The following is a 57,281-nucleotide window of genomic DNA, read 5'->3' as shown; positions in this document are numbered from 1 at the left end:
GGCGGACGATCTCGTCGAGGTACCAGCGGCGCAGCTGCGCGTGGCTGGACAGGTCGGCCCCCACGAGGAGCTTGCCGGACCGGCTGAGCGCGTCGGCCTCCTCCAGCGCCTCCCGGTAGCCGACCGCGACATCACGTGCATTGCGGTTCACCAGGAGGTAAAGCGTCGTCGTCTGCTCGCCCCGTGCGGAGGCCTGCAGCGCCTGGGACCGCATCTGCACGCGGGTGCGGTCGAAGCCCTGCACCGCCGCGTCCAGCCGCTGCGCCAGGGCGACCTCCTCCGGAGAGGCGTGCCGGCCGTCGGAGGAGGAGTCCAGCAGCACGAGCCGCAGGTCACGGATCAGGTCCTCGACGCGCATCTTGGCCGCGAGCAGCGCCTCGACCGGGACGTCCGGCAGGACCACCGTCGCCTCGTCGTCGTCGGCCGGCTGCGGCTCGTCCTCCTCGAGGTCCAGCCACATCGCCAGCAGCGGGGCGGGCGCCTCGGGAGCCGGCTGGTCGGGGTCCACGTCGAACCACACGGTCTTGCCGCCGGCAGGGTCGGGCTCGACGCCCCACCGGGCGCTGACCGCGTCGACCAGCACGAGGCCGCGCCCCGACATCGCCGTCGTGCCCAGGGCGGCGGGGGTCGGCAGCGTGGGGGACTCGTCGTGGACGAAGATGCGGGCCCCGGAGGCCAGCAGCTCGACGCGGACCGTCACGTCGGTGCGCGCGTGGATGACCGCGTTCGCCACGAGCTCGGAGACCGCGAGCTGGGCGTCGGCCACCACGCTCTCCAGCCCGGCAGCTCGCAGCCGCTCGGCCACCACCCGCCGGGCGGTCCCGACGGCGGAGGCATCCGGCGCAAGCCGAAGCACGCCCGAATCCGTCGTCCGACCCACGCGCTCCACTCTCTCATTGCTCGCCGGGGACTCGCACACCCGCACGGAGGTCCCGGTGGGGAGCGCAGGGCGCGGGCCGCAGTCCTGCTGCGGCCCGCGCCCGTCGTGCTGGGTCAGCGACCGTCCTTGTCGATGGGCTTGTCCGGCTCACCGAACGCGGAGGGGTCGGTGCCGAGCGGCGGCTCGCTCTCGATCGGCGACGCGACGTCCGAGGCGCCGCCCGCGAGCGGCGTCGCCGGGCCCTGCGCGCTGTCGCCGCTGCTGGTGGCCGGGAACGCCGCCGGGGCGCCGAAGGCGGGCTCTGTGACGGCGTCGCCGAGGGTGGCGGCCTCCTCGGCGGAGGGGCTTGCGGCGACCTCGGTGGTGGCGACGGTGCCGACCGGGCGGGACAGGTCGCCGGCCGCGCTGTCCGAGAGCGCCTCGTCCGGGGCCGCCGCCGCCTGGTCACGGGCGGCCGGCGCGCCGCCGGGCGACGCGCCGCCCGCCGCCGAGCTCGACGCGGCGGAGGGGGTGCTGGACGGGGCGCTCGGCGGCACGTAGGTCGACGTGGTCGTCGAGGGCACGCTCCACGGGTCCTCGGCCCGGCGCTTTCGCCAGAACACGACACCGCCCGCCGCCGCGAGGGCGAGCAGGGTGAGCAGCCGGAAGCGGCGGCGCCGCCGGGGAGCCCTGGCGGGCACGACCGCCTCGCCCTTGAGCGCGGCGATGACCGCCGTGCCGCGGGTGGCGGCCTCCTCGCGGACCGGCTCGGCGGCCGCGGCCGCGGTCGCGAGCGCCGCGAGCAGCTTCGGCGCGACGTCCTCGCGGGCCTTGTCCGCGATCGACTGCGCGCTCTCCTGCACGACGGGCAGGACGCTCTCGCGGGCGGTCGTCACCACGGTGTCGCGGGCCGCCGCGATCTGCGGGCGCGTGGTCTCGACCACGGTGTAGGTGCGCTCGCGGGCGGCGTCGACGAGCGGTGCCGCCTTGACCTTGGCGACCTCGACGTAGGGCGTCGTGCGCTCGCGGGCAGCGCTGTACGCCTCGGCGGCCCCGTGCAGGGCAGCGCCGGCGCCCTGCAGCGCCGTGCCCTTCGCCTGCAACGCGCTGCCCTTGGCCAGCAGGGCCATGGCCCTCGCCTGCTCCGCGCTCCCCTTGGCGTCCAGGAGGGTCGCGGCGGCCCGGGTCTTGCGGGGTGGCTGCTTCTTGAACGGGCGCTTCACGCGTACCTCCGGCGGCGAGTCGAGAACCTTTGGTGATCACCCTTCCCCGGGTCCCCCGGGGCATGCACGCAGGGCCCCCGCGACACGCGGGCAGCGCGTCACGGGGACGTGGGGCGACCCTGGACGGGGACGCGATGCCCGCGCCCCGGCCCGGCCATGCCAGGATGGCGCGATCCGGGCGAGGTTCCCTCGACGACACCGGCGACCGCCACCGGCGGCCGGCCCCTACTACGACGCGAGGCGGATGTGGCCGAAGAGCTCTACGCGACGCTGCACACCACCGAGGGCGACATCGTCGTCCGGCTGTTCCCCGACCACGCTCCGAAGACGGTGCAGAACTTCGTCGGCCTGGCCGACGGCAGCAAGGAGTGGGTCGACCCGCGCAGCGGCAAGCCGGCGCAGGGCCCGCTCTACGACAACACGCTGTTCCACCGCGTGATCCCCGGGTTCATGATCCAGGGCGGCGACCCGCTGGGCACCGGGACCGGCGGCCCCGGCTACCGCTTCGCCGACGAGTTCCACCCCGAGCTGCGCTTCGACCGGCCGTACCTGCTCGCGATGGCCAACGCCGGGCCGGGGACGAACGGCTCGCAGTTCTTCATCACCGTCGCCCCCACCGGCTGGCTGGACCGCAAGCACTCGATCTTCGGCGAGGTGGCCGACGCCGACAGCCGCGCCGTGGTCGACCGCATCGTCTCGGTCCCGACCGGGCAGCTGGACCGCCCGCTGCAGGACGTGTCGATCACCTCGATCGACGTGGAGCGCCGGCAGGCCTGACCCCTCATCGGCCCGTCGACGGCCGCCCGCTCCGCGCTGCGGAGCAGGGCGGCCGTCGTGTGCCGTCCCCTCCCTCGCCCGGGCGCGCCGTCGCGTACCGTCGCGGCATGACGACCGCTGAGCCGCCTGCGGCGCCGGGCGGGCCGGCCCCGTCGGCCGTGCCCACCTGCTACCGGCACCCGGACCGTGAGGCCCACGTCCGGTGCACGCGCTGCAACCGGCCCATCTGCCCCGACTGCATGATCCCGGCCGCCGTCGGCTTCCAGTGCCCGGACGAGGTGAAGGCCGCGGCCCGCAGCACGCGCAGCGCCCGGACCATCTTCGGGGGGCGGGTCGCGGACGACCCCGGCTACGTCACCAAGATCCTCGTGGGGATCTGCGTCGTCGTCTTCCTGCTCGGCGAGGTCGCCCCCGACCTGCTGTTGGAGGAACGGTTCGCGATGGTCGTCGGCTACGACGGCGTCTCGTACTACAAGGGTGTCGCCACCGGTGAGTGGTACCGCCTCGTCACGGCGGCGTTCCTGCACGGCAGCGTCCTGCACCTGCTGTTCAACATGTACGCGCTGTGGCTCTTCGGCCCCAACCTCGAGGCGGCGTTCGGCCGGGCCCGCTACGCCGCGCTCTATCTCGTGTCCGCGGTCGGCGGCTGCGCCGTGTCGTACGCCTTCAGCCCGCTCGGCACCGCCAGCGTCGGCGCCTCGGGGGCGGTCTTCGGGCTCTTCGCCGCACAGCTCGTGGTCAGCCGCCGGCTGCGGATGGACGCCAGCGGGCTCTACGCGCTCATCGCCGTCAACTTCGCCATCGGCTTCATCGTCAGCGGGGTGGACTGGCGGGCGCACGCCGGCGGCCTGGCCACCGGTGCCGTGGTCGCCGCCGCCCTCGCGTACGCCCCGCGGGCCAACCGCACGCTCGTGCAGGCCGGCGGCCTGGTGCTCGTGCTCGTCGCCGCGCTCGCGTTGACGACGTGGCGGTCGGCCGACCTGCTCGACGCCTCCGTGGGCGAGGTCGTGGGGTGCGAGGCCGCTCACCCGGCCGGAGGCCAGGCCTACTTCGAGTGCGCGACGGGCTGACGCGGCCGGTTCTCCACACTGTGGAGAACCGCTGTGGACGAATGACAGCGGTGTAAGACGCCGCCCCGAACGCCAGGGGTACGGACGGCGACGCCCCGGCCAACACGCGGGAGTCGCGTGCCGGCCGGGGCGTCGTCCGCGCTCCCGGGCAGGGGGGTCAGCGCCAGCGCATCGACAGGAAGAAGCCGACGAGGATCAGACCGAAGCCGACCGCCATGTTCCAGGCCCCGAGCGAGTCGATGGGGTACTCGGTCTCGCTCACGTAGTAGACGACGATCCACAGCAGCCCGATCGCGAAGGCGGCGAGCATCACCGGCACGAGCCAGCGCGGGTTGCCCACTCGCACGGTCGTGCGCTCCTGGGGAGGCGTGAAGACCATTCGACGTCGGACGCGGGACTTGGGCACGGGAGACCTCGGGGTGGCGGGCGGGCGGACAGTACGGGACAGGCCCGGTTAGCGTAGACCGGAACGAGCCGCGAGGTGCGAGGGAGGACCGTTGTCGTTCCTTCGGCTGTCGTCCTCCCGACCCGGCACGACCGGCACGACCGGCACGACGGGGACGCCACCGTCGCCGGGGCGGGCCGCGGGCCTGTCGTGGAAGGTGCTGGCGCCGGTCGCGGCCGCCTGCGCGGGCCTGCTCTTCGCGGCGAGCGCGGGAGCGGCGCGCGGATCGGACCTGCGGGCGGGGACGCGTACCGACCTCACCGACCTGATCCGCGCCGCCGAGCGCCGGGTGGACGTGCAGACCCGGGACGTCAGCGACCTGCGTGCCCGCGTGGACCAGCTGGCCCAGGAGGCGGGGGACCCGCGGCTCACGGCGGCACAGCGCGAGGCCGACGCCCTCGCCGGCGCGGCCGGGCTCGAGGCGGCGAGCGGCGCGGGCGTGACGGTCACGCTCGATGACAGCCGGTACGACGCCGCGGACCCGGCGCTGCCGGACGGGACGACCCCGGACGACCTCGTCGTTCACGAGCAGGACGTCCAGGGCGTGGTCAACGCGCTGTGGGCCGGAGGGGCGGAGGCGATCCAGGTCATGGACCAGCGGCTGGTGGCCACCAGCGCCGTGCGCTGCGCCGGCAACGTGCTCTTCCTGCACGGGCGCACCTACGCCCCGCCCTTCACGATCACCGCGGTCGGCGACGTCGGGCGGCTGCGGGCCGCGCTGGACGCCGAGCCCGCCGTGCAGGTCCTGCAGGAGTATGTCGACCAGGTCGGCCTGCGCTACGACGTGGAGGAGAAGGGCCGGGTCGAGCTTCCCGCCTTCGCCGGGCCGCTGCAGCTGCCGAACGCCCAGGTGCCCACCCCCGCCGGGACCCCCGCCGGCGCCACTCCCGAGGAGGAGCGCTGAGCTCCGTCGCGCTTCCGCCGTCCGGGCGCCGCCACCGCGCTGCCCGCAAGCCGCCGACCGGCTGGCAGGCCGTCGCCGGGAGCGTGGGCGAGCTGTTCATCACCGCCGGCGCGGTCCTGCTGCTGTTCTGCGTCTACCAGCTGTGGTGGACGAACGTGGAGGCGGCGCGGGCCAGCGACTCCGCGCTCGACGGGCTGAGCCGGCTGTGGCAGTCGGGCCAGGGCCCGGACGTCGACGACAAGGCGAAGCCGCAGGCCCCGATCCCCGGTGACGCATGGGCGATCCTGCGCATCCCGCGGTTGGGCAGTGACTGGGAAGAGCCCGTCCTGGAGGGCGTCGGGGGCGACGAGCTCAACAAGGGGATCGGCCACTACCCAGAGAGCGGCCGCCCCGGGCGCAACGGCAACGTGGCGCTCGCCGGGCACCGGGCCACCAACGGCGAGCCCTTCCGCGACCTGGACCGCATGCGCCCCGGGGACACGATCGTCCTGGAGACCCGCGACTCGATCTACACCTACGTCGTGGACGACCCGTGGCGCATCGTCGACCCGACGCAGGTGGGCGTCGTACTGCCGGTGCCGGACCAGCCCGAGGCGAAGCCCACGCGGCAGATCGTCACGCTCACCACCTGCAACCCGCGCTGGGCCTCGACCGAGCGGCTCATCGTCCACGGCGTGCTCGAGTCGGTGCGCCCGCGCGCCGCCGCGAGCTGAAGGGGCATCGGTGTACGGCTGGATCTGGCGCCGGCTGCCGGGGCCGCTCCCGGTACGGCTGCTGCTCGTGGCGGTGCTGCTCGCCGCGGCGGTCTACCTGCTCTTCACCGTGGTGTTCCCCTGGGCGGAGAGCGCGCTGCCGTTCCTCGAGGTCACCGTCGACGACTGAGCCGGCGCCCGTACGGCCGCGAGCGCGTGGAACGGGCGCCCGCACCGCCGTACGCTGAGCCTCGTGGCCCGCATCCTCGTCGTCGACAACTACGACAGCTTCGTCTACAACCTCGTGCAGTACCTCGGCCAGCTGGACGCCGAGTGCGAGGTGCTGCGCAACGACGAGGTCGAGATCGACAAGGCGCTCGGCGGCGCGTACGACGGGGTGCTGCTCTCCCCCGGCCCGGGCACGCCGGAGCGGGCCGGTGTCTGCATCGACCTGGTCCAGGAGGCCGCCCGCCGCGCCGACGTGCCGGTGTTCGGCGTCTGCCTCGGGCTGCAGTCGATCGGCGTCGCCTACGGCGCGACGGTCACCCGCGCCCCGGAGCTGCTGCACGGCAAGACCAGCCTCGTCGAGCACGACGGAGCCGGCGTCCTCGAGGGCCTGCCCAGCCCGTTCACGGCGACGCGCTACCACTCGCTCGCCGTCGACCCCGACACCGTGCCCGACGAGCTCGAGGTGACCGGGGCGACGGCCACCGGCGTCGTCATGGCGGCCCGGGCCCGGTCGGCTCCGATCGAGGGCGTGCAGTTCCACCCCGAGTCCGTGCTCACCGAGGGCGGCCACCGCATGCTGGCCAACTGGCTGACCCGCTGCGGCGACACGGGCGCGGTCGAGCGCTCGGTGGGGCTGGCCCCGGTCGTCGGATAGCGGTTCCACGCGAAACATCGCACGCGACGCGACAGGGCCCGCAGCGATCGCTGCGGGCCCTGTCCCGTGCTCCCTCATCCTGTGTCCGGCGCTCAGCCGCCCGGAGGAGGTGTGACCCCCGGGTCGGGGACGCCCGGGTCCACCGGGGTGGGATCGGGGGCCGGGGCGGCGGCCTCGCCCTTGTAGATCAGGATCTGGCGACCCCGCGGCCGGAACTCACCGGCCGCAGGCTCCTGGGCCACGATGCGGTCGACGAGGTTCGGGTCGTCCGTCGTCCGCGGGGCGCCCTGGTTGTACTCGAACCCGGCTGCCTCGAGCGCCTCGATGGCGCCGGAGACGGTCATGCCCACCACGTTGGGCACCTCGGACTGCCCGTTGGACACGGTGAGGTTGACGGCGCTGCCGGGGTCGACCCGCTCCGAGGGCCCGGGGCTCTGGGCGATGACGACGTCCGCGTCCTCCGGGGAGGGCTGCTGGTCGACGGTCCCGCGCTGCAGCCCGGACGCCTGGAGCCGCTGCTCGGCCTCCTCGACGCTCAGCCCCTGCAACGACGGGACGAGGACCTCCTCCGGCCCGGAGGAGACGACGAGGTCGACCGTCGAGCCCTTCTCGACCTCCTGGCCGGGCTCGGGCTCGGTGGTGATGACCAGGCCCTCCTGGACGTTCGCGTCGACCCGCGGCACCTGCTGGCCGACGCGGAGCCCCTCGGCCACGAGCCGGCGGGTGGCCTCCTCGACGGTAACGTTGCTGGCGCGGGGCACCGGGACGTCGTTGCCGCCGCCGAAGTAGCGCCAGCCGAGGAAGGCGCCGCCGGCGAGCGCGAGCAGCACGAGGAAGCCGATCAGGGTGTAGACGCCGGAGTTGCGGCTCCGCTCGGGCAGCTCCCGGCGCTCCTCCACCTCGACCAGCGGGGTGGGACGCACCGTGGTGACCGCGGTGGGCGGCCCGGGCACGCGGGCGAGGGCCTGGGTGGGGGCCGGCGGGACGGCCTCGACCGGGCCGCCGGCACGCGCGCGGTCGACGTCGGCCTTCATCTGGGCGGCCGTCTGGTAGCGCTGCTCACGGTCCTTCGCCAGCGCGGTGAGGACGACCGCGTCCGCGGCCGGCGGGATGCCCGGGTCGAAGCTGCTCGGGACCGGCGGCTCCTCCCGGACGTGCTGGTAGGCCACCGACACCGGCGACTCACCGGTGAACGGGGGCCGGCCGGTGAGCAGCTCGAAGAGCAGGCAGCCGGTCGAGTAGAGGTCGGTGCGGGCGTCGACGTGCTCGCCGCGCGCCTGCTCCGGGGAGAGGTACTGCGCGGTGCCGATGACCGCCGACGTCTGCGTCATCGTGGCGCTGGTCTCGGCGACCGAGCGGGCGATGCCGAAGTCCATGACCTTGACGTCGCCGCGCGGGGTGAGCATGACGTTCGCCGGCTTGATGTCGCGGTGCACGATCCCGTGCCGGTGGCTGTAGTCCAGCGCCGACAGCACGCCGGAGGCGATCTCGAGCGCCCGTTCCGGGAGCAGCCGGCGCCCGGACGCGAGCAGCTCGCGCAGCGTGGACCCTTCGACCAGCTCCATCACGATGTACGGCACGCGGGCGTCGGCGACGTAGTCCTCGCCGGTGTCGTAGACCGCCACGATCGCGGGGTGGTTGAGCGACGCCGCCGACTGGGCCTCGCGCCGGAACCGGGTCTGGAACGCCGGGTCGCGGGCGAGGTCGGGGCGGAGCATCTTGACCGCGACGACCCGCCCGAGGCGTACGTCGAGGGCGCGGTGCACCTCGGCCATGCCGCCGTGGCCGATGAGCTCGCCCAGCTGGTAGCGGCCGCCGAGCAGCAGCGGAGTGTCGGTCACCCGTCACCCTTCCCGAGTTGTCCGGCGGTCGGGCCGGGCGAGGGCAGCAGAAGGCCCCGAGACGGCCGTCGACGGAGCGTCGACCCGCCCATTGTCCCCCGCCGGGAGCAGGAGCTGCGGCACGGCACGGCCGCCGCCGCTGCCCGGGACGGGCCCGCAGTCGCCGCCGGGCTCGTACCAGACGTAGACCGCGATCGTCGTGCCCGGGTCGACCGCCCCGGAGGGCGTGACGCGCTGCACCGTGCAGGGCGAGGCGTCCTCTCCCTCGGGGATCGTCACCCGCTGGCGGGAGAAGCTGAGCCCCTGGGCGAGCAGCTCGGAGATCACCTGGTTGCCGTTGCGCCCGACCAGCGCGTCGCCGTCGACGACCAGCTCCCCGTCGTCGGCGTCGCCGGTGTCGCTGGGGGACGGGGATGGAGTCGGCTCCTCCGTCTCCTCCGCGGCGGGGGTCGGGCTGGGCGTCGGCGTGGCCTCCGGCTCCGCCGTCTCCTCGTCGGTCGCGGTCGGGCTGGGCTCCTCGGTCGCCTCGTCCGTGGGGGACGGCGTCGCCGACGCGCTCGGCCGCGCCGTGGGGCTCGTGACCGGGGCGGAGACGCCCGGCGTGTCGTCCGCGGCGCCATCACCCCCGCCGTCGCCGAGCAGGGTGTTGCCGAGCGCGACCGCGCCCCCGCCGACCAGCAGGACGGCGACCGCCGTGGCGGCGACCACGCCGCCCCTGCCCCGCCGGCGCGGGGTGCCGGCCGGGCCGGCCGCCGGGGGGACGGGCGCGGCCGCGCGCGGGGCCGGCGGCACCGGCACCGGAGGCACCGCCATGGCCTGGGTGCGCTCGGTGTGCGGCGGGAGGGTCGCCCGCGGCGGGGTCACGGCGATGGGAGCGGTCGCCAGCCCGGCCACGGCGTGCTCGGCGCTCTGGCCGCGCAGCGCCTCGGCGCGGGCGGCGACCTGCGCGTCGGTCGGCCGGTCCGCGGCGGGCTTGGCCAAACAGGAGAGCACCAGGTCGCGCAGCGGGGGCGGCACGGTCGACGGCAGCGGCGGCGGCGCGTCCTGGGCGTGCGCGAGGGCGACGTCGATCGCGCTGTCGCCCTGGAAGGGACGGTGCCCGGCCAGGCACTCGTACGCCACCACGCCGAGCGCGTAGACGTCGCTCGCCGGCCCGGCCGGCTGCCCGGACGCCTGCTCCGGGGAGAGGTACGGCGCGCTGCCCATGACGGTGCCGGTGGCGGTCAGCGGCAGCGCGTCCGCGGCGCGGGCGATGCCGAAGTCGGTGACCTTCACGGTGCCGTCCGGGGTGACGAGCAGGTTGCCGGGCTTGATGTCCCGGTGCACCACGCCCGCCGCATGGGCGGCCTCGAGCGCCCGCGCGGTCTGGCTCAGCACGTCGAGCGTGCGCGCGACGCCGATCGAGCCCTGCCGCTCGAGCAGCACGGACAGCGGCTCACCGGGGACGAGCTCCATGACGAGGTACGGCGCCCGGCCGGTCTCGCCGAAGTCGTAGACCTGCGCGACGCCGGGGTGGCTGAACGACGCGGCGTTGCGGGCCTCGGCGCGGAACCGCTCGTGGAAGGCGCTGTCCCCGGCGTACTGCGCGTGCAGCACCTTGACCGCGACGTCACGGGCGAGGACGTCGTCGGTCGCGCGCCACACCTCGCCCATGCCGCCGCGGGCGATGAGCTCGCGCAGCCGGTAGCGGGCGCCGACGAGGTCGCCCGGCTGCGGGCTCACGAGGCGCTCCCGAGGACGGCCTGCATGACGGACCGTGCGATGGGGGCGGCGAGCTGGCCGCCGCTGATCTCGGTGTTGCCGGCGCCGTTCTCGACGAGCACGGCCACCGCGACCTCGGGGTCCTCGGCCGGTGCGAACGACACGAACCAGGCGTGCGGGTCGCGCCCCTCGCCGACCTGCGCGGTGCCGGTCTTGCCCGCAACGCTCACGCCGTCGATCTGCGCGTTGCGGCCGGTGCCGTTCTCGACGACGTCGACCATCATCGAGGTCAGCGCGGTGGCCACCTGCGGCGTCACCGCGGTGTCGAGCTCCTCGGGCTCGGCCCGGTCGAGCTGGGACAGGTCGGGTGCCAGCAGGCGGTCGACCAGATAGGGCTGCATGACCTTTCCACCGTTCGCGATGGCCGCGGCGACCATCGCCATCTGTAGGGGCGTCGCCGCGACGTCGTACTGCCCGATGGCCGACTGCGCGGTCTGCGGCGCGTTCAGCTCGGCCGGGAAGCGGCTCGTGGCCGACGGGATGCCGACCTCGATGTCGTCCCGGCCGAACCCGAACTTGCCCGCCTGCTCGCGCAGCGCGTCGTCCCCCAGGTCCAGGCCGATGGCCCCGAACGAGGTGTTGCACGAGTAGCGCAGGGCCTCGGTCAGCGTCGGCGTGCCGTCGGCGCACGCGCGGCGGTTCTCGTTGCGCAGGTCCGCGGTGGTCTGCGGCAGGTCGAGGACCGCCTGGCCGGGGACGACCCCGTCCGCGGTGTAGCGGCCCGAGGAGAGCGCGGCCGCGGCCGTCACCAGCTTGAACGTCGACCCTGGCGGATAGATCTCCGCGGCCGCGCGGTTGCGCAGCGGCTTGTCCGGGTCCTCGTTCAGCGTGTCGTACGCCTCCTGCACCGCCCTGCTGCTGTGCGCCGCGAGCGGGTTCGGGTCGTACGACGGCGCGCTCTGCATCGCGAGGATCGCGCCGGTGCGCGGGTCGAGGGCCACCACCGCACCCTTCCCACCGACGTCCCGCAGACCCTTCGTCGCGGCGCGCTGTGCGGCCGGGTCGACCGTCAGCTGCACCGCCCCGCCCTGCCGGTCCTTGCCGGTGAGCAGGTCGATGGCGCGCCGGATGAAGAGCCGGTCGTCGGTGCCGGCCAGGACGCTGTTCTCGCTGCGCTCCAGGCCGGTCTTGTCGAAGAGGGAGAAGTAGCCGGTCAGCTGCGCGTAGAGCGCCTTGTCGGGGTACTCGCGCAGGTACTTGAACTCGCCCTTGGTCTCGACGCTGCGCGCGATGGAGTCGCCGGCGACGAGGATCGGGCCGCGCTCGTTGCTGTACTGCTGAAGCAGGACGCGGGCGTTGCCGGGCCGCTGGTTGAGCGACCCGGCCTGCACCGTCTGCAGCCAGTTGGCGTTGAGCAGCAGCAGCGCGAAGAGGACCATGAGCGCCGCGGACATGCGGCGGAGCGGGCGGTTCACGGGCGGGCCACCGCCTGGGCTGCGGTCGGAGTGGCCCGGCTGGGCGGCGGGGCGGGGCGGCGCGCGGCGTCGCTCATCCGTAGCAGCAGCGCGATGATCGCCCAGTTCACCACCAGCGACGAGCCTCCGTAGGACAGGAAGGGGGTCGTGAGGCCGGTGAGCGGGATCAGCCGCGTCACGCCGCCCACGACGACGAACACCTGGATGGCCAGGATGAAGGAGAGGCCGGCGGCGAGCAGCTTGCCGAAGGCGTCGCGCGAGGCGATCGCGGTCCGGAGCCCGCGCTCCACGACGATGCCGTAGAGCAGCAGCACGGCCATCAGCCCGGTGAGGCCGAGCTCCTCGCCCAGGGCCGCGACGATGAAGTCGCTCTTGGCCACCGGGACGAGGTCGGGGCGGCCCTGGCCCAGCCCCGTGCCGAGGATGCCGCCGGCGGCGAGGCCGAACATCGCCTGCTGCAGCTGGTAGCCGGAGTCCTCGTAGTCGAAGGGGTGCAGCCAGGTGTTGACCCGGATCTGCACGTGGCCGAACGCCTCGTACGCCGCCCATCCGCCGACCAGCACGAGGAGCGCGCCGAGCAGCAGCCAGGAACGGCGCTGGGTGGCGACGTACAGCAGCATGACGAAGGAGCCGAAGAACAGCACCGAGGTGCCGAGGTCCTTCTCGAAGACCAGGATGGCGAGGCTCGCGCCGAAGACGACGATCAGCGGGCCCAGGTCGCGGCCCCGCGGGAGGTCGATGCCGAGGACGCGCCGGCTGGCGAGCGCGAGCACGTCGCGCTTGACCACGAGGTAGCCGGCGAAGAAGACCATCAGCACGAGCTTGGCCAGCTCGCCCGGCTGGAAGGAGAAGCCGAGTGCGCGAATCCAGATGCGTGCACCGCGGATCTCGACTCCCAGCCCCGGCACGAGCGGCAGCAACAGCAGGCCGATGCCGACGACCATGGCCGTGTAGGTGTAGCGCTGCAGCACCCGGTGGTCGCGCACGAAGATCAGCACGAGGGCGAAGAGCACGACGCCGACGGCCATCCAGGTGAGCTGGGAGAGGGCGTCCCCGGAGGGCAGCGCGCCGCGCGCCTGCTCGGTGCGGTCGACGTCGGCGAGGTCCAGCCGGTGGATGAGCGCAAGGCCCAGCCCGTTGAGCATGCCGACGGCCGGCAGCAGGACGGGGTCGGCGTACGGCGCGAACCGCCGCACGACCAGGTGAGCCCCCAGCAGCAGCACGGCCAGGAAGGCGCCGTACGTCGAGAGGTTGGCGGGCAGCTCGCCGTACATCGACAGCCCGACCGCTGCGTAGGCGCCCATGAACACGACCCCGCCGAGGACGAGCAGCAGCAGCTCTGCGCCGCGCCGGCTGGGGGTCGCCTGGGGGGTCAGGGTGGTCGCGCTCACCGTCCGGCCTCCGGGCCGGCCACGGCCCTGGCCGCGCTCGGCGTGGTGCGCGTGGTGCGCCCGGGGGTGGGAGTGGCCTGCGGGGTGGAGGCGGGCGACGCGGACCGGGCCGGTGTGGGGTCGGGAACCGGCAGCTCGCTGAACGGGTCGGTGGCGCGGCAGGTGGCCGGGGCGAGGACCGCCGAGCACTCGGCCGCCTCCTGGCGCAGCTGGTCGATCGTGCGCTCGGCGTCGGCGAGGTCGTCGGCGGAGATCCCCGCCTCGACCTGCTGGCGGCTGTACGGCGACAGGGCGGTGAGGACCACGTCCTCCCGACGCTCGACCGAGGACAGGTTGATCCCGGCCAGCTCCTGGGGCAGGCCGCGGTAGATCGCGACGTTGGCCCCGTCGGCGCCGACGTAGTACTGCTGCTGCGACCAGACCCACCCGCCGGTCGCGGCCCCGACGGCCGCGAGCACGATGAGGACGAGCAGGGTGATCAGCGGCCAGCGCGGCGCCCGCGGCTCGGGGGCCGGGCCGTCGTCGACGTCGTCCTCCGCCGGGGTCGGCCGCGCGGAGAGCGCCGCGGCGCGCTGGGCGGCCGAGGCGGGCCGCTGCTGCACGGGAAGCGCTGGGTGGTCGCCCCGGCCGTCGGCCACCGCGCCCACGACGTGCGGCACCTGCGACGGGGAGGCGCCGGTGTCGACGACGTCGGCCAGCACCACGGTGATGTTGTCCGGGCCGCCGCCGCGCAACGCGTAGTCGACCAGTGCGTCGCAGGCGCGCTCGGGGTCCGGCAGGCCGGCCAGCGTGTCCCGGATGGTGTCCTCGCTGACGACCGAGGAGAGCCCGTCGCTGCAGAGCAGGTAGCGGTCGCCCGGCCGGGCCTCGCGCACCGACAGGTCCGGCTCGACGTCGCCCCGGCCGTCCAGCGCGCGGGTGATCAGGGACCGCTGCGGGTGGTGGTCGGCCTCCTCGCGGGTGATGCGCCCCTCGTCGACGAGCGTCTGCACGAACGTGTGGTCGTGCGTGATCTGCTCGAGCCGGCCGTCGCGCAGGAGGTACGCCCGCGAGTCCCCGACGTGCACGATGCCCAGCCGGGAGCCGCTGCGCAGCACGGCGGTGAGCGTCGTCCCCATCCCCTCCAGGTGGGGGTCGCCGCCGACCATCAGCCGGAGCTGCTCGTTCGCTCCCTCGACCGCCGCGCGCAGCCGCCCGAGCAGGTCCGGGCCCGGGGAGTCCTCGTCCAGCGATGCCATCGTCGCGACGGCGACCGAGCTGGCCACCTCGCCGGCGACGTGCCCTCCCATGCCGTCCGCGACGACGAGCAGCCGGGGGCCGGCGTAGCCGGAGTCCTCGTTGCCCTGCCGGAGCAGGCCCACGTTGGAGCGGGCGGCGAAACGCAGTGCGGTGGCCATCGGCGCTACTTCCGCAGCTCGAGGACGGTGCGGCCGACGCGGACCGGCGTGCCGATGCGGACGGCGGTCGGCCCGTTGACCTTCTCGCGCTCGACGTAGGTGCCGTTGGTCGAGCCGAGGTCCTCGACGTACCACTGGCCGTCCTGGCCGAAGAAGCGCGCGTGGTGGCCGGAGGCGTAGTCGTCCTCGAGCACGATCGTGTTGTCGGACGCGCGGCCGACCGTCACCGGGGTGCCGCCCAGCTGCACCGTGGTGCCGGCGAGCGCCCCCTGCGTGACCACGAGCGTGCCCGGCTCGCCGCGGCGGGGGCGCGACGCCCGCTTCGGCGTGGCTGCGGCCACCCGCGCGGCGCCCTTGGCCGACCCCTTGGCCCCGCGGGGCAGGCGCTGGCCGAGCCGCGTGCCGAACAGGTCGGAGCGCATCACGGTGACCGTCGTGAGCACGAACACCCACAGCACCGCGAGAAAGCCCAGCTTGATGACCCCGAGGGTCAGTCCCGACAGCTCCCCCATGTCACCGGAGCCCAGGGATGACGTCGTCGTAGCCCCGGTCGTCGTAGCCCCGGTCGTCATAGCCCCGGTCGTCGTAGCCCTGCCGGCCCGCCGGCGGCGGGCCGACCCGGAAGACGACCGTCGTCCGCCCGAGCACCATCTCGTCGCCGTCCTGCAGGTCGAGGTCGCGGACACGCTGGCCGTGCACGAGCGTGCCGTTGGTGGAGCCGAGGTCGACGAGCCGGGCGCGTCCGCCCGCCACCTGGATCTGCGCGTGCCGGCGCGAGACCCCGGGGTCCTCGATGCGTACGTCCACGTCGGAGCCGCGGCCGAGGACGGTCACGGGGCGGTCGAGCAGGTGCCGCTCCTCGCCGACCTGCAGGTACGGGGTGGGCGCGGCGGGCCGCGCCGCCGGCGGTGGGTACGCCGGATGGGCCGGAGCGAGGCGGGGCGACGGGGACGCCTGCGGGGCGGGAGCGGGCCGTGCCGCCGGCCGGGCGGCGCCGGGCGTGGCCGGGCGGACGGTGCTGCGCACCCGGAACATGCCGGTGTCGAGGTCGTCGTGCTGCTCGAAGGAGACCCGGATCGGGCCGACCGGCGTGTAGCGCTGGGCCTCGGCGTGCTCGCGGACCATGTCGGCCAGCTCGGCGCCGAGCGGCTCGGAGTACGGCGAGAGCCGGTCGCTGTCGCGCCTGCTCAGCTCCACGACGAACTCGTTCGGCGTCATGGTGTGCGTGCGCGACACGATCTGCGCCTTGTCGTCGGTCTCACGCTGCAGCGCAGCGGCGATCTCGACCGGCTGCACCTCGCTCTTGAACGCGCGTGCGAACGCGCCGTTGACGAAGGTCTCGATACGGCGCTCGAACCGCTGCAGTACGCCCACGCCGCACCTCCTCTGTCGTCTCGTGGCTGCTGCCCGCCTGTGCCCGCCTTCCAGCCTGCCCACCCCATCGGGCTCCCGATCGTATCGCCGTCGGAGCGGGTACCCGTCGGCTGCTACCCTGGGCAACGCACACGGCCTCCGGGACGTGCGCATGCGCGAGTGGCGGAATGGCAGACGCGCTGGCTTCAGGTGCCAGTGCCCGAAAGGGTGTGGGGGTTCAAGTCCCCCCTCGCGCACATCTGCTGCACACGACGGGCAGTGAGCTGCGGCTCACTGCCCGTTCTGCTGCCCTGGGGCGTCCGCGCCGGCTCCGGGTCCCACGTGGCGACGCTCCCGCAGTGCATCTCGGGACGTGGCGCACGAGCGGCCGAGCCGCTGCGCATGTCGGTCCCACCGCCTCCGGTGCCGGGCGCGGCCCCGCCGTTCACGCTCACATTGGTCCCCCTCTGCCCATTGACGCCCTGTGTTGAGACGGGTTGACTTCGCCCGAACGTCAACCTTCCTGAACGGAACTCACCGGAACCGCACAGGATCTTCGGACGGCAAGGAGGCCGCTCTGTTGACTCACAAGCCCCGTCTCACTCGGCCGGCACGCGCCGGGGGCGTCGTCGTCGCCCTGGCCACGTTGCTCTCGGCCTTCCTCGTCAGTCCCCCGACGGCCAGTGCGGCGGACGAGCTGCCTGGCCTCAAGGGCGACTACTACCGCTCCAGCGGCCCCGGGATCGGCGACTTCCGGGAGTACCGCTCCACCCAGGTCGACCCGAGCCTGAGCTTCTCCACGCTCGAGGGCGTCCTGCAGGCGGCCACCGGCCGCAGCGACGAGGCGTCGGTGCGCTGGACCGGTCGGATCCGGCCGAGCTTCTCCGAGGCCTACACGTTCTCGATGATCGGGGACAACGGCTTCCGCCTCTGGGTGGACGGCAAGCTCGTGATCGACCACTGGGTCGACGACTGGGACGTCCGGCAGACCAGCCAGCCCATCGCGCTCGAGGCCGGCCGCCTCTACGACTTCAAGGTCGAGTACTTCGAGAACTACGGCGGCTCGAACCTGCACCTGTCCTGGTCGAGCCCCTCGCAGCCGATGCAGCCGGTCCCCGCGAGCGCGTTCTTCCTGCCCGCCGGCTACGAGCCCGCGTACTCCGGCGACGCCTCGGTCTCGGCCGACGGCGCCCGCGTGACGCTCGACAGCGTCGCGTCGTTCGTCGCCCCGCTGCCGGCAGGCCTCGCCTCGAGCCTCCGGGTCGAGGTCGACGGCATCGCCTTCCCGATCACCGGCGTGGCGCTCGATCCCGCCGACGCCTCCCGCCTGCAGATCACCCTGGACGACAGGGTGCAGCGCGGTTCGCTCGTCCGCGTCCGCTACACGGGCACCGGCGGCCTCGCGACCAGCGAGAAGACGCTGCCGGAGTTCTCCGTCCCCGCGGTCAACGGCTCCACCTACACGCTCGACACCCCCTGGGCGGCGGAGGTCGGCCCGGACAACGCGCTGCCGGACTACCCGCGTCCCCAGCTGACCCGTGAGCGGTGGCAGAGCCTCAACGGCACCTGGGAGTTCGCGGCCACCAACTCGGTCGCGACGCCGCCCACCGGGCAGACGCTCGGCGAGCGGGTCCTGGTGCCGTACCCGATCGAGTCCAAGCTGTCGGGCATCCAGCGCCACGAGGACCGCATGTTCTACCGGCGTACGTTCACCGTGCCGGCGGGCTGGGACGTCGGGAGCGGTCAGCGCCTGATGCTGAACTTCGGCGCGGTGGACTACCAGGCCACGGTCTGGGTCAACGGCACGCAGGTCGCGACCCACACCGGCGGCTTCGACGCGTTCAGCGCGGACGTCACGAACGCGGTCTCCGGAACGGGGCCGCAGGAGATCATCGTCGGCGTCGTCGACACGACCAACGCCGACCAGGTCCTCGGCAAGCAGCGGGCCAACCCGAGCGGCATCTTCTACACGCCGGCCTCGGGCATCTGGCAGACGGTCTGGATCGAGCCGGTCGCCGCGGCGGCCATCGACGAGCTGGACATCACGGCCGACCTCGCCGGCTCGGCCTTCACGGTCAACGCGAACTCCGCTTCCGCCTCGGCGAACGCCACCGTCGAGGTCGTCGTGTCCGCCGGCGGCAAGGAGGTCGCCCGCGCGACGGGCGCGGCCAACGCCGCGGTCACGGTGCCCGTCGCCGACCCGCACCTCTGGACGCCGGACGACCCGTTCCTCTACGACCTGCAGGTCACCCTGAAGGACGGCACCTCCACCGACACGGTCGGCAGCTACCAGGGCATGCGCTCGATCGGGCTCAAGGCCATCAACGGCAAGCAGCGCATCGTCCTCAACGGCAAGCCGACGTTCCTGCTCTCGACGCTGGACCAGGGCTACTGGCCCGACGGCATCCTGACCGCGCCGACCGACGAGGCGCTCGCCTTCGACCTGGTGCAGCACAAGGAGATGGGCTTCAACACGGTCCGCAAGCACATCAAGACCGAGCCCGCTCGCTGGTACTACTGGGCCGACCGGCTCGGCCTCATGGTCTGGCAGGACATGCCGTCCACCGGCTCCGGTCCCGCCGGTACCCCGCCCGCGTACCGGCAGGCGTACCTCGACCAGCTGCGCGAGGTCGTCGACGAGCACGACAGCATCACCTCGGTCATCGGCTGGGTCATCATGAACGAGGGCTGGGGCGAGTGGGACCGCACCGCGACCGGGCAGATCGCCGACTCGGTCAAGGTCCAGGACCCGACGCGACTGGTGAACGCCCATTCGGGCGTCAACTGCTGCAACTCCAAGGGCGACTCGGGCCGGGGCGACATCCTCGACTGGCACGAGTACCGCGACAACGGCCCCGCCTTCCCGGCACCGGACGCGAACCGCGCCGCCATCGACGGCGAGCACGGGGGCATGGGCCTCGTCATCCCGGGCCACACCTGGCCGGGCGGGTCGCTGAACAACTACGGCCCGGACCTGCAGACGAAGGCGGACCTCACCCGGGCGTACGTCAACAACGAGCGCCCGCTCATCGACGCCGCGAGCTGCGGCCTCTCCGGCTCGGTCTACACCCAGATCACCGACGTCGAGACGGAGCTCAACGGGCTCTGGACGTACGACCGGCGTGAGGAGAAGGTCGACCCGGCGCAGGTCCGCGCGATCAACGAGCAGATCATCGCCGCGGGCGAGAGCACCGGCCAGGTCGTGCTGCCGCCGGGCAAGCCCGGGCTGGTGGGTGTCGGGGCCTGGCCGCTGGACGAGGGCCGCGGCACCGTCACCGAGGACGTCAGCGGCGGCGGGCACGACGGCACGCTGGTCAACGGCCCGACGTGGGTGACCGGCAGGTCCGGGAACGCGCTCCAGTTCAACGGGACGAGCCAGTCCGTCGACACGGGCGCGCAGGCGGTCGACACGACCGGCAACTACACGGTGTCGGCGTGGGCGAAGATCGACCGCCTGGGCGGCTTCGCCACGGTGGTCAGCCAGGACGGCAACACCAACAGCGACTTCTTCCTGCAGTACTCGGGGGAGAACCGGCGCTGGGCCTTCAGCTACCCGGGGGTCCGCGCCCTGGCGCAGGGCCTCGGCGAGCCGCAGGTCGGCCGTTGGTACCACCTCACCGGCGTCCGGGACGTGAGCGCCGGGGAGCTGCGGATCTACGTCGACGGCACCCTGGCCGGCACGGCGTCGGTCTGCGGCGGTGCCGACGACCCGGGCAACCTGGTGATCGGCCGGGGCAAGTACAACGGCGCCCCCGTCGACTTCTTCCCCGGTGCCATCGACGCGGTCCACGTGTACGACCGGGCCCTCTCCGACGCGGAGATCGCCTCGCTCGCCGCGGCCGAGCCGGCCGTCGTCCGCATCGCCGACGTGAGCGCCGCGTTCGACTCCCTGGCCGGCAGCCTGCCGGCGAGCGCGGCCCGCGACCTGCGCGGCCTGCTCACCGAGGCGTCGGCGGACTACGCTGCCGGCGACCTCGCCGGCATGCGGGCCTCGGCCCGGGAGATCCAGGCCTGGCTGGACACCGCGGCGGGCAGCAAGATCGGCGACGCGGCGCGCACGCAGCTGCTCGGGCTGGTCGACCAGCTGCTGCCGACGCGTACGGCCGAGCAGTCCGTCCGCCGCGAGCTGGGCACCCTGGCCCGCAGCGGGCAGGTCGCGGCCAGCACCGCGCGCGACCTGCAGGCCCTGCTCGCCGGCGGACAGCTGGACGAGCTGCGGGCGGCGGTCGCCGACGCCAAGCCGAACAAGGTCAGCGCGGCCGCGAAGGCGGTCCTGCTGCCCCTGATCGACGAGGCGCTGGAGGAATAGCGCCACCCCGTCCCACGCAGCGGTCGCGCCTCCTACCCGGTCTGACGGGTAGGAGGCGCGACTCATGTGGCGGACGCTCGCCGCATCGCGGCCTCGGCCTTGGCTCGCACGCGAGCGGGGCTCTGCAGGTCCGCCCACGTGAGGCGTACGACCTGGTAGCCCGCGTTCTCGAGGTCCTGCTCGCGCTGCTTCTCAGCGAGGAGCACATCGGCGGCTGTGCGGTCTGGAGCACGGCCGGGTCGGTGTGGCTCGCACAGCCGGTCGGCGCCAGCAGGAGCGCGCCCGCCACGACCAGCCGGTGCCTGGCTTCGGGAGTCCTGGCGGCCGCCAAGGCCTCCTGGCTGCAGTAGGCGCCGCGCCAGACGCGCTGCCAGCAGCCGGAGCGGGCCAAGCGCGCCGCCTCCTGCCGGTCGTAGCGGCACGCGACGGCGTCAGCGGTGCCCAACACCGACCCCCAGGCGGCGGCTCGGGCAGTGAGGCTCGGGCCCACGCCACGAGCGTGCCGGTGCAGCCCGGCCACCCGGGGGGGCGTCGTCCACAGCCGCGAGCCTGTCAGCCGCCTCCCATGTCGCAGGCTCAGTTCCATCCGCTCCTGCGAACAGGACGTGCGACGCAGCGAGCGGAGGCGGCCCCGACAACACGCAGCGGCCCGCCCCCCGCAGAGGTGGGGGACGGGCCGCTAGGACTCGGGGCGAGCGTCAGGCGACGTACTCGAGGAGGTCCGAGACGCCGCTGCAGGTACGCAGCCGGCGCAGGCTCTCCTTCTCGAGCTGGCGCACGCGCTCGCGGGTGAGGCCCAGCCGGTCGCCGATCTCGAGCAGGGTGTGCTCGCGGCCGGTCTCGAGGCCGAAGCGCATGCGCATGATCGTCTGCTCGCGCTCCGGCAGCTGGGACAGGACCTGGGCCAGCTCGTCCTGGAGCAGGCCGAACGCGACCTGCTCGTGGGCGTCGGGGGCCTGGGCGTCGGCGAGGATGTCGCCGAGCGTGCCGTCGTCGGTGCCGTCGCCCAGCGGGGCCTCCAGCGACAGGACGTCACGGGAGACGTCGAGCAGCTCGATGACCTTGGCCTCGGGCATGCCGAGCGCCTCGGCGAGCTGGGCCTCGGTCGGGGCCTCGCCCAGGGACGCCGTGAGCTCGCGGCGGACGCGGGCGAGCTTGGACAGCTGCTCGACGACGTGGACGGGCAGCCGGACGGTGCGGGCCTGCTCGGCCAGGCCGCGCTGGGTGGACTGGCGCAGCCACCACATCGCGTAGGTCGAGAACTTGTAGCCGGTCTTCCAGTCGAACTTCTCGACCGCGCGGATCAGGCCCAGGCTGCTCTCCTGGATGAGGTCGAGCAGGTCGACGCCGCGGTTCTGGTACTTCTTCGCGACCGACACGGCGAGCCGGAGGTTCGCCTCGACCATGCGCGCCTTGGCGGCGACGCCGGTGCGCGAGAGCTCACGCAGCTCGGCCACGGTCGGGGCGCCGGCCATCTCGGCGAGGAACGCGTCGCCCTCGGCGTCGACCCGGGCGAGCAGCTGCTCGGCGAAGAGGCCGGCCTCGATCTGCTGGGAGAGCTCGACCTCGGTGGCGGCGTCGAGCAGCGGCACCCGGCCGATCTCACGCAGGTAGACCTTGACGAGATCGGTGTCGGCGGTGGCCTCACCGCTCTCGGCCCGCGCCTTGCCGGCAGCCGCACGCTGCGTGGGCAGCGAGACCTTGGTCTCGGCGGCCTCGTCGACCGTCTCGACCTCGACGGCCTCCGCTTCGACGACGGGGTCGGTCGTGGTGGGCGCCTCGACGGCGGGGGCCTCGGGGGCCTGGGCCTTCGGGGTGGCCTTCTCCACCGTGCGGCGGGCCGCGGGGGCGGCCTTGGCCTTCGGCGTCGCGGTACGCCGGGCGCGCGGCTTGGTGGCCGGCTTGGCGTCCGCCGCGGCGAGCGTCACACCGGCGGCGGCGAGCGCGCTGAGAACGGCGCGGCCCTCGTCGGGCGAGAGGCCGGCACCCGCGAACTCGGTGCGCAGTGCGGTCAGAGTCGGAGCGGCACCTGCAGCGGCCGACGAGAGGAGCCGAGCGGTCACCTCCGCGACGACGTCGGCCTGCGGGCGCGCGAGAGCGGGCATGGGCATGCGGCGTAACACCTTCCAAAGATGAAGATCGGCTGTCTGCGGCAGCCGGAGAGTCGGCTGCTCTGGCAGCCCGACCTTCACCTCAACGGCAGGTAACGCGGCAATGTTCCAGAAACTTGAGCATGACCTAGGACACACCTCTGTCAAGCCCGACTCGCGGACGTGCGCGCCGACGATACGCCATGTCAGTGCATGCGCGCGACCAGATCTTCGATTGTCGTCCGAGCCCCACGCCGGCAGCAGGCGTGGACAGGGTCGGGCCCTCGCGAGCGCGGCGTCGTACGCCGCACGCGGTGCTGGACAGGGTACGTCCTTCCGGGGGGAGCTGCTGTGACGTGGGCCACGCAGGCGGCCGGCGCCGTGCGGGGCGCGACCGAGGGGTGGCGGGCCTGGAGGGGCTGGCGCGAGATCTCCGCCAGCCGGACGTACTCAAGGCCGCCCGCGGCTGCTCCGAGTAGCAACGCAACGCACGCCCCCTCCACCCAATCGCCCGGGAGCCGGACATGGCCGCACGCCTTCCCAGCACGACGCCCGGTGCAGCCCGCACGCGGCCGGCCCCCCAGCCGCTCCAGCGGCTGACCGACCGCCTGATCGCCGGCGAGCTCGGCCGGGTGCGCGCCGTACTGCTGTGCGTCGTCTCGCCGACCGCCCGCCGCTGCCGTCGGCTGTGGCAGGAGGCGGAGCAGGCCGCCGCCCGCCAGGAGACGGCCGTCGCGTCGGCCGCCGTCGCCCGAGCGGCCCGGCGCTGGTCCGCCCAGACCGAGGTCGACGCCGAGTTCTGGCGGATCGTGGCGGCCGCCTGACCGACGTGCATGCAGAAGGCCCGCTGCCGAGGGGCAGCGGGCCTTCTGCGGTGGCCGAGGGCCGTCAGGGCTTGAACGGCGTGCGGGTGACCCAGTAGTCGGCAGCCCCCGGGTTGGCGACGCCGAAGCGCGCGTTGATCGAGTAGAGGTACTTGCCGTTGCGCGTGGTCGTCGACGGCACGTCGAAAGTCGGGTCGCTGATCACGCCCTGCCAGCGCGCGGTGAGGGCCAGGCCCGCGCCGTAGCCCAGCTTGAGCACGCTGACCCCCGTCCCGTTGCCGCGCACGACGTACGCCAGGTTGCCCGCGAGCTCGATGCCGTCCCCGCCGGTCAGCGAGCCGCCGACGATGGGGACGGCGGTCGCGGCGCCGGTGGCGGGGTCGACCCGCCACAGGCCGCCCGCGCCGGAGTGCGCGAGCAGGAGGCTGCCGTCGACCAGCGGCCGGATGCCGTTGGCACGCGTGTTGCCGACGACCGGCCAGGCCCCGGTCAGCGGCACCGTCGTGTAGCTGCTGCCCGCGGGGAGCCCGCCGGTGCCGAGCGCGATGTTCAGCAGCCGCTCGACGCGCGAGTCGGTGACCCAGATGCCGGTCGGCGCGATGGCCAGGTCGTTGAGGAACTGGGCGTCGGGAACGGTGTAGGTGTACGCCACCGCGCCGGTGCGCGCGTTCACAGCAAGCACGATGCCGCCGGTGCCCTGGGTGCCGACGGTCCAGACGAGCCCGCTGCGCGGGTCGTAGACCATGCCACGCAGGGCGCGCCCGGTCACTCCCGGGACCACGACGGACCCCTGCCCGGTGGCCAGGCTGCCCTTCCAGATGCGGCCGTCGACCATCGACCCGGCGAAGAAGTCGGTGCCCCCGGGAATGCTCGTGATGCCCTCGGGGCGGAAGCCTGCCGGCAGGCTCAGCTGGGCCGGGCCGAGGGCGGCCTTGGCGACGGCCTTGGCCGGCACGGGCGCGGCCTGGGCCACGGCAGGGAGCGTGGTGACGGATGCGGCGGCGGCCAGGGCCAGGACGGGCCCGACCAGACGACGTCGGTGCTTTTTCGAAGGCTCCATCATTTTCGTGATTCTTGCGAGGACACAGGAGTCGCGCAAGCAGGAACTTCGCAGGAGAAGCGCCCGTCGATCCGCCTCCGGAGGCCGCTGAATTGCCACGAGCGCATGCAGCAGGCCGGCTGTCGGCGGCCGCTCGTACGGTGTCCTCCATGGGGTCGTCGGTCTCGCGCTCGGACGTGCTCGCCTTCCGCGCCCGCGCCCAGCAGCTGGACCGGGAGGCCGGCGCCGTCGCCGACACCGCGGTGCTCGACATCGGGGTGCAGGACACCGGCCCGGACGGCGGGCTGTGGGCCCTGGCGCTTCGCGGGGTCGACGTGGCCCGGCCGGCGCCCCCGGAGCTGGCGACGCTCTGGACGGTGCGCGGAGCGCCCCACCTCTACCGTCGCAAGGACCTTGCGGGGGTCGCGGCGGCCGTGGCGCCGTACTCGGAGGCGGACGCCGCGAAGCGGGTCTACGACGCGGCCAAGCCGCTCAAGGCGGCAGGGATAGCGATCACCGACGCGCTGGACGAGGTCGCGGCGGTGATGCGCCGCACGGTGACCGAGCCGACGGTGAAGGGCGAGGTGTCGAGCGCCCTGACGGCGGCGCTGCCGGAGCCGTACCTCCGCTTCTGCCGCCCGTGCAACGCCACCCACCTCTACGAGCAGCCCTTCCGGCTCGCCGCCGTCCGTGCCGGGCTCGAGCTCGAGCCGGGGACGTCCCCGCCGGTGCTGCGCCGGATCCCCGGCTTCCGGGCGGCAGCGACGGTCCCGGAGCGGCTCGACCTGGTCCGCGGCTACCTGCGGCTGCTCGGGCCGGCGACCCCCAAGCACGTGGCCGACTACCTCGACGCCCCCGTCAGGGAGGTGCAGGCGCGCTGGCCGGACGACGCGACGGAGGTGGACGTGGCCGGCGAGCGCCGATGGGTGCTCGCCGACGACGTCCCCGCGCTCGGCGGCGGCCCGGCCCGCGGGGCGCGCCTGCTCGGCCCGTTCGACCTCTTCCTGCAAGCCAAGGACCGCGCCCTGCTCGTCGACGACCCGGCGCGGAGCAAGGCGCTGTGGCCGGTGCTGGGCCGACCGGGGGCGCTGCTCCTCGACGGCGACCTCGCCGGCACGTGGCGGCCGCGCACGTCCGGCAAGCGGCTGCGCGTCGCGCTGGCTCCCTGGGGCCGGCTGCCGGCAACGCGCAGGGCCGAGGTCGAGCAGGCGGCGGAGCGGCTGGCCGCGTACCGCGGGGTGCAGCTGGCCGGGGTCGACCTGGCCGAGTGAGCGCCTCCTCAGCTCAGAGCAGGAACCGGAAGAGCGGGCTGTCGGCCGGGACCGGCTCGATGTGCGGCGGTGCCGCCGCCATGCGCTCGAGCAGCGGGCCGAGGTCCTGCGGCCGGGAGATCTCGATGCCCACCAGCGCCGGGCCGGTCTCGCGGTTGTTGCGCTTGACGTACTCGAAGAGCGTGATGTCGTCGTCCGGGCCCAGCACCTCGTCGAGGAAGCGGCGCAGCGCACCCGGCTCCTGCGGGAAGTCGACGAGGAAGTAGTGCTTGCGCCCCTCGTGCACGAGCGCGCGCTCGACCACCTCCGCGTACCGGCTGACGTCGTTGTTGCCGCCGGAGACCACCGCCACCACGGTCGAGCCGGGTTCCACGTGGATCGGGTCCGTCAGCGCGGCCGTCGCGAGCGCGCCCGCCGGCTCGGCGATGATCCCGTCGGACTGGTAGAGCGCCAGCATCTCGGTGCAGACCTGGCCCTCGGGCACGGACACCAGCTCCGCCCGGGAGGCCGCGACGATCGGGTACGTCGCCGCTCCCACCCGCCGCACGGCCGCCCCGTCCACGAAGGTGTCGAGGTGGTGCAGGTCGACCGGGCCGCCGGCCGCCAGCGCCGCCGCCATGGAGGCCGCCCCCGCGGGCTCCACCCCGACGACGCGTACGCCGGGGTGCCGCTCGCCGAGCCACGCCAACGCCCCGGCGAGCAGGCCGCCCCCGCCCACGGGGAGCACGACCACGTCGGGCACGGTGGGCAGCTGCTCGACGAGCTCCTTCACGACCGTCCCCTGCCCGGCGATCGTGCGCGGGTCGTCGAAGGCGGGGACGAGCGTCGCGCCGGTGCGCGCGGCGTCCTCGCGCGCGGCCTGGGCGGCGTCGTCGTACGTGTCGCCGAGCACTCGCACCTCGACGACGTCGCCCCCGAGGGTGGCGATGCGGTCGCGCTTCTGCCGCGGGGTGTTGCGCGGGAGGTAGACCCGTCCGCGGACGCCGAGGGCCGCGCAGGCGTAGGCGAGCCCCTGCCCGTGGTTGCCGGCGCTGGCGCAGACGACGCCCAGCGCCCGGTCGGCGGGCTCGAGCCGGGCGATCAGGCTGTACGCCCCGCGGACCTTGTAGGACCGCACGACCTGCAGGTCCTCCCGCTTGAGCCAGACCTGCGACCCCGTCCGCGCGGAGAGACGGGGGTTGGGCTGGAGCGGGGTGAGCGACGCGACGCCCCGCAGCAGGCTCGCCGCCGCGTCGACGTCGGTCGGGCTGACGGTGCTCGCCTCGGAGGTCACGCCCCGATCCTGCCCACCGGGCGCGCACGCGGCGGAGGCCGCCTCCCCCGAGGGGAAGCGGCCTCCGTCCGTCGACCGGGCTCCGGTCAGTGCGAGCGGGCCCCGGGCTTCTTGCCGCGGCTGGAGAGCTTGGCGAACAGCTCCTTGGCCTTGCGCTGGTTCTCGGGCTTGCTCGCCTCGCGCCGGGCGATGTCGAGCGCCTTCGCGGCCAGTCCGGCCTTCATCGCACCCTTCAGCAGGCTCATCGTGTCCTCCACTCGGTTCGTCCGTGTCTTCTGCCCGTTGCGACGCCGCGTACCCCTGTTGCCCCGAGCAGCGGTCCGCGGCGGCCCGTACCGGGTCAACTCCCCGTCGGCGCGGCGCGTGCCGGGCACACCGCTGCACCGCTCGGCACGGCGCGTGACAGGGTCGCGCCATGGGCCTGTTCACCGTGGAGGAGGCGGCCGCCGAGCTCGAGGCGCTCCTCCCCACCCTCGACGAGATCGTCTCCCTGCGCGCCGACGCCGCCGAGCTCGCGGCGTCCCTGCAGCCGAACGGCCGCGCCACCGCGCTCGGCGGGCTGCCGGAGATGAAGGCAGCCCAGGCCCGGCTCGACGAGCTGCTGACCGTCGTGCAGCAGACGGGGGCCGAGCTCAAGGGGCTGGCGCCGCTGCTCGTCGACTTCCCGGCCGACCTCGAGGGGGTCCCGGTGCTTCTGTGCTGGTTGGAGGGGGACCGAAGGCTCAGCTGGTACCACCGCGCCGACCTCGGATTCACCGGCCGTCGGCCGCTGAAGGTCCCGTCTTGAGCCCCTCGCCGGGGAATCACCCGTTCGGCTCAACTAGGACGGTCCTCCCTAGGGCAGGCTACGGAGCATGAGCACGGTGACACAGGTTGCAACCAGCCCCATGGCTGTCCAGCTCTTCTCCCTGCGCCGGGCGGTCGACACCCCGCGGTCCGGGGACGAGCCGCGCGTGATCGTCCTGCCGCGCGAGCCGCGCGCCGCGCGCGTCGGCGTCGCCCCCGTCGGGTCGGTCGGCGCGACGCTGGACTGCTACCTCTGAGCCGCCCGCAGTAGGGCGGCCTCCTGCTCCGGCGTCGGCCCGACGGCGAGCGGAGGCTCTGCGCGGTCGCGGTCCCAGGACAGGACGTCCCGTGCGGTCTGCACGAGCGGCGTGCCGGTCAGCCCCGCCGCCCTTGCCCGGTCCGCGCGCCGGCCGAACAGCGGGTCGGCCGCGGGGTCGCCCAGCACGAGGGGCACGGCGGCGGCGCCCGGGGCGACGCGGACGAGCTCTACCCGCGTGCCGGCGGCCTCTGCGCAGGCCGCCGCGAGCCCGGCGAGCGTGACGGGTTCGGCCGGCCCGACGGCGTCGTACGTCCCGGGCCGGTCGTCCACGAGGAGGCCGGTCACGAGCCGCGCGAGGTCGCGTGAGTCGACCACCTGCACCGGCTGCTCCGGACGGCCGGGCAGGGCCATGCGCCCGCCGCGAGCGGCGCGCCGCACCCAGTAGGTGAAACGGTCGGTCGGGTCGTGCGGCCCGGCCACGATGCCCGGGCGCACCACGGTCGCCGCGTCCCCGTACCGGGCGCGAACGTCGTCCTCGCACGCCACCTTCAGCGCTCCGTACGTCTCGGGCGTGACGGCCTCGGTGCCCCGCTCGGCCGGGAGCCGGGGCGCGTCCTCCGCCAGCTGCGGCGCCGCCCGGGCCGGGTCGTAGACGGAGATGGTCGAGACGAGCAGGTAGCGGCCGTCGTGCCCCTCGAGCGCGGCGCCGGCCTCCTCGACGTGGCGCGGGACGTACGCGCTGACGTCGACGACGGCGTCCCACCGGCCGCCGGCCAGCGCCGCGTAGTCCCCGGTGCCCCGGTCCCCCAGCAGGCGCGGCACCTGCGGGAACAGCTCCCGCCCGGTGCGGCCGCGGCCGAACAGCATGACGTCGAGGCCGTGGGCCAGGGCGTCGGTGACCACCGCGCGGCCGACGAACGACGTGCCGCCGAGGACCAGGAGGCGCATGCCCCGACCCTAGTCGCCTCGTCTCCGCGGCCCAGCCTTCAACAACTGCAGAAGTGCAACCACTGCCGAGTAAAACTCCGGAACAGCTCGTTCTTGTCGGGAAGAGCTTCGGGAGGCAACTATCGCGAAGGGGCCGCTGCGGAAGTTCGCCAAACCCCGGCACTGCGTTCCCGTCCCGTCAAGAGGGCTGTTCGCACTATTTCTCGGGGCGGCTGCCGAACAATGGCAGAAGCGGCCTTGATCTACCCGTGTCGGGGGTGTAAGGCAGAGGTATCCGGCGCTAGGCTCGGCCGGCGCGATGAGCGCGAGACGGGAGGTACACCGCCGTGCCCGATCCACTCGCCCTTGAGGAGGACGTGGTCCTGCTGATCGCGGCCTGTCACTCCGGCCTGTCCGGGCGGGTGGCCGCGCAGCTCGACAGCGCCGGATTCCGCGCGCTGCGCCAGAGCCACGGCTATCTCGTCCAACACCTGATCGACGGGCCGAAGACGATCGGTCAGCTCGCGGAGCTGCTCGGGATGTCGCAGCAGGGCGCCTCGAAATCCGTGGCCGAGCTGGAGGACCTGGGATATGTGGAGCGCCACCGCGGGGAGGACGCGCGCGTACGCCGGGTCGAGCTGACCGAGCACGGCTGGGCGGCGGTGGAATCGGCCCGCGCCGCGCGCAAGGACCTGCGGCGGGCGCTCCGCCGGCGGCTCGGGGTCGAGGGGTACGAGCAGCTCAACGCCCTCCTCGTGGAGGTGGCCACCTGGTCCGGGGGGATGGACGCCCTGGTGTCACGGACGCTCCGGCAGGACGCCTGACCCCTGGCTGACGCCTGACGGGCACGGCGCGGCCGTTCCCACCGCGCGAAGCACAAGGGGCTGGGCGCGTCGCCGGACGCGCCCCGCCGTCGTGCCGTCGGGGGAATCGAACCACCCGCCTCGCCCATGCTCGACTGCCATGCCTCGTGGGCATCGTCTGCCGGCGGATCACGCCTGCGCATCCAGGGACGGCAATGGCGTCAACGGTTGCCCGGGAGAATGTGTTCCCGTCCCCCGGGCATCCCGTCGACGTCGGGTCAGCCGCGCAGCCGCGCTGCCAGCGCGTCGGCCCCGAGCGTGAGCAGCGTGCGCAGGTCGGCGTCCTCCACCCGGCGAGCGGCGTGCTCGACGTACTGCCCCAGGTGGCGCAGCGCCTTCGTGTCGTTGCCGTCGGCGAGCGCGTCCAGCGCGCCCTCGAGGCGGTTGCGGAGGTTGGTGTGGGCGCCCTGCGACAGCGTTCCCGCCGCGCGGGCGGCGTCCGCGATCGCCCCGAGATCGGACGCCTCGGAGACCGTGCCGGCGAAGGCGGCCCGGCGGCCCGCCCCGAGCACCCGCTCCCGGTCCGCCGCGGACAGGCCCCACGCTGCCGTGACCGACGCGAGCCGCTGCAGGAACGCCGGCTTGTGCGGGAAGGGGGCCGCGCCCCAGACGTCGTCCAGCAGGGTCGTCCGGTCGGCCCGGGCCGGGTTCGCGACCCCGGAGTCGACCGACCCGAGGACGATGCGCGGCTCGCTGCGCCGCACGTACGCGTGGAACGGATCGGTGGTCCCCTCGAGGAACGGCGCGAGCTCCACCCCGTTGGACGTGAAGTGCAGCGGCTTGCCCGCGACCGGCTGCAGCGCCCCGGCCAGGTCGCCGTCGAGGGTCGCGGAGGCGTACAGGCTGAAAGGGAGGAACGACGTCCGGGCGTCGCGGGCGACGAGGTTGACCGGGCCGTACATCAACGTCTGGACGGTCGGGTCGTCCGGCGTCGGCTCGGCGCGCAGCGCGAACGGCAGCTCCACCTCGACCCTGTCGCAGGTGTGCCAGTCGCGTGCGAGCGTGAGGTACGACCCCGGCAGGGCCGGCGCGACCACCACTCCGTTGAGACGGACGGACGCGCCGCGTGCCCACGAGGGGATGCGGACCTTGAGCGCGAAGGTGCCCCCACCCGAGACGGTCAGCACCGTCCCCTGCTCGAAGGGGAAGCTCGTTTCCTGGGTCACGGTGACGTGCTGGGCCGCCCAGTAGACCTCCGATGCGACGAACAGGTTGACGTAGAGGGCCGTGCCGTCCTCGGCCGCGAGGTAGACCGAGTCCTGGTACTTCGTCGCGCTCTCCATGCCCGTGCCCTCGCAGCACGTGGTGCCGTTTTTGGGCGTGTAGTCCCGCACCGCACCGGGCTGCAGCCCGATGAAGTACGTCGTCAGCGGGACGTCCGGGTCGATCGCGTCCTGCTTGGACCCGAGGACCTGGTTGAACAGCGCCCGCTCGTAGTAGTCCATGTAGGCCGGGTCCTGCTCGTGCGCGAACAGCGCCCGGGTGAGCTTGAGCATGTTGTAGGCGCAGCAGGTCTCGGCGTCGGTGTCCTTGAGGATGCTCGCGATCTGGTTCCGGGCCTGCCAGAACTCCGCCGAGCTGGTGCCGCCGATGCCGAACATGCGCGGAGGCACGACCATGTCCCAGAAGTTGCGCGCCGCCTGCAGGTAGCGCTCCTCGCCCGTCTTGTCGTACATCAGCAGCGCGCCGGTGAAGATCGGGATGTGCTGGTTGGCGTGCAGGCCGGTGAGGATGTCGCGGTCCTGCGCGCTGGCGTCGATGAGCGAGTCCAGGTCGAAGTACTTCGCCAGCTGCAGGTGCTCGGGCTTGCCGGAGTGGCCGTACGTCTCCAGGATCGCCTCCACCACGCCGCCGAACTCGCCGCTGGAGAAGATGCCCCACATGCGCTGGCGCACCGCCGGCGTCAGCCTCGACAGCCGGGAGTGCATCCAGTCGCAGAGCCCGACCGCCATGTCGAGCGCCTTGGGGTCCCCGGTGGCCGTGTAGCCGTCGAGCAGGCCCTTGAGAATCTTGTGGGCGGTGTAGTACGGCGCCCAGACGACCGTGTAGTTCCCGGCCGTCATCGTCTCCAACGTGATGAACTGCGTCTCCGGGTACGCGGCGAGGAAGCCCGGGTGGCTCGGCTTGCCCCAGGTCCGGACGAGCGCGGCGTCGCGGCCCCTGCCCGACGCGTCGGAGATCACCAGGCCGCCGGTCTCGTCCATGGGCAGCGACAGGGCGTCGCCGGGCCCGGCCGAGGTCGTCGCAGCACGCCCCGCGGCGAGCTCGGCGACCTGCGCGCCGGTCAGCGCGGTCGACCAGACGTTCACGTCCTGGTAGGCCCCGGCGTACAGCGGGTCGTTGTACTGCGAGCGCCCGAGCCAGTTGTTGGCCAGCGCGCCGAGCGCCGCCGGGTTGAGCGTCATGCCGGTGTTCTGCGCGACCTGCACGCCGTTGACGTAGAGCCGGCCGGTGGTGCCGCCCAGCGTCACGGCGACGTGGCTCCAGGCGTTGACCGGCAGCGCCGTCGGCCCTTGCAGGACCTGCTCCCCACCCCCGCCGTTGCGGGTGATGGCGAACCGCGGCCGGCCGTTGCCGTCGCGCTGGGCCAGGAACGCGTACACGCTGGTGCTGTTGCCGATGTCGAGGATGCGCGCCCAGTTGGCGGCGGCGGTCGGGCGGACCCAGGCCGCGAACGTGAAGCTGGTCAGCCCTCCGAACGTGCCCGCGGGCAGTGCGACGTAGTTGTACGTACCGCGCGCGATGTCGACGGCGGAGCCGCCGAGCCTGCCGGCGGTCGTGCGCAGGACCGGGTCGTTGCCCAGGGCGGCGCGGACCTCGTGCAGGCCGTCGATCAGCGTCTGCAGCTTGCGCCCGAACGCGGCCTCACCCGTGCTCGCGTAGGCCTGGGCCACCGCGGACATGAAGTGCCCGGTGAACGCCCCACGCAGGTTGCCGTTGGCCTCGCCGTCGAGCCCCTCCCAGCCCCCCGCGGGCAGGGGCGCGACGGTCGGGTCGAGGGCGAGGCCGGCGTTGGCCCGGAAGGCGATCAGGAAGCGCCGCTCGTCGACGTCGCGGAGGAACTCGAGCATCAGCCGGCGCTTGTCGGCGAACACGCCGGCGCCGAGGTCGACGTCCTCGAGCCCGAAGGGCCGCAGCATCGCTGCGGCCGTGGTCCCTTCCACCTGCGCGGCGACCGCTGGGGACGCGCCGGCGAGGCCGGGCACCCACGGCAGGACGGCGGCCGCGGAGCCGAGCTTGAGCACGTTCCGTCGGGTCAGCTGATGCGTCATTGCACTCTCTCCCTGGACGAGCGCGCGCTGGACCGGCGGGCCGGAGGACGGCGGCGACGGGGCTGCGGGCGCGGCGGCGGCGGGAACGGAGCCCGGTGTGGCCCGTCCGTGTTAGCGCTCACAGAACCGCTACGCCCGGTTCCGGTCAAGCAGCTGCCGAGGAGCCGTTGCCGAATCGTGACGCGACGGCCGGAAGGCTCAGTGCGCCTCCGCCCAGCTGTGCCCCACGGACACGTCGGCCACGAAACGGACGCCGCTTCCGGCTGCCCACCAGCCTGCGGTGGCCTCCAGCATCGACCGCACGAGGGCGACCGCGTCGTCCGCCCCGGCCTCTGGCACGTGCAGCAGCAGCTCGTCGTGCAGGCAGAGCACGATGCGCGGCTCGCCGTCCATCCGGGCCAGCCCGGCACGCACGCTCGCCGCCCACGCCTTGAACAGCTCCGCGGCCGCGCCCTGCACCACGGCGTTGCGCGCGTAGCGGCCATAGCCGGAGACGCGGCCCGGCTCCACACCCGGCGGGTGCGGGCCGAGGCGGACCAGGCGCCCGCCGTACGTCCGCACGTCGCGCCCGGCCCGCCCCTCCTCCTCCGCCGCCCGCAGGAAGCCGAGCGCCCGGGGGTAGGCGCGCTCCATGTCGCGCAGCGCGGCGCCGGCCGCCCCGGAGGTCTGGCCGTACATCGCCGCGAGGACCGCGACCTTGGCGGTGGGCCGGTCGCAGCGCAGGGCGGCAGCGACGGGGGCGTACATGTCGTCCTCGCGGGCCGCCCTGGCCAGGCCGGCGTCGCCGGACACGGCGGCGAGCACCCGCGGCTCGACCTGGCCGAGGTCGGCGCGGACGAGGACCCGGCCGGGCTCGGCCCGCACCCCGGGCCGGAGCTCGGCGGGCAGGTTGTGCAGCCCGGCGGACGCCGTCATGCGGCCGGCGCCGCCGTCGGCCCACCCCCACTCCCCCCGCAGCCGCCAGTCCGGGCCGACGTTGCGGTCGATCCAGCTCCAGCCGTACGTCGTCGCCACCCGCTCGGTCTTGCGCCACGCGAGCAGCTCGGCGACCGGCGCGGAGGTGGCGGCGTAGCGCTCCAGGCGCCAGGACCGGGTGTCCGGCACGTCGATGCCCACCCGCGTCAGCAGCTCGCGCACGACGGCCGGGTTGCGCAGGTCGACCGGGGGGCCGGGGAAGCGGCGGAGGACGCGCTCGTCGCGTGCCGCCCGCATCGCCGCCTCGGCTGCGGCGTCGGCCGGGCGCGGGCCGATCATCTGCGCGAGCAGGCCGGTCATGGCCTCCTCGTCCAGGGGCAGCCCGTCGTGCTCGAGCTCGACGGCCAGGAGCGCTGCCGCCGACTCCGCGTACGCCGTGAGCAGCGCCAGCCCCGGCGACCCGGGGGCCGCTGCGGGTCGCGGGTCGGGCAGGCCGCGCAGCAGGGCCTCCTGCTGTCGCTGCAGCCGAGCGGCCAGCTCGGCCCAGCGCGCCGCGTCGTCGATGTCGCCGGCCCAGCCGCCGCGTACCCAGGAGGAGGCGAGCTGCCCGTCCGCGCGCACCGGGCCGTCGGCGTCCTCGGCGTCGGGCAGGTCGAACAGGCTGGGCGCGTGGCTGCGCGGGCCGGGCTCGGGCGGCAGCTCCCGGCCGTGCGCCGCCGCCCACACCGCCTCCGGCCCCGACCGGCGCAGCCCGTGCAGGAGCATGCCGACGGCGCCGAGGTCCCAGCAGGCCCGCGGCCGGAAGCCGGCCGCCACGAGGGGCCGGGCCGCCTCCCGGGCCGACCACCAGGTCCAGCGCGGGCCCAGCACGGCCAGCTGCTCCGCGACCTGCCGCGGGTCCCCCACGACCGCCCGCGTCCCGCCGGCCCACGCGAGCCCGACGCCGCGGCCGGGGACGACCGCGACGGCGAGCGGCGCGCCGCGGCGTACGCCCGCCGCGGCGAGCTCCTGAGCCAGCCCCACCCGTGCCGCTCCCCTTCCTGCCGGTCGTCGCTCCGCGGGTGTATCAGAGCGCGCCGACAGCGCTCTCCCTGGGCACCCGAACCGCGCACGGCCACCTGTGGGAGTCCCCGTGAAGCGTTCCCAGATCCCAGAGTCCCTTCCCGGCACCGGGCGTCGGCTCGGTCCCCCGCCCGAGCCCGCCCGCTACCGCGCGAGCCTGCCCTGGCGGGTCTTCGACGGGCTGTCCACCCGGCTCGACGCCAGGCGCGGCTGGGACCGCCTGCCGCTGCCGCTGGGCCTGGCCGTGCTCGTCGGCCTGCGCAACGAGCTGCGCAAGAAGAACCTCCACGACCCCGCGGCCCTGCCCAGCACCGGGGAGCTGCCGCTCGGGCCGCCGCCGCTGGACCTCGGTGCCCGGACGGCCGACGGCAGCTACAACGACCCGGACGACCCGCGCATGGGCATGGCGGGGTCGCGCTTCGGGCGCAACGTCGCGCTGGCGGCGGTGGACGTCGACCCACAGGCCACGCTGCTCGAGCCCAACCCGCGGGAGGTGAGCCGCCGGCTGCTGACCCGGCACGAGTTCCAGCCCGCCACGACCGTCAACGCCATCGTCGCCGCCTGGCTGCAGTTCATGATCAAGGACTGGTTCAGCCACGGGCCCGGGGACGCCGAGCACGCGCACCAGGTGCCGCTGTCGGCCGACGACCCCTGGCCCCAGCACCCCATGGTCGTGCCGCGCATGCTGCCGGACCCCACCCGGCCCGCCGGAGCGGCCGGCCCGCCCACCTCGGTGAACCAGCTGACGCACTGGTGGGACCTGTCCTCGATCTACGGCACGAGCCCGGCGGAGGCGGCGCGCCTGCGCACGGGGCAGGGCGGCAAGCTGCGGATCGACCCGGGCAGCGTCGTGCCCCTGCCGGAGGACGACCCGGCCTCCGACCCGACGCGGGAGCCGGGATGGTGGGTCGGGATGGGCATGCTCGTGAGCCTGTTCGCCCTGGAGCACAACGCGATCTGCGACCGGCTCGCCGCCGACCACCCGCACTGGACCGACGAAGAGCTCTTCGGCCGTGCACGTCTGGTCAACGCTGCGCTCGTCGCGAAGATCCACACGGTGGAGTGGACGCCGGCCGTGATCTCGCACCCGACGACCCGGGTCGCCATGCGGGCCAACTGGTTCGGCATCACCGGGGAGCGGGTGCGCCGTCGCTTCGGCCGGCTGAGCGCCAGCGAGGTCGTCAGCGGGATCCCGGGGTCCCGCACGGACCACTACGGCGTGCCGTACTCCCTCACCGAGGAGTTCACCTCGGTCTACCGCATGCACCCGCTGGTCCCCGACGACTACCCGGTCAGGTCGATCGCGACCGGGACGACGACCCGCACGTACGCCTTCCCCGAGCTCGCGGGGCCGCACAGCCGCGCCGTCTTCGCGCAGGTCCCGCTGGCGGACCTGTTCTACTCCTTCGGGACGGAGTACGCCGGTGTGGTCGCGCTGCACAACTTCCCCCGCGGGCTGCAGGAGTTCGTCCGCCCGGACGGCAAGCTCATGGACCTGGCCGCCGTCGACATCCTGCGCGTCCGGGAGCTCGGCGTCCCGCGCTACAACGACTTCCGACGTCAGCTCCGGCTGAGGGCGGCTGCGTCCTTCGAGGAGCTCTCCGACGACCCGGAGACCGTGGCGACGCTGCGCGAGGTCTACGGCGACGTGGAGAAGGTCGACCTCATGGTCGGCATGTACGCCGAGAAGCGGCCGGCGGGCTTCGCCTTCAGCGACACGGCGTTCCGCATCTTCGTCCTCATGGCGAGCCGACGCCTCAACAGCGACCGGTTCTTCACCCGCGACTACGACGCCAGGGTCTACACCGAGGCGGGCATCCGCTGGATCGACGACGCCACGATGGCCGGCGTCCTGCTGCGGCACCTGCCCGCGCTGGCGCCGGTCCTGGACCGGAGGGCCAACGCGTTCGTTCCCTGGGAGCGGCCGGAGGCGTAGCCGGACGGCCGCCGCCCCGGCTCAGCCCGCGTCGCCCAGCGAGGTCCCCAGGTACGTCCCGAAGAACCACGTGTTGCCCTCGGGGTCGCGCAGCGCGCAGTCACGGGAGCCGTAGTCGGTGTCGACCGGCTCGGACACCACCTCGGCGCCGGCGGCGGTGGCCCGGGCGAAGAGCGCGTCCGTGTCGGGCACCACGACGTAGGCCGTCGTGGTGCCGGGGGCCGCCGGCCCCCGGGTGCCGCCGGCGCGGGCTGTCCCGAGCATCACCCCGCCCCGCCCTCCGGGGCTGGCCAGCTCGGCGTGGTCGACGCGGTCGCCCTCGCCGTGGCGCGCGAGCTCGACGAACCCGTACGCCTCGGCGAGGAACGCGATGATCCGCGGCGCGTCATGACAGGTCAGGGACACCCAGCAGTCGGTCGGAGAGGTCATGGCGCTCACCCTGCCGCGGACGGCGGCCCGCTGTCTTGTACGGATGCGTGCCCCTCGTCGCGCAGCCACCGCCTTGGCGGCACCCCCGCCAGGCGGGTGAACTCGCGCGTCAGGTGGGCCTGGTCGTAGTAGCCGTGGCGGGCCGCCAGGGCGGCGAGGGGCGTGCGCGGGGCCGCCTGCAGGGCGCGGCGCGCGCGGTCGAAGCGCGCGACGCCGGCCGCCTGCTTGGGCGAGAGGCCGATCTCCAGCCGGAACCGCGCCTCCAGGTGGCGCCGGCTCCACCCGGCCTCGCGGGCGACGTCCTCGATGCGCACGCGGCCGTCCCGCGCGAGCAGGAGCCGCCAGGCGGAGACGACCTCGGGCGGCGGGCGGGCCTCCTGCGCCCAGCGTGCGAGCGCCGCGTCGAGGACGGCGAAGCGCCGGGGCCAGGTCGGCTCGGCGAGCAGGCGCTCGCGCAGCCGGCGCACGCGCGGGCCGAGCACGTCCTCGGCGGGCACGTCGAGCCCGGCGAGCTCGCCGGCCGGAAGGCCGAGCACCGCGCGGGCCGCCAGCGGGCTCAGCGCCAGCTGGACGCCGGACTGCCGGCCGTCGTGGGTGATCAGGGCGGGGGTGGTGTGCAGCCCGCCGACCAGGGCGTCGTACGTCCCGGGGCGCTGGGCCGGGTCGGGGTGGGCCGCGACGTGGAGCGGGTCGTCGAGGGTCACGAGCAGCGTGAGCCACGGCGAGGGCAGCCCCCGGTGCACGGCCGGCGGCACGCCGGCCGAGCGGTAGCCCGAGTAGCCCGCGACGAGCGAGCGCGCGCGGCCGCGGGCCCGGACGGAGACGATCTCCTCCACCCGGCCGTCAGCCCGCCCGCAGCCGCTCGGCCGCCTTGGCGGCCAGGTCGCGCACCCGCTCCTCCTTCGACTCGGCGAGGTAGGGCATCGTCACCTCGGCGACCAGGTCGCCCTCGACGACGAGCACCTTGTAGTTCCTGGTGCCCGCATCGGAGGGCAGCGTTGCCTCCTCGTAGTCGTTGAGCACGCTGTCGGACAGGACGACCGCTCCGTCGACGCCCGGCTCGAGCGGGGCCATCCCGCACCCGGTCAGCCGGCGTGCCTCGGCGTCGACGTGGGACTGCGCGGCGGCCGCGTCCCCGAACCTCGCGACCTTCTCGTACGCGACGCGGAAGTCGTCGACCGGCGACTCGTCCGCGTCGGAGCGCATGAAGGTGGCCGACAGGCTCGCCGTCTCGCCCGACGGGCCGGCCGGAGCGCATTCCTCGGCGCCGAGGGTGCCCGCGGCCGACAGCAGCCCGCTGGTCGTCGCGTCCCAGCCCGGGCCGAAGTCGGCCTGCTGCAGCAGCAGCGCCTCGTCGGGCAGCGACGACCGCTCACCCACCGGCAGCTCGACGGGCTCGTCCGGAGCGCGGCCGGCGAGCCGGTCGAGGGTGGCCTCCGCCAGGCGCTCGAGCGCCGCGTCGTCCAGGGCGATCGCGGCGGCCGCGGCCGACCCGTGCCCCGCCTGCGCGCTGAGGATCGTGAGCGAGACGACGTCCCCCACCCGGGCCACCTGCGCGAGCGCGCCGACCTGCTGGCCGGCGGGCACGTCCGCCTCCTCCGTGACCCTCCAGCGCAGCACGAGCGCCTCGCCGTCGTCGTCCGCCCGGCTGAGCGCGATCTCGGCCTCCCCGTCGCCCTCGTCGGCCTCGCCGCCCTCGCAGAGCAGCTGGACCGCGGCCTCGTCGAACAGCTCGACCGCGGCGTCGGCGGCCTCGGCGCGCATCGCCTCGGCGATCACGCTCCAGTGCGGAGCACCCTCCGCCCGGGTCAGCGTGCGCCCCACGACGCTCTCGTCCGCCGCGTCCGACATCGCAGCACTGCCGTCCAGCGTCATGAGGGCCAGCAGGCTGCTGTTCTCGTCCTCCTGCTGCCGCCAGCCCGTCCCGAGGTCGTCGGCCGTGACCAGCACGTCGGCCGGCGGAGGCGCGACGGCCGGGGCCGACGGCGTCGGCTCCCCGGTGTACGGCTCGGTCGAGGAGCCGTAGTCCTCGTCGTAGTCCTCGTCGGGCGCCACGGTGGCGGCCGCGCACGCGGCGCGCGCCCGCTCGTCCGGCCCCGCCGCCGGCGTGCCGTCCCCACCGCCCTGGCCGACCACCACCGCGGTCACGGCCAGCACGCTCGCGGCGGTCCCGACCGCGACCACCGCGGCCGTCCTGCGACGCCGCCCCGCGGCCCGGGCCTCCAGGTCCTCCAGGCCCGGCGCGAGGGCCGACCAGTCGGCCGACTCGACCGGGGGCACGAGCTCGGCCAGCCGCTGCCCCTCGACCGCCGCCCGGGCCTGCTCCAGGTCCCGCTCGACGGTGGCCGGCGCCCGGTCCAGGGCCTCGGCCGCCTCCTCGACCGGAAGGCCGGCGAACGCGGTCAGGACGAGGGCCGCGCGGGCGCTGCCCGGCAGTGGCGCGAGCAGTGCCCAGGCGTCGACGGCCGCGCCCGGCACGTCCAGCCCGTGGGCTGTGCGAGAACGGAACGGCCGGCGTCCCGGGGCGAGCGCCCTCCGCCAGGCTGCCCGGCGCACGGCGACGAGCACGTCGGCCTCACCGCCGGGCGGCACGTCCTTCGCCGCCACGGCGGCGAACGCGTCCCGCACCGCGCCCTGGGCCGCGTCGAGGTCCCCGGTCGCCAGGAACAGGTGTCGCGTCAACCGCGGGGCCATCGCCGCGTACAGCTGGGCGAAACCCGTCCCGAAGCGCACAGAAGCTCCCCTCCCGCCCCACCCCCCTGGGCACGGCCCAGCCAGCTTGTCAGGCCCCGCGCGCGGTGGCGGCGAGAACACCGTTCCGGGTGAGAGTTCTCTAACGACGGGCACAGCACGTTGCCACGCCGCCCGGGTGTGCTGGTGTCAGGCCCGGGGACGCCGGGCCGGACGGGGAGGAGACCGATGCATCGCACCACCCTTCGGCGCCGGTACACGGCGGTCGGCGTCGCGCTGGCGGCCGGCCTGGCCCTCAGCGCGTGCGGCGGCGACTGTGCCGACGACGTCGACGACGACGCGTTCGCGCCGGTGCAGGCCGGCAGCGCGACGACGCCCGGGCCGAGCCTCCCGCCGACCCCGGCGCCCGTGCCGGGGTCCCCCACCGGCTCGCCGGCGGGGCCGCCGCCGGCCTCTGTGTCGGCCTCGGTGTCGGCCTCGGTGTCGGCCTCGGTCTCGGCCTCGGTGTCCGGCTCGTCCCCCGGCCGCCCGGCTCCCGTCTCCGGAGGAGGCGGGGCCTTGGTCACGCCGGCGCCGGTCCCCGGCCTGGTCGACACCCAGGCCGAGCTCGAGGTCGAGGACCAGCGCGGGGACGGCCGGTCGGTGCGCATCGACGAGGTACGCACCAGCCGGGGCAACGGGCACGTCGCGGTCTTCTCGGGGACGACGTTGCTCGGGTCGGCGCAGGTCCTGCTCCGCAACGCCGGTCGGGTGCTGACCCGCGAGCATCTGCTCAACCGGGTGTGGGGTCTGGACCACGAGCCGGGCACGAACGTGGTCGACGTCTACGTGAGCTAACTGCGGCGCAAACTGGGAGCGGACGTCATCGAGACCGTGCGTGGGATGGGGTACCGGCAGGCGCCGTAGCCAGGGATCAGCGGCCCGGGCCGTCGCCCGCCGGCGCGACGCGCGGCAGCCGGAAGTGCGGGTTCTCGATGACGCCCAGCACGGTGCCGCCGGGCTCGTGGACGGTGGCCACGCGGATGCCGCCGCCTACCTCCCGGACGGGCGTGTGCGGCTCGGCACCGGCCGCGAGCAGCCGGGCGTACGCCGCCTCCGCGCTCGGCACGCCCCAGTAGGTGACGGCCCCGAGCGCCGGATCGCCGTTCGGGTCGAGGGCCAGCTCGTAGCCCGCCACCGAGAAGCCGACGTAGTACGGCTCGTCGAAGTACGGCGCGAGCTCCAGCAGGGCGCGGAACCAGGCCTTGCTCGCGGCCAGGTCAGGAGCCGGGTAGATCACCGTGCGCAGCCCCAGGAACATCCCTGCCTCCTCCGCCGACGGCCGCTGCCCATCCTGCCCCGGGACGCGACCGGGAGGCGGCGTGCCCACGCGGAGGAGCAGGTGGTCCGCGCTCCCGGAGCCCGGCACGGGGGGTGCACGGGGAGGAGGCGTGCACCCTCGCTCGTATCCGGACCCATCGGCACCTCGTGGCCCGGCCTGAGCGTCCCGGGCCTGACTGGGCACAACGGTTCAGGCCGGTCGGGACCCTGAGCTGCGCCGGCCGGGTGGACCCTGCGTCAGCGCCCCGGGCAGGGGAGGTCGCCGCCGCAGACTCGACCTCAGACGACGGCCCGGAAGGGTGCCGTCGACCAGGGAGGGTGAGGACGTTGAGGACTTCGTACGTGCCGAGGAGGGGGGCGACCCTCGCCGCCTCGGCCGTCGCCGCCGCCGTCGCGATCGGCGGGCTCCCGGCGCAGGCCGCGCAGCCGGCCGTCGTCCAGGGCCCGCCGGCCGCCGTGACCGCTGCGGAGGCCGCGTCGGCCGGCGCCGGCAACGGCTGGCTCGCCGGACAGTGGGGCGACGACGACACCCGTGAGGACGAGAAGGCCTCGCGGGCCACCGGAGCCTGGACCGCCTCCGGCGACCAGGGCTCGCTCTGGACCATCACGCAGCAGCTCGGCGCCCAGCACGAGTGGGGGAAGCGCATCACCGGCGCCGGCGTCGACGTGGCGCTGATCGACACCGGCGTCACCCCGGTCGCGGGGCTCAGCATCCCCGGCAAGGTCGTGAACGGCCCCGACCTGTCGTTCGACAGCCAGTCCGGCGGCACCCGCAGCCTCGACGGCTACGGCCACGGCACGCACATGGCCGGCATCATCGCCGGTGTCGACACCTCGCTGCCGTCCAACGGCGACAAGCCGTTCGTCGGCGTCGCCCCCGGTGCGCGCATCGTCAACGTGAAGGTCGGCGCGGCCGACGGAGGCGTCGACGTCTCCCAGGTGATCGCCGGCATCGACTGGGTCGTGCAGCACCGCAGGGACCACGGGCTCAACATCCGGGTCATCAACCTGTCCTACGGCACCAGCTCGCAGCAGTCGTACCTGCTCGACCCCCTCGCCCGCGCGGTCGAGAACGCCTGGCGTGCCGGCATCGTGGTCGTCGCGGCCGCGGGCAACGACGGCGCGGCCAGCACCTCGCTGACCATGCCCGCCGTCGACCCCTTCGTCCTGGCCGTCGGCGCGACCGACCACCAGGGCACCGCCGCGCTCAAGGACGACCGCGTCGCGGACTTCACCAACCCGGGCACGGACGCCCGCCGCCCCGACCTGGTCGCCCCCGGCAAGTCCGTCGTCTCGCTGCGCGTCCCGGGCTCGGTGGCCGACGTCGACCACCCCGAGGGCCTGGTGACCGGCGACGAGACCGGCCGCTTCTTCCGCGGCAGCGGCACCTCGCAGGCGACCGCCGTCGTCTCCGGCGCCGTCGCCCTGCTGCTGCAGCAGAACCCGCAGCTCACGCCGGACCAGGTCAAGCGCGTTCTCCAGATCACGGCGGACAAGCTGCCGGCCGAGCCGAGCCCCGCCCAGGGCGCCGGCCTGCTGGACATCGACGGCGCCGTGTCCGCGGGCGTGCCGTCCGCGGCGAGCTCGCAGCAGGCGTACCAGCAGTCGACCGGGCTGGGCTCGCTCGAGGCCAGCCGCGGGGACAGCCACGTCGTCGACCCGGAGACCAACGCCGTGCTCAGCGGCGAGGTCGACGCCCTCGGCGGCGAGTGGGACGGCCGCCGTTGGTCCGCCCAGTCGTTCGCGGGGCAGGCGTGGAGCGGCGGTACGTGGAACGGCCGTCGCTGGTCCGGTGCCGGATGGTCGGGGACGGGCTGGGAGTCGGTCCAGTGGACCGGCGCCAACTGGACCGGGATCGACTGGCAGGGGCGTCGCTGGAGCGAGATGAACTGGGACGGGCGCCGTTGGTCCGGCCGCCGCTGGTCGGGCGACGAGTGGGCCGGGCGCCGCTGGTCCGGCCGCCGCTGGTCCGGCGCCGACTGGACCGCCTCGTCGAGCGCGCCCGCCGCGGTCGTGCCCACCCAGGAGGTGCCGACGGACGTCGTGATCGCCGTCGCGATCGAGCCGGTGACGCCGGACCCGGACGCGGAGGCGGTTCCGGCCGACGTCCCGACGCCGACGGCCGACGACGGCACGACTGCGCCGTCGGACGCGCCCGAGGCCGGCGCCGGCTTCTGAGCGCAGCTCGGACGGGCCGCGGTGGAGGTTTTCCTCCACCGCGGCCCGTTTCTGTCGATAGCCCTTCAGCAGGCGTGTCGTCGGGCACGCCGTCGTGAGGAGGCGGTCGTGGAGGCAGGGGCGGCGCGTACCGGTGAGCCGGTGGCCGTGCGCCTGCTCAGCGCGCTCCTGTGCGCCGCGGCGCTCGCCCTGCTCGCCCTGCACGTCGTCCACCTGCCCGCGCCCGACTCGGGGCCGCGGCTGCCGTGGTGGGCGCTCGCCGTCGCCTTCGCCTGCGCCGAGGTCTTCGTCGTCCACCTTCCGACCTCGCGCAACGCCCACTCGCACACCCTGCGCGAGGTCCCCGCGGTGCTCGCCCTCGCGTTCGCCTCGCCGGACGCGTACGTCGTCGCCAGCCTGCTCGGCAGCGGGCTCGTCCTCATCCTGCGCGAGCGCCAGCGCGGCACGAAGCTGGTGTTCAACCTCGGGCTGTACGCCCTCGAGGCGGCTCTGACCGTCTCGATCTACACGGCCCTGCTGGGCGCCGCCGACGGCGCCTCCCCGCGTGGGTGGCTGGCCGCGCTGGCCGCGCTGCTGGTGGCCGACATCCTCGGCGCGGCCCTGGTGACGCTGGTCATCGTGCTGGACGGCGCGGGCTTCGAGCCGGCGATCCTGCGCGAGGCGGTCACCGCGGGCTTCGCCGCCGCCATCGCCAACAGCTGCGCGGCGCTGCTGATCGTGGTCGTCGTCTCCGAGCGGCCGGCTGCCCTGCCGCTGCTGGGGGCGCTGATCGCCGTGCTGTTCGTCGGGTACCGGGTCCACGCCGACCTCGCGCGCCGCTACTCACGGGTCGACACCCTCTACCGCTTCGTCGGCACGGCCGGGGCCTCCGTCGAGCTCGACGATGCGGTCCGCAACGTGCTCGAGGCCGCCCGCGACCTGCTCGGGGCCGTCCGCGCCGAGCTCGTGGTCCTGCCCGGGCCCGGGCAGCAGGGCATCCACGTCGTGCTCGAGGCCGACCAGCAGCTGCGCCCCCTCGTCGGCGTGCAGAGCGAGGAGTCCGACTGGTGGCGGCCCGCGCTGGAGGGCCGGGCGGTGATCGCCTGCGGCCAGGGCCCGGACGCCCCCGCCGCCGGCACGGCGATGGCGGCCCCGGTGAGCACCGGCGGGCAGACCGTCGGGGCGCTCCTGGTGTCGGACCGCCTCTTCGAGGGCGAGGGCTACCGGCCCGAGGACCTGAAGATGTTCGAGGCGCTGGCCGCCCACGCCGCGATGGCCCTGCAGAACGCCCGGCTCGTCGACCGGCTCCGTGCCGAGGCCGCCGCCCGTGATCACGAGGCCCGGCACGACCCGCTGACCGGGCTCGCGAACCGCCGCGAGTTCGTCAAGCGGGTCGAGGCCGTGGTCGAGCACGGGCGCGCGGCCGTGGTCCTCGTCGACCTCGACGAGTTCAAGGAGGTCAACGACACGCTCGGCCACGACGCCGGCGACGAGGCGCTCCGGGAGATGGGCCGCAGGCTGGCGTACGCCGCGGGCGGCCACGTCGCCCGGCTCGGCGGCGACGAGTTCGCGGTCCTGCTGACCGGCATCGACGACGCGGGCACCGCCCTGGCCCGGGCGGCGGACGTCCTCGACGTCGTGCGCGGCGCTCCGGTCGAGGTCGACGGCGTGCGGGTCTTCGTCGGCGGCACCGTCGGCGTCGCTCTGGTGCCGGCGCACGGGACGACCGGCGACGAGCTGCTCGCCAACGCCGACATCGCGACCCAGGCCGCCAGGGCCGCCGGCGTGCCCGTGGAGCTGTACGAGCCGGGCGACGAGCAGGCGCGCCGGCGCCGTCTCGTGCTCGCCGCCGAGATGGCCGCCGCCATCGAGCGCGGGGACGTCCAGCCGTGGTTCCAGCCCAAGGCGCACGCGCACTCCGGCGCGGTGTGCGCGGTCGAGGCGCTCGTCCGGTGGCGGCACCCGGTCTACGGCATCGTCCCGCCGAACGAGATCCTCGCCGTGGCCGAGCGGACCGGCCTCGTCCGAAAGCTGACCGACCACGTGCTGGAGTCTGCGCTCGCCCAGGCCGCCGCCTGGGCCGGGCAGGGCCTCGACATCGCGGTGGCCGTCAACATCACCACTCTCGACCTGGCCGACGACGACCTGCCCCTGGTCGTCGACCAGCTGCTGCGCGAGACCGGCGTGCCCGCCGGCCGCCTGACGCTCGAGATCACCGAGAGCGGCATCATGCGCGACCCGGAGCGGTGCCTGGCCGTCCTGCACCGGCTGGCGGCCGCCGGGCTCAAGCTGTCGGTCGACGACTTCGGCACCGGCTACTCGTCGCTGGCCTACCTGGAGCGGCTGCCGCTCAACGAGGTCAAGGTCGACCGGAGCTTCGTCCAGCGCCTGGCCGACTGGAAGCACGACGACACGGTCATCCGGTTCACGGTGGACCTGGGCCACGCGCTCGGCCTCTCGGTCGTCGCCGAGGGGGTGGAGAACGCGCTCGCCTGGGAGCGGCTCGCCGCCATCGGGGTGGACGTCATCCAGGGCTACCACCTCGGGCGCCCCTGCCCGGCCGACGAGCTCGCGCCGCTGCTGCAGGAGCGCGGGCTGCGGCTGGACGGGACCTGCCCGTACCGACGCTCCGCTGCCTGACGCGTACCGGACATCTCCTCCCGAAGCGCACGGCCTTCGGGTCCGATCGACGGGTGCATGTATCTGCCGGGGGATCTCGATCTCCGGAATCCCGGTACCCCCAGCAGATCGCGAAGCACCACGAGGAGAGCCGTGTCCACCACACGCAGCAAGCCGATCGGGCGTCGTCGGGCGACCCTCGCCGTCGCCGGCGTCGGAGCCGCAGCGACCGCGTTCGTCATCAGTGCCGGCATGCCGGCCTCCGCCGCCGGATGTGCCCAGCTCACCCCGCCGGAGATCACCTCCTTCTCCTTCAGCCCCGCCTCGGTCGACGTGCGCACCGGCGAGAAGAAGGTCAAGGTCACGGCCCGCGTCAGCGACCCGGACGGCGTCGAGACCGTGCTCGCGTCCTTCGTCTCGCCGCTCGGCCCCAAGGGCAAGCAGTCCGTCGCCGGTGGACTGCTGAAGCTCACGTCCGGTAGCAAGACCGACGGCACCTACTCCGGTGAGGCCGTCGTGCCGCGCGGCGTGATCCCCGGCGCCTGGAAGGTGCAGTCGGTGATGGCGACCGACTCGCTGGGCGGCAGCGACTTCCTGCGCTACGACGAGCTCAAGGAGCGCGGCTGGTCGCGCGACCTCGCGGTCAAGTCCACCCCCGACCTCAAGCCGCCGGCGCTCACCGCGCTGACCTTCGCTCCCGCCGCGGTGAACACCACCGCGAAGGCCGGCCGCGTGAAGATCACCGCCAAGGCGACGGACAACTTCTCCGGCGTCTCGTTCGTCAGCGTCCAGCTGACCCGCAAGACCAAGGGCGCCGGCACGACCCCCGCGACCCTCACCGTGCTCAAGCGCTCCGGCGGGACCGCGACCAACGGCACGTTCGTCGGGTACGCCGAGATCCCGCGCTGGGTCGGCAAGGACGCGTGGCTCGCCAGCGCGTACGTCATGGACATGGCGATGAACCAGACCGAGTACGCCAACGCCGCGCTCGCCAAGAAGAAGTGGGCGCGCTCGGTGTCCGTGACCAGCGGCGTGGACCGCACGGCCCCGGCGCTCGTCTCCGCGGCCCCGAGCCCGTCGACGGTCACCTCGGGCCAGGCGGTCAACGTGACCGCGCGCGCGACCGACGCCCAGTCCGGCGTCCTGAGCGTCATGGTGACGTGGAAGGGCGACGGCGGCCAGCTCACCGTCCCGCTGACGCGGACCGGCGGGACCCCGCAGAACGGCACGTGGACGGGCAAGGGCGCGGTGCTCGGCTGCGCCTACGAGACCGGCACCTGGAGCGCGACCGCCACGGTGACGGACGTGGCCGGCAACGTCCACGAGTACTCCGAGGAGGAGACCGCGGCGCTCGGGATCGGCAAGCTGACGGTGACCGGGAGCGACCCGGAGCCCGCGCCGCAGCCGGAGACCGACACCGAGCCCGACTACTCGGTCGAGCAGTAGCCCGCGTGGTGCCGGTGCCCGCCCCGAGGACCGGGGCGGGCACCGTCGCTCACTCGAACAGCACGTAGGACGGGCGCGGCTTCAGCGCCAGCACCTCAGCCGGGCTCATCAGCCGCCCGCCGCGCTCCACGTCCTCCTCGAGGAACAGCTTCATCCCCGTGTGCACGTGGCCCGGGGTGTCCTGCAGCACGTGGTACCACGTGCCCCGCTTGGCCCCCGGCCCGCCGATGCCGTCGATGCTCTTTACCAGCGCGACGCCCGCGTGCCGGTGCAGCCGGGACTCGTCCACCACGACGGACCGCGCGACCTGGTGGTAGACCATCACCTTCTCCGGCAGGCCGTTGTCCGCCACCAGGCCCGCCAGGTAGCCGGCGACCACGTCGAGCTCGCTGCCCGTGGTCCGGCCGTAGGCCTCCCCCGGGACGTCGCCCTCCTCGACCGCCCACTCGGGGTCGAGCGCGACGCCGACGTCGGGCTCCTTGAGCCAGCGCTCGTACGCCTTGACCTCCGGCAGGAAGTCCGCGCGCCCCGGCTGGATCCCCAGCAGCAGCAGGCCCTTGGCCTTGCGCGCCGCCTTCAGGTGCTGCTCGATGATCTCGTCGTCCATGCGGCTGCGGTACATGCCGTCGTCGCCGGCGCCACGGTGCACGACGGTGGCGATCAGCTCGAACACCGGCAGGATCGTCCGGCCGTCGGAGTCGTACGCCTCGCCGCGCTTCTCGATGTCGCGCCCCTTGGCGCCGAGGTCCCCGATGCCGAGGATGCCGAACGCGGCGGAGCCCGGGTTGCCGGCGTACCCGACCAGCCGGTGCTCGGGGAAGACCGTCGTCCCGCCGCGCGGCAGCTTGCGCTGCTTCGGTACGACCGCCGGTGCCGTCTCCTCCGTTCCGGCGGGAGCACCCACCGCCGGGCTGCTGCCGGCCCCGGCCCCCGGTGGCGAGACCTCGGCGGAGGGCCTGGCCGCGGCTGCGCCGGCGTCGGGCGAGTCCCCGCCCGAGCAGGCGGCGAGCAGGCAGGCAGCGGTGAGCGAGAGGGCGAGGTGTACGCGCACGGCTCCTAGCACCCCCGCCCCCTCCCCGGTTCGGCACGCGGTCAAGCCCGCCGTTCGCGGCACCCACTGCACGGCGATGCCTCTCGGGACGGTCATCCGGACGGGGCGCTGATCTCCCGGACGTCGGTCCGGGCCTCGTCCGTCCACGGCGTCGGCCGCCGCGTCGCGGGGTCGACGCGCACGACCACCCGGCTGCCGTCGGCGTGCACGACGGAGCGGTCCTCGGACATGACGCGGAAGCGGTAGGTCGCGCTGGAGCGGCCCATGGTCTCGACCCAGAAGTGCACCGCCAACCGGCTCGGGCGCGTCACCGGGACCGAGTAGGTGATGCGCAGCTCGCGCACCACCTGGAACACGTCCGGCTTGGTCGGCCGGCCGTCGTGGAACGTGTAGCCGCGCTCGGTCCAGTAGGCGCCGAGCGCCCGCTCGACGAGCACGACGTAGCGGGAGTTGTGCAGCATGCCCAGCGCGTCGAGGTCGTCGAAGTGGACCTCGACGTAGCCGACGTGCCCCACCGACTCGGGCTGGGCACTGCTGCCGGCGCCGGTGGTGTCACCGGTCTGCATGGGCTCTCCTTCATTCGGGTGCAACGAGACTCAGGAATCGGGGAGCAGAGAAGCGTCGGTCGCCAGTGACCGGAGCCGGTCGAGGACGACGCGGCGGGACCGGGCGGCGACGACGTCGGGGTCGAGCAGCCGGCTCTGGTACGCCGCGGCCACCCCGGCGGCCTCGACCTCGTAGGCGAGCAGGGCCGGGTCGAGGCCGGCCGGCAGGTGCCCGAGCTCGACGCTGCGTGCGACCGCCCCCTCGACGACCTCGAGCCACTCGGTGAGCACCTCGGCGACGCGGCTGCGCAGCGGCCCGGGACGGCCGGCGAGCTCGGCCTCCACCGTGACGAAGAAGCAGCCCGGCACGGCGTCGGCGGCGTACATCGCGAGCCGCTCCTCGTGCAGCCCCCACAACCTGGGGAGGCCGCGCGGGCGGGCGAGGGCGGGGGCGACGACGCGGGTGGCCCACTGCGACCGGGCGTGCTCGATGGCGGCCAGTTGCAGCTGCTCCTTGGACGCCCAGTGCGCGAACAGCCCGGACTTGCTGACGTGCAGGGCGGCGGCCAGCCGGGACAGGGTCAGCCCCTCCAGCCCGTCGCTCGCCGCGAGCTCGACGGCGCGGTCGAGCACGGTCACCCGGGTGCGCGCGCCCCGGGCGCGGCGGGCGTCCAGCTGCTGCGCGGTCACGCGCTGCAACCTAGAAGAACGACCGATCGGTCGTCAAACTCTTAGCAACGTCATCGAACCACCCGCCGCCCGCGCCCGTTGGGATGGCGAGGGGCCGGACCGGCCGGCCCTCGTGCAGCCGGGAGGCGGACGTGGGACCGACCCAGTTGAGCGGGTTGCCGGCACATCCGTTGCTGGTCCACCTGGTTGTCGCCTCGGTGCCGCTCGCCGCCCTGCTCGTGACCCTCGCCGCGGTCTGGCCGGCGGCCCGCCGCCGTCTCGGCGTCCTGCCCCCGCTGGTCGCGCTGGTCGCGCTGGTCGCGGTGCCGGTCACGGCCAACGCCGGCGAGTGGCTGGCCGACGCCCTGCAGGGCGGCCTCGCCCAGCCACTGCCCGCCGTCGAGCGCCACGAGGACATCGCGAACCGGCTGCTCCCCTGGGTGATCGGGCTGTTCGTGGTCGCGGTCGGTGCCTGGGCGCTGCTCCGCCGGGCGGTCGTGCCGGTCGCCCTGCGCGCCCTCGTCGCCGTCCTCGCGGTCGTGGTGTCGGTGGGCTCGACGGTGGCGGTGTACCAGGCCGGGCACAGCGGGGCCGAGGCCGTGTGGGACGGGGTGGGCACCACAGGCTGACCTCCGCGCGACCTCACCTGCAGGACCGACCCGCCCTTCCGCGCCCGACCCACGACGAACCGGAGGCCTCCGTGCCGATCTCCCCCTCGAACCTCCCGACCGGCCCCGTTCTCGGGCGCCGCGCCCTGCTCGCCGGGGCCTGCGGCGTCTGCGTGGGACTGGTCGCCGGCTGTGGCGGAGGCGACAGCGACACGCCCGCCACCGGCGCCGGGACCGGGACGACGTCCGGGGGCAGCTCGCCCTCGACGGGCGCCGGCACCGCCCCGTCGGCGTCCGCCTCCGGGTCCGCCTCCGCCTCGACCGGCGGGGGCACGGCCCAGGGCCTCGTCGCCCTCGCCGACGTCCCGGTCGGCGGCGCCGTGGCGGCCACGGCCGCCGACGGCAGCACGGTCCTCGTCGCCCAGCCGGCCGCGGGCCAGGTCGTCGCGTTCTCGGCCGTCTGCCCGCACCAGGGAGCTACCGTCGAGGTCGTGGGGGGCAACCAGCTCTACTGCCCGCGCCACGGGTCGGCGTTCAACGTCACCGACGGCGCGGTGCTGCAGGGGCCGGCGGAGTCGGGGCTGAGCCCGGTCTCGGTGCGCGTCGAGGGCGACCAGGTCGTCGCGGGCTGAGCCTGCGGGAGCTGGGCGTCGAGGTCGGAGGAGGAGGCGGGTCGGGTGGCGCAGCGCACGGCGGGCGAGCCGCTCCTGCGCGCGCTGTGGGAGGAGCACGGCCCCGCGCTCCTGGCATACGCCACCCGGCTCACCGGCGACCGCGGCCGCGCCGAGGACATCGTGCAGGAGACGCTGCTGCGCGCCTGGCGCCACGGCGACGACCTCGACGTCCGGGCGAAGGGCGAGGGCGGAGGGCTGCGCGGCTGGCTGTTCACCGTCGCCCGCCACCTGGCCGTGGACGCGCACCGGGCCCGGCTCGCCCGGCCCCGGGAGGCCGGTGACGACGCGGTGCTCGCGGCGCTCCCGGCGACCGACGACATCGAGCGCGCGCTGGACTCCTGGGTCGTGGCCGACGCGCTGGCCGCGCTCTCGCCCGCGCACCGCGAGGTCCTCGTCGAGACCTACTACTGCGGACGGTCGGTGGCCGAGGCGGCGGCGGTGCTCGGCGTGCCCCCCGGCACCGTGAAGTCGCGGGCGCACTACGCCCTGCGCGCCCTCCGCCTCGCGCTGGAGGAGCGGGGGGTGACCCCGTGACCCTGCCACCCCTCCCACCCGGCCCCGCGCCGCGCTGCCCGGTGGAGGGCGCGCTCGCGGCGTACGCGCTGCGCGCCCTGCCTGCGGAGGAGGCCGCCGAGGTCGAGGCCCACCTGCGCGACTGCCCGGGCTGCCGGACCGCGCTCGAGGAGTTCCGCGGGCTGCCCGCGCTGCTGGACCTGCTCGACCCGGCCGAGGTCGTCGCCGGTCCCCCCGTGCCGCGCCTGGACCAGCTGGACCGGCTGCTGTCCGCCGCCGGCCGGGAGCGGCGTACGCACCGCTACCGGCGGCTGGCCGCGGTCGCCGCCGCGGTGGTGCTCGTCGCCGCCGGCGCCGGCTGGGTCGTCGGCCGCGAGACCGCCCCCGGGGAGCGGGCGGGGCCGACGCAGGCCGCGGCGGGCAACAGCCACCTGAACGCGCAGGTCACCATGGCCGACTCGGCCGCCGGTACCCAGGTCACGCTGCGGCTGTCCGGCATCTCCGGCCGGCTGGACTGCCGGCTGGTCGCCGTGGCCAAGGACGGCAAGCGCGAGGTCGCCGCGAGCTGGAACGTCGAGTCCGACGGGGTCGCCGTCATCGAGGGCAACACCGGCATCCCGCGCGCGCAGCTGTCCACGTTCGACATCGTCACGCCCGCCGGGCAGACGCTCATGACGATGCCGGTCGACCCGTCCTAGCCGCCCGTCCTGGCCGTCCGCCCTGGCCGCCCGTCCTGGCGGCGGCTCAGACGACGTACTCCTCCTCCGGCGCCGCGTGCGGCACCACGGCCGCGAAGATCGGGGTGAGCTCCGCCGCGGGCTTCGGCAGCGCGAGGTGGAAGCCCTGGGCGTACGCGCAGCCGAGCTCGCGCAGCGCGTCGAGCGCCTGCGGGTCCTCGACGCCCTCGGCCACCACCGACTTGCGCAGGTTGTGGGCGAGCAGCAGCACCGCGGACACCACGGCCACCGACTCGTGGTCGGCGGCGAGGCCGCGCACGAACGAGCGGTCGATCTTCAGGATCCGGGCCGGCAGCTGGACCAGGCGGCTCAGGGAGGAGTAGCCGGTGCCGAAGTCGTCGATCGCCAGCTCGCAGCCGAGCGAGAGCAGGCCCTCGACGGCCGACCCGACGACGTGGGTGTCCTCGAGCACGCCGGTCTCCGTGATCTCGAGCACGAGCCGCTCGGGGGCGATGCCCGCCGCGGCCAGCGCTGCCCGGACGTGCTCGTCCAGCCCCGGGTGGGCGAGCTCGGCGACCGACACGTTGAGGAACATCCGCTTCGGGGCCAGCTCGCCGAGCTCCTGGTCCCAGGCGGCCAGCTGCAGGCAGGCCAGGCTGATGACCCGTCGGCCGATCTCGAGCAGCACCCGGCTGTCCTCGGCGACGTCGATGAACTCCCCGGCCGGCAGCAGGCCGCGCGTGGGGTGCTGCCACCGCAGCAGCGCCTCGACCGCGTGCACGGCGTCGGTGCGCAGGTCGATGATCGGCTGGTAGTGCAGCTCGAGCTGGTCGGCGGCCAGGGCGACCGACAGCTCGGCCTCCAGCTGCTGGCGGGCCGTGATGGCGGTGTACGCCGCCTCGTCGAACAGCTCCCACCGGTTGCGGCCGGACTGCTTGGCGCGGTACATCGCGGTGTCCGCGTGCGAGAGCAGCGTGTCCGCGGACATCTCCGGGTCGTCGGTCACCGCGACGCCGATGCTCGCGGACGGCTGCACGGTGAGCCCGGGGGCCAGCTGCGCCGGGGCGGCCAGGTTCTCCAGGATGCGCTCGGCGACGACGGTCGCCTCGTCCTTGTTCTTCAGCTCCCCGAGCAGGACGACGAACTCGTCGCCACCGAGCCGGCCGACCGCGTCGTTCGGGCGGACGCTCGCCTTCAGCCGCTCGGCCGCGCACCGGATGAGCTGGTCGCCGGCGCCGTGGCCGTACGTGTCGTTGACCGACTTGAGCCGGTCGAGGTCGACGAAGAGGACGGCGACCGGGTGGTCGGACCGCGACGGGATCCGCCCCAGCGCGTCGCCGACCGACTCGAGGAAGACGCTGCGCACCAGCAGGCCGGTGAGCGGGTCGAAGTGGGCGCGGGCCGAGAGCTGGTCCCGGGCGTCGCGCAGGGCCGCGTTGAGCTGCTGCAGCTCCCAGGCGCGGGCGACCAGGTCGCTCGTGGCGTCGGCGGGCGACCCGGACGGCCCGGACAGCCCGGTGCCCTCGCTGTCGCCGCGCTGGTTGAGCACGAAGTCGGTGACGTCGAGGACGCGGTGCAGGATCAGCGTCGTCTCGCCGCGGGCGTCGAGGACCGGCAGGTTCGTCGGGCTCCAGAACCGCTCGACGAAGCGCCCGGGCACCGTCGAGGGGATGTCGAACTTCTGCAGCTCGAGCGTGTGCGGGCGGCCGGTGTCGCGAGCCTGCTCCAGCGAGCGGCGCAGGTTGCGGGCGCCCTCCTCGTCCCGCGCCGCCGGGTTCGAGGGGAAGGCGTCGAAGAAGTACCTGCCCACCAGCTCCTCGCTGCGGCGGTTCGTCATCCGCAGGTACGCCGGGTTCGCGTCCAGGATCGTGAAGTCCCTGTCCAGGACGAGACTGGGCGTCGTGGTGACGTGGAAGATCCCGGCGTAGTCGATGGGCGGGGCCACTGTGCCCCACTGGGCGATGCTCACGAACTGCCTCCGCGCCACGAACATCCGGTAACGGAACGTCCAGTCTAGATAGCCGTTCCGTCACCGCTTACACGTGGCGTTCGGGTGATTCGTTCAAACGAGCGGTGTGACGGAGCGGGTCGAGGTGTCGTACGACCGCGCCCCCGTCGCCGACCCCTCCACCGCGCGCAGCCCGTCGAGCGCGTCCAGCGCGGCGGCCCGCTCCTGCGGCTCGAGCCGGGCCGCGAGGGTGACGTGGGGCGTCCAGCGGCCGGGCAGGTGCTGCGGGCTGGGGGCCGGGGCGTACGCCGCGAGGGCCTGCGCGACCCCGGCGTGCAGGTCCACGAGGCCGGGTGAGGGCGTGACCAGCCAGGCGAGGGTTCGCCGCCGGCCGCCGAAGACCACGAGCCCGTCGAGCCGCAGCCGCAGCGGGAGGCGCCGCAGCGCCCGTCCCAGCTCGGCCTCGCCGCCGGCGACGAGCTCGTTCGCGACGCCCAGCGTCAGGTGCGGCCGGTTGGACTCGTGGGGGTGCAGCGACTGGCTCGGCAGCCCCGCGGCCTCGAGGACCGCCCAGACACGGCGTACCTCCGCATCGAGCTCCTCGTCGAGGAGAAGCTCGACCGTCCGCGCCACGGGACGATCCTCTCAGCCGTGCTCCCGGCCGCTCAGGCGGGCTCGGCGGTCGGGTCGCCGACCAGCTCCTTGTAGTGCTCGACCTCGTCCGGGGTGGGGTCGACCCCGACCGACTCGGCGTAGTCCTCGGCGACCTCCGGGTCGTGCTCGGCGCTGGGCTGCGGGCCGAGGTCCAGCAGGCTCTCGCTCAACGGGTCGGCGGGCGGGCGTTCGTCCGGCGTGCTCATGCCCGCTGCTCTGCCCGGGTTGTCGGCGTGCGACACGTAGGGGCGTGCCGGCGCTCCCCGCTCCGGGTCCCCGGGCTGTGACCGTGTGGCACCCGGATGCCTACCGCGCCCGCACCACTCCCAGCCGCGCGGGCGCCAGCCCGGGGAAGACCGTCCGGGCCGGCACCCCGCACCGCGCCTCGAGGATCTCGGCGAGCAGCGTGCGGTAGTCCGTCGTCCCGGCGAGGTCGCCCTCGACCAGCGATCCCGCCGAGAGCCCGGGCCAGCGCCCGTGGACGCGCCCGCCGGCGACGCCGCCGCCGAGGAGCAGGACCGCGTTGCCGTTGCCGTGGTCGAGCCCGCCGGACCCGTTCTCCTGCACCCGGCGGCCGAACTCCGACAGCGTCACCACGGTCGTCCGGGAGAACGCTTCGCCGAGGTCGGCCGCGAACGCCGCGAGGCCGCGGGCCAGCTGGTCCAGCTGCCGCGCCATCCACCCGCCGTCGACACCGCCGACCCCCTCGTGCATGTCCCAGCCGCCGAGGTCGACGGCCGCGACGCGCGCGCCCACGCCTCCGCGGATCAGCCGTGCCACGTCCCGCAGCGCCTCCCCGAAGGAGCCCTCCGGGTAGGAGACTCCTTCCGGCAGCGGCGACGCCCCGGGCAGCGCGGCGGCGGTGTCGAGCGCCGACAGCGACCGCCGGGCCGCCGCGACGACGGCTTCGGGGCCGCTGGTGTGCAGCTCGGCCAGGGCGGCCTTCCACCGGGCGGTCTCGTTGCCGGCGCCGGCCAGGCTGAAGCCGGGGAGGTTGCGCAGGCTCAGCTCGGGCTGCGGGCCCGCGAAGGCGGTCGTCGTCGTGGTCGAGCCCAGGGAGGTCGCGGCGAAGGTCGACGTCGCGCCGCTCGCGCCGACCATCCGGTCGATCCAGCCGGTACGCAGGCTCGAGCCGGGCGCGGCCCGCTCCAGCTCCTCCATCGCGGCGAAGTGGCTGCGCGTCGGGTCCTTCTGCCCCACCGCGTGCACGGCGCCGAACGTGCCGGCGCGCCACAGCGGCTCCAGCGGCTTCAGCGCGGGGTGCAGGCCGAACATGCCGCCCGCGGCGATGAGCTTCGACGTGGGGACGGCGATGCCCGGCCGCGCCGCGGCGTACCCGGGGTCGCCCGCCGGCACGACGGCCGAGAGCCCGTCGAAGCCGCCGCGCAGGCTGACGACGACGAGCACGTCGCCGGTGTAGCCGGCCTCGGCCAGCGCGACCTGGGCGCCGCCGAGGTCGAGCAGCCCGCCCCCGGCGATCCCCGCGAGGGTGGCCAGGGAGGCGCGCAGGAACGTACGCCGCGACAGCCCGCGCTGCTCGGCGCAGCCACAGTCAGGCGCGGCAGACTTCAGCGAAGAGCTCATCGCAGAACCGCCTGGGGTGCGTCGAGGATCAGGGCAATCAGGTGCGGCAGCCGCCAGTGCAGGACGGGGTCCCCCTGCTTGACCGGGTCGCCCGGCCGTCGCTCGAAGAACGTGCAGATCGCCGCGCGCTGCCGGTCGGTGAGCGCCGGCACGAACAGTCGGGCCGCGACGGCGTCGATGAGAGCGGCGTACGTCATCGGCAGCGGCGAAGGCAGCCAGCTCTTCTGGTCCGGGTGGCCGAGCTCCCGGTTCCACTGACCGGCGAGGCCCAGGTGCGTCGTCCAGCGCTGCACCGTTCCGGCCGCCCCGGTCCATGCGGACGCGACGTCCGGGTAGCCGTCCGGCCGGGGCCAGGCGAGCGGCGGCTGGCCGAGGCTCTGGGCCTCCCACACCAGGCCGAGCACGCCCTGCGTGCCCGACGGGGGCGGCGCGATGCCGAGGGCGCGGACGGCCGCGACGAGCGACTCGTACGGCGTGCGGGCCTTCCGGCCCTCGCTCGCCCAGAACTCCGCGGAGCCGAACAGCGCGCGCAGCACGGGCACGATCGCGGTGCCGTTGCGGCGGTACGTCGCGGCGAGCGTGCGGACCAGCTTCGCCGACGGGGTGTCGGAGACGAAGCGGACGGCGAGCCGGCGGGCGACGTTGAGCGCCGTCGCCGGGTGGTGCGCGAGATAGCGCAGGTACGCCTCGGCGACCTTCCTCCCCCCGGCGGGGGTCGCGTTGGCGTGCCGGAAGCCGAGCACGCGGACCGGGCCGGTCCAGTGGTCCTGCGGCTTGTAGACGAACGGCCCGCGGTCCCAGTCGACCGACAGCCCGGTGAGGATCCGGGCGGAGTCGCGGACGTCGCGCTCGGTGTAGC

General features: G+C 74.7%; 51 protein-coding genes and 1 tRNA gene (2 of these 52 running past the window's edge). 22 read left to right on the top strand and 30 right to left on the bottom strand.

Annotated elements, in window-relative coordinates:
• Positions 1 to 856, bottom strand: the 5' portion of a protein-coding gene (locus G9H72_RS21750; protein ID WP_331272315.1) for an ATP-binding protein. Its footprint begins 101 nt before the window's first position; only the first 856 of its 957 coding nucleotides appear in the window; its start codon is at positions 854 to 856; the stop codon falls past the left edge of the window.
• Positions 857 to 993: 137 nt separating this feature from the next.
• Positions 994 to 2,082, bottom strand: coding sequence for a DUF5324 family protein (locus tag G9H72_RS14375; protein ID WP_166172203.1), 1,089 nt, complete (start codon positions 2,080 to 2,082; stop codon positions 994 to 996).
• A gap of 246 nt (positions 2,083 to 2,328) precedes the next feature.
• On the opposite strand from G9H72_RS14375, the gene G9H72_RS14370 reads away from it, so the two are divergent.
• Positions 2,329 to 2,859: a peptidylprolyl isomerase gene (locus tag G9H72_RS14370; protein WP_166172201.1), complete on the top strand. Its 531-nt coding sequence runs from the start codon at positions 2,329 to 2,331 to the stop codon at positions 2,857 to 2,859.
• A gap of 107 nt (positions 2,860 to 2,966) precedes the next feature.
• Complete coding sequence (locus G9H72_RS14365) at positions 2,967 to 3,929, top strand: rhomboid family intramembrane serine protease (protein WP_166172199.1); 963 nt, start codon at positions 2,967 to 2,969, stop codon at positions 3,927 to 3,929.
• A 157-nt stretch (positions 3,930 to 4,086) separates the two neighbouring features.
• Here the strand turns inward: G9H72_RS14365 and crgA are convergent, their stop codons facing one another.
• Positions 4,087 to 4,335 carry a cell division protein CrgA gene (gene crgA / locus G9H72_RS14360; RefSeq protein WP_166172197.1) on the bottom strand — a complete coding sequence of 83 codons (249 nt, stop codon included), beginning with the start codon at positions 4,333 to 4,335 and terminating at the stop codon, positions 4,087 to 4,089.
• 91 nt (positions 4,336 to 4,426) lie between these two features.
• Here crgA and G9H72_RS14355 point away from each other — a divergent pair, with 91 nt between their 5' ends.
• The 4 genes from G9H72_RS14355 (at position 4,427) to G9H72_RS14340 (ending at position 6,853) form a co-directional block, all read left to right on the top strand.
• Positions 4,427 to 5,278 carry a DUF881 domain-containing protein gene (locus G9H72_RS14355; protein ID WP_231126993.1) on the top strand — a complete coding sequence of 284 codons (852 nt, stop codon included), beginning with the start codon at positions 4,427 to 4,429 and terminating at the stop codon, positions 5,276 to 5,278.
• An 83-nt stretch (positions 5,279 to 5,361) separates the two neighbouring features.
• Positions 5,362 to 5,991: a class E sortase gene (locus G9H72_RS14350; protein WP_331272314.1), complete on the top strand. Its 630-nt coding sequence runs from the start codon at positions 5,362 to 5,364 to the stop codon at positions 5,989 to 5,991.
• A 10-nt stretch (positions 5,992 to 6,001) separates the two neighbouring features.
• Complete coding sequence (locus tag G9H72_RS14345) at positions 6,002 to 6,160, top strand: hypothetical protein (protein ID WP_166172195.1); 159 nt, start codon at positions 6,002 to 6,004, stop codon at positions 6,158 to 6,160.
• 63 nt (positions 6,161 to 6,223) lie between these two features.
• Complete coding sequence (locus G9H72_RS14340) at positions 6,224 to 6,853, top strand: aminodeoxychorismate/anthranilate synthase component II (RefSeq protein WP_331272313.1); 630 nt, start codon at positions 6,224 to 6,226, stop codon at positions 6,851 to 6,853.
• Between the two features lie 92 nt (positions 6,854 to 6,945).
• Here G9H72_RS14340 and pknB read toward each other — a convergent pair whose 3' ends face one another.
• The 7 genes from pknB to G9H72_RS14305 are packed head-to-tail and all read right to left on the bottom strand — an operon-like array spanning position 6,946 to position 16,032.
• Complete coding sequence (pknB, locus tag G9H72_RS14335; RefSeq protein ID WP_166172193.1) at positions 6,946 to 8,694, bottom strand: Stk1 family PASTA domain-containing Ser/Thr kinase; 1,749 nt, start codon at positions 8,692 to 8,694, stop codon at positions 6,946 to 6,948.
• 3 nt (positions 8,695 to 8,697) lie between these two features.
• The gene (locus G9H72_RS14330) at positions 8,698 to 10,416 is read right to left on the bottom strand and encodes a serine/threonine protein kinase (RefSeq protein ID WP_331272312.1); all 1,719 of its coding nucleotides are present in this window, start codon (positions 10,414 to 10,416) and stop codon (positions 8,698 to 8,700) included.
• Positions 10,413 to 11,870, bottom strand: a complete 1,458-nt coding sequence (locus G9H72_RS14325; RefSeq protein WP_166172191.1) for a peptidoglycan D,D-transpeptidase FtsI family protein — start codon at positions 11,868 to 11,870, stop codon at positions 10,413 to 10,415. Before G9H72_RS14325 ends, G9H72_RS14330 begins: the two co-directional genes overlap by 4 nt.
• The gene (locus tag G9H72_RS14320) at positions 11,867 to 13,261 is read right to left on the bottom strand and encodes an FtsW/RodA/SpoVE family cell cycle protein (RefSeq protein ID WP_331272311.1); all 1,395 of its coding nucleotides are present in this window, start codon (positions 13,259 to 13,261) and stop codon (positions 11,867 to 11,869) included. Before G9H72_RS14320 ends, G9H72_RS14325 begins: the two co-directional genes overlap by 4 nt.
• Positions 13,258 to 14,658: a Stp1/IreP family PP2C-type Ser/Thr phosphatase gene (locus G9H72_RS14315; RefSeq protein ID WP_166172189.1), complete on the bottom strand. Its 1,401-nt coding sequence runs from the start codon at positions 14,656 to 14,658 to the stop codon at positions 13,258 to 13,260. Before G9H72_RS14315 ends, G9H72_RS14320 begins: the two co-directional genes overlap by 4 nt.
• 5 nt (positions 14,659 to 14,663) lie before the next feature.
• On the bottom strand, positions 14,664 to 15,161 hold the full coding sequence (locus tag G9H72_RS14310) for an FHA domain-containing protein FhaB/FipA (protein WP_166172273.1): 498 nt from the start codon (positions 15,159 to 15,161) through the stop codon (positions 14,664 to 14,666).
• A gap of 10 nt (positions 15,162 to 15,171) precedes the next feature.
• Positions 15,172 to 16,032 (bottom strand): FhaA domain-containing protein, encoded by an 861-nt coding sequence (locus G9H72_RS14305; protein ID WP_166172187.1) that lies wholly within the window; start codon positions 16,030 to 16,032, stop codon positions 15,172 to 15,174.
• Positions 16,033 to 16,185: 153 nt separating this feature from the next.
• Between G9H72_RS14305 and G9H72_RS14300 the strand changes: the two genes are divergently transcribed.
• Together G9H72_RS14300 and G9H72_RS14295 are read left to right on the top strand one after the other, a co-directional pair.
• Positions 16,186 to 16,268: transfer RNA gene (locus G9H72_RS14300), tRNA-Leu, on the top strand.
• 323 nt (positions 16,269 to 16,591) lie between these two features.
• Entirely contained in the window at positions 16,592 to 20,320 is a 3,729-nt protein-coding gene (locus G9H72_RS14295) for a LamG-like jellyroll fold domain-containing protein (RefSeq protein ID WP_166172185.1), read from the top strand.
• A 62-nt stretch (positions 20,321 to 20,382) separates the two neighbouring features.
• Here the strand turns inward: G9H72_RS14295 and G9H72_RS14290 are convergent, their stop codons facing one another.
• Complete coding sequence (locus G9H72_RS14290; protein WP_166172183.1) at positions 20,383 to 20,526, bottom strand: hypothetical protein; 144 nt, start codon at positions 20,524 to 20,526, stop codon at positions 20,383 to 20,385.
• A gap of 492 nt (positions 20,527 to 21,018) precedes the next feature.
• Complete coding sequence (locus tag G9H72_RS14285; protein ID WP_231126992.1) at positions 21,019 to 22,431, bottom strand: sigma-70 family RNA polymerase sigma factor; 1,413 nt, start codon at positions 22,429 to 22,431, stop codon at positions 21,019 to 21,021.
• Positions 22,432 to 22,934: 503 nt separating this feature from the next.
• Here G9H72_RS14285 and G9H72_RS14280 point away from each other — a divergent pair.
• Positions 22,935 to 23,234, top strand: coding sequence for a hypothetical protein (locus G9H72_RS14280; RefSeq protein ID WP_166172181.1), 300 nt, complete (start codon positions 22,935 to 22,937; stop codon positions 23,232 to 23,234).
• A gap of 64 nt (positions 23,235 to 23,298) precedes the next feature.
• On the opposite strand, the gene G9H72_RS14275 is transcribed toward G9H72_RS14280, so the two are convergent.
• Positions 23,299 to 24,297 (bottom strand): NHL repeat-containing protein, encoded by a 999-nt coding sequence (locus G9H72_RS14275; protein WP_166172179.1) that lies wholly within the window; start codon positions 24,295 to 24,297, stop codon positions 23,299 to 23,301.
• A gap of 146 nt (positions 24,298 to 24,443) precedes the next feature.
• Between G9H72_RS14275 and G9H72_RS14270 the strand changes: the two genes are divergently transcribed.
• Positions 24,444 to 25,544, top strand: a complete 1,101-nt coding sequence (locus G9H72_RS14270; protein ID WP_166172177.1) for a DNA glycosylase AlkZ-like family protein — start codon at positions 24,444 to 24,446, stop codon at positions 25,542 to 25,544.
• A 13-nt stretch (positions 25,545 to 25,557) separates the two neighbouring features.
• Here the strand turns inward: G9H72_RS14270 and ilvA are convergent, their stop codons facing one another.
• Both ilvA and G9H72_RS14260 read right to left on the bottom strand, forming a co-directional pair.
• The gene (ilvA, locus tag G9H72_RS14265) at positions 25,558 to 26,817 is read right to left on the bottom strand and encodes a threonine ammonia-lyase IlvA (RefSeq protein WP_166172175.1); all 1,260 of its coding nucleotides are present in this window, start codon (positions 26,815 to 26,817) and stop codon (positions 25,558 to 25,560) included.
• Positions 26,818 to 26,903: 86 nt separating this feature from the next.
• A complete protein-coding gene (locus tag G9H72_RS14260) occupies positions 26,904 to 27,062 on the bottom strand; it encodes a hypothetical protein (RefSeq protein ID WP_166172174.1) in 159 nt (52 codons plus the stop codon).
• A gap of 170 nt (positions 27,063 to 27,232) precedes the next feature.
• On the opposite strand from G9H72_RS14260, the gene G9H72_RS14255 reads away from it, so the two are divergent.
• Complete coding sequence (locus G9H72_RS14255; RefSeq protein ID WP_166172172.1) at positions 27,233 to 27,604, top strand: DUF2203 domain-containing protein; 372 nt, start codon at positions 27,233 to 27,235, stop codon at positions 27,602 to 27,604.
• A gap of 67 nt (positions 27,605 to 27,671) precedes the next feature.
• Complete coding sequence (locus tag G9H72_RS14250; RefSeq protein ID WP_166172170.1) at positions 27,672 to 27,860, top strand: hypothetical protein; 189 nt, start codon at positions 27,672 to 27,674, stop codon at positions 27,858 to 27,860.
• Here the strand turns inward: G9H72_RS14250 and G9H72_RS14245 are convergent.
• Positions 27,851 to 28,810, bottom strand: a complete 960-nt coding sequence (locus G9H72_RS14245) for an NAD-dependent epimerase/dehydratase family protein (RefSeq protein ID WP_166172168.1) — start codon at positions 28,808 to 28,810, stop codon at positions 27,851 to 27,853. The two genes, G9H72_RS14250 and G9H72_RS14245, sit on opposite strands and share 10 nt — an antisense overlap.
• Positions 28,811 to 29,136: 326 nt before the next feature.
• Between G9H72_RS14245 and G9H72_RS14240 the strand changes: the two genes are divergently transcribed.
• Positions 29,137 to 29,613, top strand: a complete 477-nt coding sequence (locus tag G9H72_RS14240; RefSeq protein WP_331272310.1) for a MarR family winged helix-turn-helix transcriptional regulator — start codon at positions 29,137 to 29,139, stop codon at positions 29,611 to 29,613.
• A gap of 257 nt (positions 29,614 to 29,870) precedes the next feature.
• Here the strand turns inward: G9H72_RS14240 and G9H72_RS14235 are convergent, their stop codons facing one another.
• Complete coding sequence (locus G9H72_RS14235) at positions 29,871 to 32,924, bottom strand: beta-L-arabinofuranosidase domain-containing protein (RefSeq protein ID WP_166172166.1); 3,054 nt, start codon at positions 32,922 to 32,924, stop codon at positions 29,871 to 29,873.
• 198 nt (positions 32,925 to 33,122) lie between these two features.
• Entirely contained in the window at positions 33,123 to 34,862 is a 1,740-nt protein-coding gene (locus G9H72_RS14230) for a DNA polymerase (protein WP_166172164.1), read from the bottom strand.
• A 109-nt stretch (positions 34,863 to 34,971) separates the two neighbouring features.
• Here G9H72_RS14230 and G9H72_RS14225 point away from each other — a divergent pair, with 109 nt between their 5' ends.
• Complete coding sequence (locus G9H72_RS14225; protein ID WP_331272309.1) at positions 34,972 to 36,837, top strand: peroxidase family protein; 1,866 nt, start codon at positions 34,972 to 34,974, stop codon at positions 36,835 to 36,837.
• 21 nt (positions 36,838 to 36,858) lie between these two features.
• Here the strand turns inward: G9H72_RS14225 and G9H72_RS14220 are convergent, their stop codons facing one another.
• From G9H72_RS14220 to G9H72_RS14210, 3 genes are read right to left on the bottom strand one after another with little or no spacing between them, the layout of a single operon-like run.
• Entirely contained in the window at positions 36,859 to 37,266 is a 408-nt protein-coding gene (locus tag G9H72_RS14220; RefSeq protein ID WP_166172162.1) for a VOC family protein, read from the bottom strand.
• Between the two features lie 5 nt (positions 37,267 to 37,271).
• A complete protein-coding gene (locus G9H72_RS23065; RefSeq protein WP_166172160.1) occupies positions 37,272 to 38,102 on the bottom strand; it encodes a helix-turn-helix domain-containing protein in 831 nt (276 codons plus the stop codon).
• Positions 38,103 to 38,109: 7 nt separating this feature from the next.
• Positions 38,110 to 39,999, bottom strand: a complete 1,890-nt coding sequence (locus G9H72_RS14210; RefSeq protein WP_166172158.1) for a sigma factor-like helix-turn-helix DNA-binding protein — start codon at positions 39,997 to 39,999, stop codon at positions 38,110 to 38,112.
• Between the two features lie 186 nt (positions 40,000 to 40,185).
• On the opposite strand from G9H72_RS14210, the gene G9H72_RS21740 reads away from it, so the two are divergent.
• The gene (locus G9H72_RS21740; protein WP_231126991.1) at positions 40,186 to 40,794 is read left to right on the top strand and encodes a winged helix-turn-helix domain-containing protein; all 609 of its coding nucleotides are present in this window, start codon (positions 40,186 to 40,188) and stop codon (positions 40,792 to 40,794) included.
• Between the two features lie 76 nt (positions 40,795 to 40,870).
• Here the strand turns inward: G9H72_RS21740 and G9H72_RS14200 are convergent, their stop codons facing one another.
• Positions 40,871 to 41,257 (bottom strand): VOC family protein, encoded by a 387-nt coding sequence (locus tag G9H72_RS14200; protein ID WP_166172156.1) that lies wholly within the window; start codon positions 41,255 to 41,257, stop codon positions 40,871 to 40,873.
• Positions 41,258 to 41,619: 362 nt separating this feature from the next.
• Between G9H72_RS14200 and G9H72_RS14195 the strand changes: the two genes are divergently transcribed.
• The 3 genes from G9H72_RS14195 (at position 41,620) to G9H72_RS14185 (ending at position 47,499) form a co-directional block, all read left to right on the top strand.
• Positions 41,620 to 43,455, top strand: coding sequence for a S8 family serine peptidase (locus tag G9H72_RS14195; RefSeq protein ID WP_331272308.1), 1,836 nt, complete (start codon positions 41,620 to 41,622; stop codon positions 43,453 to 43,455).
• A gap of 108 nt (positions 43,456 to 43,563) precedes the next feature.
• The gene (locus G9H72_RS14190) at positions 43,564 to 46,074 is read left to right on the top strand and encodes a putative bifunctional diguanylate cyclase/phosphodiesterase (protein ID WP_166172154.1); all 2,511 of its coding nucleotides are present in this window, start codon (positions 43,564 to 43,566) and stop codon (positions 46,072 to 46,074) included.
• A 132-nt stretch (positions 46,075 to 46,206) separates the two neighbouring features.
• Positions 46,207 to 47,499, top strand: a complete 1,293-nt coding sequence (locus tag G9H72_RS14185; RefSeq protein WP_166172152.1) for a hypothetical protein — start codon at positions 46,207 to 46,209, stop codon at positions 47,497 to 47,499.
• A 49-nt stretch (positions 47,500 to 47,548) separates the two neighbouring features.
• Here G9H72_RS14185 and G9H72_RS14180 read toward each other — a convergent pair whose 3' ends face one another.
• From G9H72_RS14180 to G9H72_RS14170, 3 genes are all read right to left on the bottom strand, one after another.
• The gene (locus G9H72_RS14180) at positions 47,549 to 48,550 is read right to left on the bottom strand and encodes a hypothetical protein (RefSeq protein ID WP_166172150.1); all 1,002 of its coding nucleotides are present in this window, start codon (positions 48,548 to 48,550) and stop codon (positions 47,549 to 47,551) included.
• 92 nt (positions 48,551 to 48,642) lie between these two features.
• Positions 48,643 to 49,116 carry an acyl-CoA thioesterase gene (locus G9H72_RS14175; RefSeq protein ID WP_166172148.1) on the bottom strand — a complete coding sequence of 158 codons (474 nt, stop codon included), beginning with the start codon at positions 49,114 to 49,116 and terminating at the stop codon, positions 48,643 to 48,645.
• Between the two features lie 30 nt (positions 49,117 to 49,146).
• The gene (locus G9H72_RS14170) at positions 49,147 to 49,785 is read right to left on the bottom strand and encodes a TetR/AcrR family transcriptional regulator (protein WP_331272307.1); all 639 of its coding nucleotides are present in this window, start codon (positions 49,783 to 49,785) and stop codon (positions 49,147 to 49,149) included.
• A 131-nt stretch (positions 49,786 to 49,916) separates the two neighbouring features.
• Here G9H72_RS14170 and G9H72_RS23060 point away from each other — a divergent pair, with 131 nt between their 5' ends.
• The 4 genes from G9H72_RS23060 (at position 49,917) to G9H72_RS14150 (ending at position 52,257) form a co-directional block, all read left to right on the top strand.
• Positions 49,917 to 50,393, top strand: coding sequence for a DUF2231 domain-containing protein (locus G9H72_RS23060; RefSeq protein ID WP_166172146.1), 477 nt, complete (start codon positions 49,917 to 49,919; stop codon positions 50,391 to 50,393).
• 71 nt (positions 50,394 to 50,464) lie between these two features.
• Positions 50,465 to 51,004, top strand: a complete 540-nt coding sequence (locus tag G9H72_RS23055; RefSeq protein WP_331272306.1) for a Rieske (2Fe-2S) protein — start codon at positions 50,465 to 50,467, stop codon at positions 51,002 to 51,004.
• 45 nt (positions 51,005 to 51,049) lie between these two features.
• Positions 51,050 to 51,580, top strand: a complete 531-nt coding sequence (locus G9H72_RS14155) for a sigma-70 family RNA polymerase sigma factor (RefSeq protein WP_166172144.1) — start codon at positions 51,050 to 51,052, stop codon at positions 51,578 to 51,580.
• A complete protein-coding gene (locus G9H72_RS14150; protein WP_166172142.1) occupies positions 51,577 to 52,257 on the top strand; it encodes a zf-HC2 domain-containing protein in 681 nt (226 codons plus the stop codon). Before G9H72_RS14155 ends, G9H72_RS14150 begins: the two co-directional genes overlap by 4 nt.
• A gap of 46 nt (positions 52,258 to 52,303) precedes the next feature.
• Here the strand turns inward: G9H72_RS14150 and G9H72_RS14145 are convergent, their stop codons facing one another.
• From G9H72_RS14145 to G9H72_RS14125, 5 genes are all read right to left on the bottom strand, one after another.
• On the bottom strand, positions 52,304 to 54,205 hold the full coding sequence (locus tag G9H72_RS14145; RefSeq protein WP_166172140.1) for a sensor domain-containing protein: 1,902 nt from the start codon (positions 54,203 to 54,205) through the stop codon (positions 52,304 to 52,306).
• A 93-nt stretch (positions 54,206 to 54,298) separates the two neighbouring features.
• Positions 54,299 to 54,817 carry a 2'-5' RNA ligase family protein gene (locus G9H72_RS23050; protein ID WP_166172138.1) on the bottom strand — a complete coding sequence of 173 codons (519 nt, stop codon included), beginning with the start codon at positions 54,815 to 54,817 and terminating at the stop codon, positions 54,299 to 54,301.
• Positions 54,818 to 54,849: 32 nt separating this feature from the next.
• Complete coding sequence (locus G9H72_RS14135; RefSeq protein WP_166172136.1) at positions 54,850 to 55,044, bottom strand: hypothetical protein; 195 nt, start codon at positions 55,042 to 55,044, stop codon at positions 54,850 to 54,852.
• A gap of 100 nt (positions 55,045 to 55,144) precedes the next feature.
• A complete protein-coding gene (locus tag G9H72_RS14130) occupies positions 55,145 to 56,422 on the bottom strand; it encodes a DUF1501 domain-containing protein (RefSeq protein ID WP_166172134.1) in 1,278 nt (425 codons plus the stop codon).
• A protein-coding gene (locus G9H72_RS14125; protein ID WP_166172132.1) for a DUF1800 domain-containing protein crosses the window boundary here: on the bottom strand, positions 56,419 to 57,281 show its 3' portion. 535 nt of this gene lie beyond the right edge of the window; the window shows 863 of its 1,398 coding nt (coding positions 536-1,398); its start codon lies beyond the right edge, outside the window; it ends in the stop codon at positions 56,419 to 56,421. Before G9H72_RS14125 ends, G9H72_RS14130 begins: the two co-directional genes overlap by 4 nt.

Source organism: Motilibacter aurantiacus (assembly GCF_011250645.1).
In the GTDB taxonomy this organism is placed as follows: Bacteria; Actinomycetota; Actinomycetes; order Motilibacterales; family Motilibacteraceae; genus Motilibacter_A; species Motilibacter_A aurantiacus.
This window is presented reverse-complemented; position numbering and strand designations above follow the sequence as displayed.

Coding starts and splice junctions, on each gene's coding strand:
- G9H72_RS14200 (WP_166172156.1), bottom strand. CDS start 41,257: ATGTTCCTGGGGCTGCGCACGGTGATCTACCCGGCTCCTGACCTGGCC.
- G9H72_RS14275 (WP_166172179.1), bottom strand. CDS start 24,297: ATGATGGAGCCTTCGAAAAAGCACCGACGTCGTCTGGTCGGGCCCGTC.
- G9H72_RS14285 (WP_231126992.1), bottom strand. CDS start 22,431: ATGCCCATGCCCGCTCTCGCGCGCCCGCAGGCCGACGTCGTCGCGGAG.
- G9H72_RS14220 (WP_166172162.1), bottom strand. CDS start 37,266: ATGACCTCTCCGACCGACTGCTGGGTGTCCCTGACCTGTCATGACGCG.
- G9H72_RS21740 (WP_231126991.1), top strand. CDS start 40,186: ATGCATCGCACCACCCTTCGGCGCCGGTACACGGCGGTCGGCGTCGCG.
- G9H72_RS14250 (WP_166172170.1), top strand. CDS start 27,672: ATGAGCACGGTGACACAGGTTGCAACCAGCCCCATGGCTGTCCAGCTC.
- G9H72_RS14270 (WP_166172177.1), top strand. CDS start 24,444: ATGGGGTCGTCGGTCTCGCGCTCGGACGTGCTCGCCTTCCGCGCCCGC.
- G9H72_RS14255 (WP_166172172.1), top strand. CDS start 27,233: ATGGGCCTGTTCACCGTGGAGGAGGCGGCCGCCGAGCTCGAGGCGCTC.
- G9H72_RS14235 (WP_166172166.1), bottom strand. CDS start 32,924: ATGACGCATCAGCTGACCCGACGGAACGTGCTCAAGCTCGGCTCCGCG.
- G9H72_RS14130 (WP_166172134.1), bottom strand. CDS start 56,422: ATGAGCTCTTCGCTGAAGTCTGCCGCGCCTGACTGTGGCTGCGCCGAG.
- G9H72_RS14135 (WP_166172136.1), bottom strand. CDS start 55,044: ATGAGCACGCCGGACGAACGCCCGCCCGCCGACCCGTTGAGCGAGAGC.
- G9H72_RS14365 (WP_166172199.1), top strand. CDS start 2,967: ATGACGACCGCTGAGCCGCCTGCGGCGCCGGGCGGGCCGGCCCCGTCG.
- G9H72_RS14280 (WP_166172181.1), top strand. CDS start 22,935: ATGGCCGCACGCCTTCCCAGCACGACGCCCGGTGCAGCCCGCACGCGG.
- G9H72_RS14175 (WP_166172148.1), bottom strand. CDS start 49,116: ATGCAGACCGGTGACACCACCGGCGCCGGCAGCAGTGCCCAGCCCGAG.
- G9H72_RS14315 (WP_166172189.1), bottom strand. CDS start 14,658: ATGGCCACCGCACTGCGTTTCGCCGCCCGCTCCAACGTGGGCCTGCTC.
- G9H72_RS14245 (WP_166172168.1), bottom strand. CDS start 28,810: ATGCGCCTCCTGGTCCTCGGCGGCACGTCGTTCGTCGGCCGCGCGGTG.
- G9H72_RS14260 (WP_166172174.1), bottom strand. CDS start 27,062: ATGAGCCTGCTGAAGGGTGCGATGAAGGCCGGACTGGCCGCGAAGGCG.